Below are 57,671 nucleotides of genomic sequence, written 5' to 3' on the forward strand. Positions count from 1 at the left end.
AGAACGCCAACTCTATTGCTTCTTGATAGGAAATAAAATTAAGCAACGTCGCGTTTTCAAAATAGCGTGGATCTGCGCTCAATACACCGGGAACATCTTTCCAAATGGTAACGCGCTCAGCATTTAGACAATAGGCGATAATCGCAGCAGTGTAATCACTTCCCTCTCTGCCTAAAGTGGTTGAAAATCCGTTTGGGTCTGAAGCGATAAAACCTTGCGTAAGCTGAATTCCTTTTTTGGGAACCTTTCTACTCAAATTGCGCATAGTTACTTCCCAGTTCACTTTTCCTTCGCGATAATGCGTATCGGTTTTAATGTAGTCACGCACATCGTGCCAGGTAGTTCTATATCCTTCTTTTTCCAAAAATGCATTAACGATCGTAGTGCTTAATAATTCTCCATAGATCACCACTTGATCGTAAACAAAATTATAGTCGGGTGATTTGTTGCGCTGCAAAAAGCCTTTCAACTCCTCAAGCAGTGCTTGAATCTTTTTAAAGACCGGAGCAGCAGGGTTTTCAAAAAGTTCTAATGCAATGTTGTGGTGAAACGCTTCAACGGTTTCTATGGTATCGGTTTTTAAAGAAGCTTCAAAATAGGCAGCTACCACATCCTCAAGCGCATTGGTCATTTTGCCCATCGCCGAAATCACGATCACCAGATCTTCTACCTGAGTTTGCTCTAAAACCTTGACCAGATTTTTTACACCCTCTGCATTTTGAACTGAAGCACCACCAAATTTATACACCTGAAAACCCATGCAATCTGTTTAAGCTAAACCTTTTTTGCTCAGAAACTTTTTCATCGCTTCGGTATCCATTTGTACCGTATTCCATTCTTTCATCACATTTGCTCCTGAAGCTTCATAAAAATCAACCGCCGAAGTATTCCAGTCGAGCACTACCCATTCTACGCGTTTGAGACCTAGCTCATACGTGTACTTGATCACTTCGGTATACAGCGCCATCCCTAAGCCTTCGCCGCGGTACTGCTCGCGCACGATGAGATCTTCAAGATGAACCGTGCGTCCCTTCCAGGTTGAAAAACGATAATAAACCAGTGCGATGCCCAGAATCTCACCTTCCCGTTCTGCAACAAAACACGTAAAATCGGCATTGCTTCCGGTACCGTATGCGATAAGATCATCTACCGTTACCTCAACAGCATCTGGCTCTTTTTCATAAATCGCCAGTTCTTTTATAAGGCGTAATACTTGAGCCATATCATCGGCTTCCGCTTTGCGAATTGTTGCTTTCATATTAAAATGTTTCTCTGTTAAATATACAGCTTAAGAAGCGAATCAACCACCACAAAAACAAAAACCCATCGCTTTTACGATGGGTTTTAAAAAACGTATGTGGTTTCTTAATTCTTCTTATCTAAAAGGTATAGATAATCATCAAAATCGATTCCTCCTTGAAAAATCTGAATAGAACGCTCGATTAAAACCTTAGCACGCTCTGCGCTAAAGCCAAGACCTATCGCATATTTTTCGATTAAGAAACGCTCGTGATCATCAATGGTATGATCTACAAAAATCATTCTGAACAAATCGTGTAAACGCTCTAAACGCTTTTCTGAATTGTTAGGTGGGTTTATAGGGTATCTGCGTGCATTCTCAACGATATCAACATATTCGGTCTCGTCGATGTCTAGTTTTACTGCAAAACGCTTTAAAAGTTTAGTTTCTTCAGCATTCAACTCGCCGTCTACCGTAGCCATATTTGCAATTGCTGCAAAATGCCCAAGGTTACGTCTATGCTCGCCACTATCAAATAAATCTGAAAAAGACATGGTTTAAATTTTAAGTCGTCAAAGATAATTATTTAAGCCTCTTTTTAAAATTTAAAATTCAGTTTATATCAAACACCTTCTGTGTTTTACGCCATCCTTTGGCAGCCCCTAAAAACACTAAGCTTTCTTAAATCCTGCTAATGTTTTCTTAATCGGTTTACGGCTTAAAATTCTACTTTATACCTTTAAAATTCAATCGTTTGAATCTTAAAAGCTCCAATACCATTAAACCACCACTTCTTCAATTTAACGAAAAGGGCATTTATTGCGCTGCGGCAGATGTGTATCTCGACCCCTGGAAACCGGTCGAAAAAGCCATTATTTCTCACGGCCACGCAGATCACAGCCGCTGGGGGCACAAAGCATACATCACGCATCACATTAACGTGCCCATTATTAAACACAGGCTGGGCGAAATAAATGTAACCGGTAAGGAATGGGGCGAAACTTTTAAGATTAAAAATGTAAAATTCAGTTTGCATCCTGCAGGTCATATTATTGGCAGCTCGCAAATTCGCGTAGAACATAAAGGCGAAGTCTGGGTATTTACAGGCGATTATAAAACCGAAGATGACGGCATCGCCACTCCGTACGAACCCATCAAATGTCACACGTTTATTACCGAATGTACCTTTGGACTTCCTGCTTTTAAATGGCGGCCGCAAAGCGAAGTGTTTAATGACATCAACACCTGGTGGTCAGCTAATAAAGCTGAAGGTAAAACCTCGGTGATTTTTGGCTATTCCTTAGGGAAAGCACAGCGTTTGTTGAGGTATTTAGATACAGATATCGGTAAAATTTATACGCACGGTGCTATTGAAAATATGACGGAAGTAATACGGCCGCTCAGCCCGATGCCAGAAACCACGCGCGTCACCCGCGAGACCAAAAAAGAAGAACTTCTGGGAAATATTGTGGTCGCTCCTCCCAGCGCACACGGCAGTACATGGATTCGTAAAATGGTGCCTTATGTTACTGCTTCGGCTAGTGGCTGGATGACCTTTAGAGGAGCCCGAAGACGCCGGGCGATCGATAAAGGTTTTGTCCTGAGCGATCACTGTGATTGGCAAGGATTATTAGAAAGTATTGAGGCTACTGGTGCCGAAAAGATCATCAGCACGCACGGCTATACCGATATTTTCACTCGGTATTTGCTGGAGCAAGGTTATGATGCACGTACCGAAGCGACACAATATGAAGGCGAATTAGGAGAGGAAACTGAAAAAGAACAGGAATGAGAGCATTTGCCCAACTTATTAAAAAGATAGACAGCACCAACAAAACCAACATCAAGGTTGATGCCCTCACCGAATATTTTAAAGTGGCTCCGCCGCAAGACAAAGTGTGGACGATCGCAATACTTTCACACCGCAGACCTCCCCGACCGGTAAATACAACCTTACTGCGCACTTGGGCTTCGGAGTTGGCAAACATTCCCTTGTGGTTGTTTGAAGAAAGTTACCACATCGTAGGCGATCTCGCTGAGACGATTGCTTTGGTCATTCCCGCTTCAGAAGAAAGTACCGACAAAAGTCTCACCCAGTTTCTGGAAGAAATTATCGCACTCAAGAAAAAACCCGAAGAAGAAAAACGAGCTTATCTGCGATCCAACTGGACCGACCTCAACTATTATGAGCGTTTTGTATTTAGCAAACTCATTACAGGAAGTTTTCGCATTGGCGTGAGCCAGAAATTGATGACGCGTGCGCTCGCAAAGGCTACCGGCATTGACGTTGATATTTTGGCCTATAAACTTATGGGGAATTGGGATCCCAAGACCATAAGCTTTCAAGAGCTTATTTTAGAAGAAAACAAAGCAGATTACCTCAGCAAACCGTATCCGTTCTACCTCGCTTACGCAATCGAAGATGAGCCCGAAGATTTAGGAGATGTGTCTGAGTGGTTTGCAGAACATAAATGGGACGGCATTCGCTCGCAAGTGATCATTCGGGATAACGAACTCTTTGTATGGAGTCGCGGTGAAGAATTAGTTACCGATAAATATCCTGAGTTTGAGGCTTTGGTCGAAGCCTTGCCTAACGGAACCGTTTTGGATGGTGAAATTCTTCCGTTTAAAAATGGGGTGATCGGCACCTTTAATGATTTACAAACGCGTATTGGTCGTAAAAATGTTTCTAAAGCATTGCTCAAAAAAACGCCGATAATCCTCAAAGCTTATGATATTTTAGAATGGAAAGACAAAGACATTCGCGATCTGGCTTTCGCCGAAAGGCGCAAAATCCTTGAAAAATTATATAGCGAAGTTAAAACGGAATCGCTGCCGCTGCATCTTTCTGAAACTATGGAATTTGACACCTGGGAAGCTGCGGCTCAAGAACGCGAACGCAGCCGCGAAGTCATGTCTGAAGGTTTGATGCTGAAGCGAAAAGATTCACCCTACCTAGTAGGACGTAAAAAAGGAGACTGGTGGAAATGGAAGGTAGAACCCCTTACCATTGACGCTGTACTCACCTATGCGATGCGCGGGCACGGCCGTCGCAGTAATTTATTTACCGACTACACTTTTGGTCTTTGGGACGATAACAAAGAAGAACTTGTCACTTTTGCCAAAGCGTATTCCGGCCTTACTGATAAGGAGTTTCGCAGTCTCGATGCGTGGATCAAAAAGAACACTTTAGAACGTTTTGGTCCTGTGCGCAGCGTGACTCCGTATCACGTTTTTGAGATCGCTTTTGAAGGCATCGCCCCTTCCAAACGTCATAAAAGTGGAGTTGCAACCCGTTTCCCAAGAATGCTGCGCTGGCGGAAAGATAAAAAAATAGAGGATGCCAATACCCTTGAAGATTTAAAACAATTGATCCCAAAGCCTGAGAAATCTAAATAAGGAAACATTTGAAATTTTAACTTTAAAAGGATTAAACGCTCTCCTCCTTTTCAAGGAGGAGAATGAATTTGCCAAAGGCAAAGAAAGAGGTGGTAACAGGTTGTTTAAAATGAAAAAACAAGTACATAATTTAAAGGAACTCGAATCTCAACGAAAGTATCTAAGGTCTAATTTAACAGCGGCTGAAGCTTATTTATGGAACTATTTAAAAAAATCTCAACTTAATGGAAGAAAATTTAGAAGACAACACAGTATATCACATTTTATCGTTGATTTTTATTGCCCGAAAGAAAAATTGATCATAGAACTTGACGGACAACATCATTTAAGCTCTACCGCCATGGAGTACGATGAATTCCGCACAAAGAAGTTGAATGATTTAGGTTATACTATAATTCGCTTTGAGAATAAAATGGTGTTTGACCTTTTACCAAGTGTTTTGAAAGAAATCGAGGATAATTTTAAATGCTAAATTAAATCAATGTTATTGGCGGTAATGAAACCACCCCGTCGCGATTTAGATCGCGACACCCCTCCTAAATTTAGGAGGGGAGCCATAACAATCTGAGTCCAGTTCAAAACCCATCTGCTATTCATAACGAAATGACCCACAAACAACTTCATAAACTTGCCACTAATTGGTTTAAGGATCAAGGGTGGAAACCTTTTGCCTTTCAGGAAGAAACTTGGAATGCATTTTTAGAAGGTAAAAATGGATTGCTGAATGCACCCACAGGTAGCGGAAAAACATACGCCTTATGGGTAGCCTTCGTATTGGATTATATCAAAAACAATCCCGATTATAAAACCAAACACAAGCCCGGTCTTAAAGCGATTTGGATCACACCTCTTCGCGCGCTTTCTGTTGAAATTGCACAGGCAGCCCAACGTTTTGCTGATGGTTTGGATACCCAACTAACAGTTGGGATTCGCACCGGTGACACGCCTCAAGCCGAACGGGCGAAGCAAAAAAAGAAAATGCCCGATTTGCTGGTCACCACTCCAGAAAGTCTTCAGTTATTGCTGACTTCAAAAGGATATGACAAGGTTTTTAAAAACACTACTGCTATCGTTATTGATGAGTGGCACGAACTTTTAGGAAGCAAACGCGGTGTGCAAGTAGAGCTCGGTTTGTCTCGCCTCAAAACGATCGCGCCGCAGTTGCGCATTTGGGGTGTTTCGGCAACTATAGGGAATCTAAATCAGGCACGCGAGGTGCTTCTGGGACCCGAATCTCAAGCATTTAAAAATTCTGCATTAATCAAAGCCAATCTTGGAAAAACCTACAAAGTAGAAAGCATCATCCCGGAGACTATGGAAAAATTTCCGTGGCGTGGGCATATGGGTTTGCATTTGCTTGAAGAGGTGGTTCCCATCATCAATAATAGTAAAACCACTTTGCTTTTTACCAATACCCGGGCGCAATGTGAGTTGTGGTTTCAAAAACTGATGCATAAACATCCCGAATTTGCCGGCGAGATGGCGATGCATCACGGCAGCATCAATAAAGAAACGCGATTGTGGGTTGAAGAAGCCATTCGCAACGAAAGCCTTAAAGCCGTGATTTGTACCTCGAGTCTAGATCTGGGCGTTGATTTTGCGCCGGTAGAAAGTATCATTCAAATTGGTGGTCCAAAAGGGGTTGCGCGCTTTCTACAACGTGCAGGACGCAGCGGTCACCAGCCCGGTAAAGAAAGTGTGATCTACTTTTTACCTACGCACGCCATCGAGTTGATCGAAGCTTCAGCACTGGGAAAAGCGGCGATCAATCAGGTCGTTGAAGATCGTATTCCGTATTTGTTGAGCTTTGATGTATTGATTCAGTATTTGACGACTTTAGCAGTTTCAGACGGTTTTTATCCTGCGGAAATTTATCAGGAAGTCAAGCAAACCTTCTGCTTTCAGGCAATGTCAGACGAGCAATGGCGATGGATCTTAAATTTCATCACAAAAGGCAGTCAGTCGTTGCAAGCCTATGATGAGTATAAGAAAATTGAGATCGAAGAAGACGGAAAATTCAAAGTAAACAGCAGATCGGTAGCGATGCGCCACCGGCTACAAATTGGTACCATTGTTGGCGATGCGGCGCTTCAGGTAAAATATTTAAAAGGTGGCTACATCGGTACAGTCGAAGAATGGTTTATCTCTAAACTAAAGCCCGGCGATGTCTTTACTTTTGCAGGAAGAAATCTCGAACTCTACCGCATTAAAGGAATGCAGGTTTTGGTCAAAAAAGCCAAAACCAAAAAACAAGCGCGCGTGGTAAGTTGGATGGGTGGCCGACTCACATTATCTGCGCAAATGAGCGAATTGCTGCGCGAAGAGTTGTACTCGGCAAATCTTCCTTTGGAAGAACAAACGCGCGAACTGCAAGCCCTCAAAGATATTTTTGAGCGGCAACGCGTAGAATCTATCGTACCGACTGATGATCAATTTTTGATCGAAACCTTTAAAAGTCGGGAAGGTTATCACCATATTTTTTATCCGTTTGAAGGGCGTTTTGTACACGAAGCTTTGGGCAGTTTGCTCGCCTATCGCATCAGTTTGCTGTCGCCCATTACCTTCAGCATCGCTTTTAACGATTATGGTTTTGAAATTCTTTCTGATCAACAAATAGATATGCAGCAAGTGCTCGACAACGACTTGTTTACTTCGGCTTATTTATTTGAAGACTTGCAGAAAAGCTTAAACAGCACAGAAATGGCCCGCAGAAAATTCAGAGATATTGCGGTGATCAGCGGTATGGTTTTTACAGGATTTCCCGGGAAAATCATCAAAAACAAACATTTGCAAAGCAACAGTCAGTTGTTGTTTGAAGTATTCAGAGATTATGAACCGGAGAATCTTTTGTTTCAGCAAGCCTATCGCGAGACTTTTGAACATCAATTGGAAGAAGGCCGTTTGCGCATTGCTCTTGAGCGAATAGAACAACAAGAGATCGTAGTTAAAAACTGTAAAAAAGCGACCCCATTTTCCTTCCCAATCATCACCGATCGCCTTCGTGAAAAACTAAGCAGCGAGAAGCTTGAAGATCGCATTAAAAATATGCTGAAGTATCTCGATAAATACTAGCAGCACCCTTTCAATCTTAACAAACTTTAGCCTTTCTTTAAATCTAAAATAACAGCTTACAGCCTATAAACACTAGTGTTTATCAGTATCTTTAATATAAAGAAAACTAATCTTTCCGCTTTGCGGAAAACCAAAAAAATAAAGTTATGAAAAGTGTACAACCGTATTTAACCTTTAGAGGAAATTGTCAGGAAGCCTTAAATTTTTATCAGAACTGCTTTGGTGGTCAGATCAAAAATAAAGACACCTATGAAGGCAAAGAAATTGATATTCCCGGAGATTATCGCAACAAATTGCAGCACGCGGAATTAGAAGGAAAAGGCATTCATATTATGGCGTATGACGCGGCACCAGATACACCACTTACTGAAGGAAATCAGGTTCAATTAAGCGTGGATCTAGAGAGTAAAGAAGAAACTGATGAATTATTTGAAAAACTTTCTGCCGGCGGACAAGTAGTAACTCAATTGCAAGAAACCAGCTGGAATGCATACTACGGAAGATTGCGCGATCAATTTGGCGTAAACTGGATGCTGAATTATCAAAAAAATTAAGATTCCATATTCTAGAATTTTTAGAAAAATCTGCTCATCACGAGCAGATTTTTTGTTTTTATAAACAGCCTTTCAATCTAGAAAACTTGAAATTTGCGTTGTAATGACGCAAGAGATCAGCATACAGAAGAATACGTTTACCATGCATCCTTCAGGAGGAATGCTTTGGCATGAGAAGCGCATGCTGTTGATCGCTGATGTACATCTGGGGAAGGTCTCGCATTTTAGAAAACATGGGAGCGCAGTACCGCTAAGAGCGGTTGCTGCTAATTTTGACCAACTCACGCGCGTCGCCGACTATTACCAAGCGCAGTCCATTTGTTTTCTGGGAGATCTCTTTCACAGCAGCTTAAATACCGAGTGGAAACTTTTTGAGAAATGGGTGCAGTCTCGTGATGAAACCTTGATACTCATCGCCGGGAATCACGATATCATTTCGCCTGTAAAGTATGATAATCTGAATATTGATATTTACAGTGAATTTCAATCAAATGGTTTTTTATTAACGCATCACCCTGAGGAGCGTAAAGGCTTTTTCAATTTTTGCGGACACATACATCCCGGAATTCGGCTGGGCGGAATTGGCCGACAAGTACTTAAACTTTCGTGTTTCTTTAAGACTGAAAATCAACTGATTTTACCTGCGTTTGGTACCTTTACCGGAAACTATTATCTCGAACCTCAATCGGGAGATCAGGTTTTTGCAATAACTAAAAATGAGGTAATCCCCATTCAATGAAAAAAAAATTAGCCCTTATCAATTTGATCTCTGTGATTACCGCCGTTGTAGTCAATTATCTATCACAAACGCAACGCTGGAACAATACGACCATTGGCGAGATGAGCGCTAAATATGATAATTTATTCACCCCTGCAGGCTATGCTTTTGCTATTTGGGGTGTGATTTTTTTAGGGCTGATAGCCTATGCCCTTTTCGGAATCAAACGCGCATTTTTTAGTAAAAAAGAAACGCCGCATATTGAGCAAACCGGTTATTGGTTTGCGCTAACCAACTTTTTAAACACGGCTTGGGTTGTTGCTTTTACCTATGACTACGTCTGGCTTTCTGTTTTGATCATCATCGGGATGTTAATCGCACTTTTAAAAATCGTTTTTAAAACCAATATGGAGCGCTGGGATGCACCTATCGAGATCATCGCTTTTGTGTGGTGGCCTGTTTGTATTTACAGCGGTTGGATCGCCGTGGCAACTATTGCAAATATTTCGGCATTTTTGGTTAAGTTAGGATTAGCCGGAAGTCAGTTAACGCAAATCATTTTCACCATGCTTTTGATTACGATCGCGGTTTATATCAATCTTTTAATAACCAATCTGCGCAATATGCGTGAATTTGCGATGGTGGGTGCCTGGGCACTTTTTGCCATTTTTATTCGCCATAAGGAAAGCTTAGAAAGTGTTGCTTATTTTGCTTTGGCAGGCTGCGTCTTACTTGTTGTTACTGCAGGATTGCACGGCTACCGCAATCGAGCTACCAATCCGTTTAATAAACTCAAGCAGCGATTTAACAATTAAGCTGAAAAGGTATTTCTTCTTCGGAAAGAACTTTTATTTTTTTAAGAAAATCTGGATGAAATGGGTTAATAAGTAGATTGTATTCCTGTTCAAAAAACCTTAGTGGTATTCTTGCAGAAGGTACAGCTAAAGCTAGGGATTCTTTCTTTAAAGCCCAATTACTTCCAATTTCCTGAGTACTTCTTGGGTGTGGGCGAAAATCCCAACCTCTTGGCAACTCATTTAAATCTATTCGCTGCGGCTCTGCATCAAGTTCTAATACGGCAATTTTCCAGTTAAAATCAGAAACCGAAGCGCCACGAATAGAAAGATGCTCCATCATTGACACAGACACATAACTACTTGCATAAATGATTGGTGTAAATCCTTTATTCCAGCGTGCAGCAGCCGGACCATAACCTAATGCAGAATATCCTTCTCGATCTATATAAATGCGATACACTTTCATTAAATAATTGCTCCCCAAGCTAGTGCATCTAGTGCCTCATCAACGTACTCTAAACCATTGGGGTCTTGAATCATCTGTTTAGGAATAACATTACCTAAGGCCTGATTGGGAGTTCCCAACCAATCTAGAAATTGCTGTTCTGAACCAAAAATTGAAATACCTTTTTTAATAAGCTCATTTACATCATAGATCATTTTTGAACTTAGCTTACTCAAAATGCCATTATTTGATTTCCAACGCGAAATAGTAGATGGATTAACATCTAGAAAATGGGCACTTTCTTCCTGATTAAATTCAAGAAAATCGAGAACAGACTTTGCTTTTTGGTAAGGTAAACTTTCTTGCCGCCAATAAGCAACAGCCTCTTCTTTCACAGAAGCGCTACTAAGAGACTCTTCAACAGATTTGTAAGATTTCATTGTATTACACATATAATTGCAAATGCAATATACAAAATAATTAAATGCAATTAAACCCTAAACACTTGATAATTAAACACTAGTCCTTTTTAAAGCATAGACTTAATATCATTTGCCCAACTGGGGTAGCTAAAAACCATTCCTTTTAAGGTATTTACCTCAAGCTTGCTGTGCATCGCCATCATAAATAAATTGATGGTTTCCGCAGCTTCACTGCTTAGTAGATGTGCCCCTAGAAGTTGTCCGGTTTTCTTATCAACTAGCGTTTTGTACGCATAATGTGTTTCATTCAAGCGCTTGGCATTATACCAATCTTCAACCGAAGCCGTTTTTACCTCAAAATCATAGCCTTGCTTTTGAGCCTCTTGCTCTGTCAGTCCCACACTCGCCAATTGCGGAATGGTAAAAACTACTGAAGGCGTTGCGGGAACATCGACTTCTGCGCTGTTTCCATTTAAAATATTCTTGGAGACATAATAAGCTTCTTGATGCGCCACCGGAGTTAGGGGCAGATTACTCGTGTCTGAAACATCACCACAAGCATAAACCGAAGGATTTGTCGTGCTTTGCATAAATGTATTCACCGCAACCCCTTTTTTTGAAAACGCCACATTGCCTTTTTCCAGATCGAGTTCGTCTACCGCCGGGACGCGACCCGCAGTATTAAAGATCAATTCGGCTTTCAGTTTTTCTGAATTTCCGTTATGATCTACCGTTAATCTATGGTTTTTGCGCAGTTTTTCGATTGCTTTTGCTTCGGCGTTAAAAAGGAATTTAATCCCAAGTTCCTCCGATTTTTTTTGAAGCTGAAGCGCTAAATCTTCATCAAAATTAGAAAGTATACGCGCATTCACATCAACTATCGTAACATCCACGCCACATCGTGCGGCAATATGGGCAAATTCCATCCCAATATAACCGGCGCCAATAAAGATTATACTTTCAGGTAAAGCTTCGAGCTCGAGAAAATCATCACTGATCAAGGTGTGTTCATCTCCAGGAATATTTAAATGCATTGGAATATTTCCTGTGGCGATCACGATTTTATCGGCAGTAACCGTTTTTCCTTCTACAGACAAAGTGTTTTCATCTAGAAACTTCGGCGATTGATGATACAAGGTTATCCCTTGATCTTTCAGTTTTTCTTCGGTGGTAAACGGCACGGCCCCAGTGAATGTCTTTTTGAACTCCATCAAATCAGACCAACGTACCTCAGGAACTTCTGCAATTCCTTTTCCTTTTAAATTTTGGCTGCGCTCGATAATTTCTGTCAAGCCTACTAAAACCTTTTTGGGGTCACAACCTCGATTGGCGCACGTTCCGCCAAACTCCCGATTGTCTGCAATCGCAACGTTTAGGCCCGCTTCGACCGCATCATAAGCCACATGTTTACCGGCATTGCCGGTTCCTATCACAAAAAGATCGTAATGCGCTATCGCCATAAATTTTTGATTTTTATAAAGATAAAGGGCGCATGTCGGTTTTATGTTAGCAAAATTGTAAATCGCTGTTAGGCTTTTGCCAAAAGCAATTTTTGTTACCAAAATGCTAAATCTCAAATCCTGTTTTAAAACCAAGTTTTCCGCAGTATCTTTGCCCACCTATGGGTAAAACCACGATCACCAAGCCTTTTTTAGAGTCTGCACAACTGCAAGAACTCGGGAACGCTATTGCCGTTTCTCAAAATAGAATCAATCTCGACGGACTCATAGGTTCGTCGCTTTCTATTGCCATTGCCGAAAGTTTTAAAACTGCAGATAAGCCTTTTCTGGTCATTCTAAATGACAAAGAAGAAGCGACGTATATTCTTAACGATCTCGAGCAACTGGTCAAAGAGGATCACGTGTTGTTTTATCCCGGAAGTTACCGCAGACCTTATCAAATTGAAGGGACCGATAACGCCAATATTTTATTGCGTGCCGAAGTGCTTAACCGCATCAACAGCCGCAAAAAACCGGCGCTTATTATTACCTATCCTGATGCGCTTTTTGAAAAAGTAGTCACCCGAAAGGAGCTTGATAAAAGCACGCTCAAGGTAAAAATCAACGATAATCTCTCGCTGGATTTTGTTAATGAAATGCTCTTTGAGTATAAGTTTAAGCGTGTTGATTTTGTGACCGAACCCGGCGAATTTTCGGTGCGTGGGGGAATTATAGATGTGTTTTCTTTTTCTCACGATCAGCCTTATCGTATTGAGTTTTTTGGTGATGAGGTAGACAGCATCCGAACGTTTGATGTAGAAACACAACTTTCCGTTGACAAGATCAACAAAATAAGCCTGATGCCCAATGTAGAAAACAAGGCACTTCAGGAAACACGCGAAAGCTTTTTAAAATATATCGCTGCAGATACGGTGATTTTTACTCAAGATATTGAGCAATTGGCAACACGTATCGATACCAATTTCAGCAAAGCGGAAGAAGCCTTTCAAAAGCTGGACAGCGAGATCAAAAGGCATGAACCTTCAGAGTTGTTTTGCGACGCTACAAGCATCAAAAAACAACTTTTAGATTTTACGCTGGTGCGTGTAAGCGAAGGCTTATCCTTACCGAGCGATAAAGCTTCCGCAAGCATCAATTTTAATCAGCAGCCGCAACCGGCATTCAACAAGCAATTCAATTTGCTAATCGAAAATCTCAATGAAAATCACGAAGCCGGTTATACCAATTATATTTGCTGCGCCAGCGAGCAACAAGCCAAACGTTTTCAGGATATTTTTAACGATGCCGACCTCAACGTAAAGCAGTATGAGACGATTATTGTCTCCCTTTACCGCGGTTTTATTGATGACGATCTAAAAATGGTGTGTTATACAGACCATCAGATCTTTGAGCGCTATCATAAGTTTAAACTGAAAGACGGCTACGCCAAAAAACAAGCGATCACGCTTAAAGAATTGACAAGTCTTCAAGTCGGCGATTACATCACGCATATTGATCACGGGATCGGGAAATTTGGTGGACTCCAGAAAATTGAAGTAGAAGGAAAACGTCAAGAAGCTATAAAACTCATTTATGGCGAGCGCGATGTACTTTACTTAAGTATTCACTCGCTGCATAAAGTGACCAAATACAACGGCAAAGACGGGAAGCCGCCACAGATCTACAAACTGGGAAGCGCTGCCTGGAAAAAGCTGAAGCAAAAGACCAAAACCAAGGTTAAGGAGATCGCCTTTAACCTTATTAAATTATACGCCAAGCGCCGTCTTGAAAAAGGTTTTGCTTTTGGTCCTGACACCTATTTGCAAAACGAACTCGAAGCCAGTTTTATTTACGAGGACACACCAGATCAAAGCAGCGCCACCGAAGCCGTAAAGGCCGATATGGAAAGTCCGCGCCCAATGGATCGTCTCGTGTGTGGTGATGTAGGTTTTGGTAAGACTGAAGTTGCCATCAGAGCCGCTTTTAAAGCGGTGGATAACGGGAAGCAGGTTGCCGTGCTTGTACCCACCACGATTTTGGCTTTTCAGCATCATAAAACCTTTAGTGAACGACTAAAAGATTTACCGGTCACGGTAGATTATCTGAATCGTTTCCGCACTGCGAAAGAAAAAAGGGAAACGCTTGAACGTCTAGAAAATGGTCGTGTAGACATCATCATTGGTACGCACCAGCTCACCAACAAAAATGTAAAGTTTAAAGACCTCGGGCTGTTGATCGTTGACGAAGAACAGAAATTTGGTGTTGCGGTTAAAGATAAACTGAAGACCATCAAGGAGAATGTTGATACGTTAACATTAACGGCGACACCTATCCCGCGTACGCTGCAATTCAGTTTGATGGCGGCGCGTGATTTGAGTACGATCACCACACCACCACCCAACCGCTACCCTATTGAAACGCACATCATCAGACTTTCTGAAGAGACGATACGCGATGCGATCTCGTATGAAATTCAGCGTGGCGGTCAGGTATTCTTCATACACAACAGGCTACAAAATATTAAGGAAGTTGCGGGAATGATTCAGCGTCTGGTTCCTGATGCCAAAGTGGCTATCGGTCACGGGCAGATGGATGGGAAAAAGCTTGAAGAGCTGATGCTGCAATTTATGGATGGCGCTTTTGATGTTTTGGTTTCTACAACCATTATAGAAAGCGGTCTCGATGTGCCTAATGCCAATACGATCTTTATCAATAATGCCAATAATTTTGGCCTGTCTGACTTGCACCAGATGCGCGGACGTGTAGGCCGAAGTAACAAAAAAGCGTTTTGCTATTTCATCACGCCGCCACTTTCGGCGATGACTGATGATGCGCGCAAACGAATCACGGCTTTAGAGCAATTCTCAAGTTTGGGAAGTGGTTTCAATATTGCGATGAAAGATTTAGAAATACGCGGCGCCGGAGATTTATTAGGTGGTGAGCAAAGCGGATTCATCAACGAAATAGGTTTTGACACCTACCAGAAAATCCTCAACGAAGCGATTGAAGAGCTGAAAGAAAATGAGTTTGCAGAGCTCTATGCACACGAGAATGTTGATGACGAAAACAAAGAATACGTCAAAGACACCGTCATAGATTCTGACTTTTCATTGTTGTTTCCGGATGACTACATCAACAATATTACCGAGCGTTTAAATCTCTATACCGAATTAAACAACCTCAAAACCGAAGAAGAACTTGCAGCTTTTGAAGCGCGATTGATCGACCGTTTTGGAGAGTTGCCTAAGCAAGCCGAAGACTTGTTAAACTCGGTGCGTATCAAATGGATCGCTACGCATTATGGCCTGGAAAAAGTGGTGATGAAAAACAAAAAACTCATCGGGTTCTTTATTGCAGATCAGCAGTCTAAATTTTATCAAAGTCCGGCGTTTTCCAGAGTGCTTCAGTTTGTACAAACCCATTCAAACAAGGTCACGCTTAAAGAGAAAAAAACCAGCAAAGGTTTACGCTTATTGTTGACCGCGGCCGGGGTTTCTTCAGTAGAAAAAGCTTTGGATATCTTAAGACCTTTGATGCCAAAAAAGGTAGAACAGGTTTCAGAATAGGTTAAAACCGATACAGATTCACTAGAATTTCTAAAATCGTCAATTCGCCTCAAACCGCATTATACTTGAAATGTCGGGTGAATGTCGGGTAAAATGTGTGCCAAAAAATTGTCTGAAATAGGTTGCTGTTTTTAGTATTGCACTGTCTAACATTCTTGTATTTTTAGATGCGCATCACTACAAGAGCAATCTTATGTCACTCATGAAACAACCACAATTAGGGCTGAAAATTTTAGAATTACGTCAGCAAAAAGGATTTACTCAAGAAGAACTTGTAGAACAGTGTAATATTTCGGTGCGCACCATTCTGCGTATTGAAGCCGGCGAAGTTATGCCGCGTGTATACACCGTAAAAACCATTCTCGCTGCGCTAGATCGCGACCTCGACGACTTACAGGAATCTGTTTTTGAAAAGAAAGTAAAGAAGGCTTTTTTCCTTGAAATCGATGACGATAAAAAGGTGTCGTTCTTATTTAACCAACTCCATCTCGGTTGGGTTGCGGGAATTCTGAGTATGCTCTTTTTGGTTTTTCAACTTGTAGAAGAAACCGCCTTTCTGACGACCAAGGCGTATTATTTTGGCGAAGTATTCTATGTAACCGTCACCATACTTGCCGCCATTGCTTTTGCGTTGCATATGCGCGCATTTGTTTTGATCGGCGAATTGTTTAAAGCCGGCTTTCTAAAAACCAGTGCGCTTATCGCCATTGCGATCAACACCTTGATCGCGATCTACTCGATCGTTGATCTTCATTTTCAATACATCAAGCTTGAAGCTTTTGCATTGATCTACAGCGTGCTTTTTGGAATAGTTTTTATCTGTATGGGAATCGGGCTGTATAAAACCAATCATCTTGGTCAGCTGCCCAAAGTAACCGGAATAATCACTTTAATTTTAGGCTTTATGTTCTTAACCATAATTATGGTGGCCATTGCCGGTCCTGCAAGCATTCTAGTTCAAGGACTTTATGTAGCGATTATTTTGAGGGCGATAGCGACCATAAAACAACAAATTACTGCGGAAGCATAAATTCTAAAAAGAGGAATCAATTCAAGTTTGATTCCTCTTTTTAAGTTTCAGAAATAATAAAACGCATCTTCAAAATGCTCCAGTTGTTCTTGGGTTTTATTTTTTAAAACGGCGATGACATCAAAACGAACTTCAAGATCCAGATCGTTTGAGATGATGTATTCATTGGTGGCTTTCACCAGCAATTTGATCTTTGCCGGCGTCACAAAATCTTGTGGATCGCCAAAAAAATCTGAATTGCGGGTTTTGACCTCAACTACGACCAATTGATTATTTTTTAGCGCGATAATATCCAATTCGGCTTTATTGAAAAACCAATTGCGTTCTAATAGTTCGTACCCCTTTTTCTCGAGATAGTTCGCAGCATATTCTTCACCCCATTTCCCGAGTTCGTTATGGTTCATAAGCCTTATTCCAATTGATCAAAATAGAGTTTGGCACCACGCTCATTCACCTCAAGTGAAGCGCTTCGGCCCAAAATAAGCGCGCGATTATCCTTTAAATGCCCCGCCGGAAAATCAAAACATACCGGGTAATCGTATTCTTCAACAGCATCCATAACTATTTCCTGGGCCGTTTTCCCAAAAGGTGTAGAATTGTCGTGCATACTGGTAAGTCCGCCTACCACCAAGCCGCGTATATTACGCAGCATGCCGTTGCGTTTTAAATTGACCATCATTCGGTCTACGTGGTATAAATATTCGTCCAGGTCTTCAAGAAACAAAATCTTGTTGGTCGTATCTATGGCAGAGTGGCTTCCGCAAAGCGAATATAAAATAGAGATATTTCCGCCTACTAGTTCACCTTTTGCTGTTCCCAATCGGTTTAAAGGAGCACTTTCAATGTGATAATGTACGGGCTTACCAAACCAGGCATTTTCAAGCGTTTGTTTGGCAACAGCAGTATTGCGACCTATTCCCACAGGCATAACTCCGTGAATGGTTTCAAACCCTAATTTGTGAATTTGAGAATGCAAAACCGTCACATCGCTATATCCTATGATCCATTTAGGATATTTAATGAATTTATAAAAGTTGATCTCATCGATGATACGCACCGTCCCATAACCTCCTTTTGCACACCAGATCGCGTTGATTTCTTCGTCGTCAAGCATCGCTTGTAAATCTGCTGCGCGCAATGCATCAGAACCACCGTATTGATGGTCTGAAGCACCAATGGTTTTTCCTAAAACAGGTTCTAGTCCACAGGCTTCTAAAAGCGCAATTCCTTCTTCCAGATCGTCACGGTCTACTTTACGTGCGGTACATACAATACCAACTTTATCTCCTTTTTTTAAATAGGGCGGGGTCAACATAAACAGCTAAATAGTGCCTAAAGGCTTTAATTTTAAATCGTTAATCAAGAAAAACAACTACTGCAATCGCCGATTAGTTTGTCAAAAAGCCACAGAAAACACAGTATTGTTTTAAAATGTAATATACCAATATACGCACTAATTAAATGAAGTGCCAGTCTGGTTTTGTTTATATGCATAAATGGTATCTTTGCCGCTGAAATTTTATTCGCATTATGAGTCCGAAACGATATACGATTACCGCCGCATTACCTTATACCAATGGGCCAATTCACATTGGGCATTTAGCCGGAGTTTATGTTCCTGCAGATATTTATGCCCGCTACCTGAGAGGGATGGGTAAAGATGTTGCTTACATCTGCGGTAGTGATGAGCACGGCGTTGCCATTAGCATCAAAGCCAAAAAAGAAGGAATCACTCCGCAAGAAGTGGTAGACAAATACCACAAGATCATCAAAGATTCTTTTGAAGATTTTGGGATTTCTTTTGACAATTACTCGCGCACTTCGGCACAAGTACATCACGATACGGCTTCAGAATTTTTCAAAACGCTTTATGCAAAAGGTGATTTTATTGAAGAAGTGACCGAGCAGCTTTTTGATGCCGAAGCCAATCAATACTTAGCCGATCGTTTTGTAACCGGAACATGCCCAAAATGTGGTCACGAGGAAGCGTATGGTGATCAGTGCGAGAATTGCGGTTCTTCTTTAAATGCAACCGATTTGATCAATCCGAAATCAACCATTTCTGGATCAAAGCCGGTTTTAAAAGAAACCAGACACTGGTTTTTACCACTGGATCGCTATGAAGATTTTCTAAAAAAATGGATTCTTGACGGACATAAAAAAGACTGGAAACCGAATGTTTACGGCCAATGTAAATCGTGGATCGACGAAGGTTTACGCCCACGTGCAGTAACCCGTGATCTCGATTGGGGAATTCCTGTACCGGTAGATGGCGCCGAAGGTAAAGTGCTTTATGTATGGTTTGATGCCCCAATAGGCTATATTTCTTCAACCAAAGAATGGGCAGCGCGCGAAGGCAAAAACTGGGAAGACTACTGGAAAGCAGACGACACCAAACTGGTACACTTTATCGGGAAAGACAATATTGTTTTTCACTGTATCATTTTCCCGAGTATGCTGGAAGCCGAAGGAAGCTATATTTTACCAGATAATGTGCCCGCAAATGAATTTTTGAACTTAGAAGGCAACAAGCTTTCTACTTCAAAAAACTGGGCAGTTTGGTTGCACGAGTACCTTGAAGAATTTCCGGGGCAGCAGGATGTGTTGCGTTATACGCTTACGGCCAACGCTCCAGAAACTAAAGATAACGACTTTACCTGGGCAGATTTTCAAGCCAGAAATAACAACGAGCTGGTTGCCATTTTTGGAAACTTCATCAACCGCGTGGTGGTGTTGACCAATAAATATTATGAAGGGAAAATTCCGCAGGCGCTTGATTTTAATGCTGAAGACGAAAAAGTCTTAGCCGAAATGAAAGCCTATCCTGCAGTGATCGCGAGTTCTATTGAACGCTACCGTTTCCGCGAAGCGCAAAACGAACTGATGAATGTTGCGCGCTTAGGAAATAAATACCTGGCTGATGCAGAACCTTGGAAAACCTTCAAAACCGATCCTGAGCGCACCAAAACGGTGATGTACATCGCATTGCAAATCGCCGGAACCTTAGCTGTGTTGAGTGAACCGTTTTTACCACACACGGCAAAAACACTCAAGCAAATGCTAAATATAGAGAGTGAAGATCCGCTTATGCAACTTCCTGAGCCGTTGAGCTGGGAGGTTCTTGGGGAGAAAATAGATTTACTTCCTGTAGGGCACAGCATCAACAAAGCTGCACTTCTATTCAGTAAAATAGAAGACGAGCAAATACAAAAACAACTTGACAAATTAGAAGCGACTAAAATGAGTAATCAAGCCGAAAACACTCCGGTAACCCCACAAAAGGACACCATCGAATTTGATGATTTCACCAAGTTAGATTTACGGGTAGGAACTATTCTGGAAGCCGAAAAAATGGCCAAAACCAAAAAGCTTTTAATCTTAAAAGTAGATACTGGTCTTGATGTGCGCACCATCGTTTCTGGTATTGCAGAAAGCTTTAAACCGGAAGATATCATTGGTAAGCAAGTAACCGTTGTGGCCAATTTGGCTCCGCGTAAATTACGTGGTGTAGAAAGCCAGGGAATGATCTTAATGACCGAAGATAAACAAGGAAAACTCGTGTTTATGAATCCTGACACCGCCGGCGTAAAGAACGGTGAAGCGGTGAGTTAATGTCTCGATCCAATTTTTATAAATTTTAAAAGGGAGGTAGTAATTTTACTTCCCTTTTTTTAGTATTATTCTTTTTATGACAGCACTTCTCTCCTACCTAAAATCTTCAACCAATCTTCCGGAAACGGGCATCAAAAATGTGTTGCAACTTCTTGATGAAGATGCGACCATCCCTTTTATTGCACGTTACCGTAAAGAACGCACCGGGAATTTAGATGAAGTGCAACTGGGCGAAATTGTAAAGTATAAAGAACAGTTTGAGGCTTTAGAAAAGCGGAAAGTTACCATTCTAAAAGCTTTAGAAGAGCAAGAAGTCTTGACTGTAGAACTTCAAAAGCAAATAGAAAACACAACAGATGCTACTGCTTTAGAAGATCTTTATCTTCCGTATAAAAAGACGCGAAAAACAAAAGCAGATACCGCTCGTGAACAAGGACTAGAACCGCTCGCCAAAATTATTATGGCGCAAAACACACGCGATCTGGAGCAAGCTGCCGGAAGGTTTTTAAACAACGAAGTGGCATCCATAGAAGAAGCTCTTGAAGGTGCTCGACACATCATCGCAGAATGGGTGAATGAGCGCAGCGATGTACGCAACTATCTAAGGAACCAAATAGAACGTTATGCACAGATTACTTCTAGGGTAGTAAAGTCTAAAAAAGACGATGAGAAAGCGCTTAAATACAAAGATTATTTTGATTGGGAAGAGGCCTTAAACCGCATTCCCTCGCATCGCTTTCTGGCACTTTCTCGTGCGGCTGATGAAGGCTTTGTTCGTTTAAAACTAGATATTGATACCTGTCGCGCTTTAGCTCATATTGCCAATAGAATGATCAAATCACGCGGAGATTGTGCTGAGCACATTGAGCTTGCCATTGCTGATGCGTATAAACGTTTGCTGTTTCCGGCGTTGAGCAACGAGGCTTTAAGCACTGCTAAAGAAAAAGCCGACGCAGAAGCGATTAGTGTTTTTGCAAAGAATTTACGCCAACTGCTTTTAGGTTCGCCACTTGGCGAAAAGCGTATTCTCGCGATCGATCCGGGTTTTAGAACAGGTTGTAAAGTGGTTTGCCTTGACGAAAATGGCGGTTTACAACATAACGAAACCATTTATCCACACCCTCCTAAAAACGATACCAAAGGCGCCATGCGTAAAATCAGTTTTCTGGTAGATGCACACAAGATAGAAGCCATCGCTATTGGCAACGGAACCGCTAGTCGGGAAACCGAACAGTTTATTAAGCGCATGCAATTTAATCGGGATCTTGAGGTATTTGTGGTGAGCGAGGCCGGTGCAAGTATTTATTCGGCTTCAAAGATCGCGCGAGACGAGTTCCCAAATTATGATGTGACGGTGCGCGGTGCGGTTTCCATTGGTCGCCGACTTGCAGACCCGCTTGCGGAGTTGGTAAAGATCGATGCAAAATCCATTGGCGTGGGACAGTACCAACACGATGTGGATCAAACCAAATTGAAAAACGAACTCGATCGCGTGGTAGAAAGTTGTGTGAACACGGTAGGTGTAAACATCAACACCGCCAGCATTCCGTTGCTGAGTTATGTTTCTGGAATTGGACCTAAACTGGCTGAAAATATTGTAACCTACAGAGATGAAAACGGTGCTTTCGCTTCGCGGAAAGAAATTTTAAATGTTCCGCGTTTGGGTGCTAAAGCTTATGAGCAAGCTGCCGGTTTTTTACGTATCAAGAATGCTGAAAATCCGTTAGATGATTCAGCAGTGCATCCCGAGCGTTATGCTTTGGTTGAAAAAATGGCTACAAATCTGAAGCTTTCCGTAGCAGAATTGGTAGGCAATAAAACCGTGATCAAAGAATTAAGTCTCGAGGATTATGTTTCTGATGAAGTAGGCGAACTTACCCTAAAAGACATTCTTGACGAACTCGAAAAACCTAGTTTGGATCCACGAGAGCCGTCAAAGGCGTTTACCTTTAATCAAAACATACATAAGATTGAAGATCTCGAGCCCGATCAATTACTTCCCGGGATCGTGAATAACATCACTAACTTTGGCGCCTTTGTAGATATCGGCATCAAAGAAAGTGGACTGATTCACATTTCAAATCTTGCTGACGGGTATGTGAGTGATGTAAATGCGCACGTAAGCTTACAAGAACAGGTCGTGGTTAAAGTGCTTGAGGTAGACATTAAACGCAAGCGTATTCAACTTAAATTGCATAAACTGAATGCTTAAAATCGCCTATCACCCTATTTATAAACACCCCTTGCCAGAAGGACATCGGTTTCCGATGGAAAAATATGACCTACTCCCAAAGCAATTGCTTTGCGAAGGCACCTGTACTGAAGCTAATTTTTTTGAACCCGGCTTTCCTGAGGAAAAATACCTGACGGCTGTTCACACTCAAGAATATGTCACCAATCTTAAAGCGCTTAATCTGGACCGCAGGGCGATTCGAAAAACGGGATTTCCACTCTCTCAGGAGTTGGTAGACCGCGAGCAAATTATCGCTCAAGGTACAATGACGGGTTGTGAATTTGCTTTAAAATATGGGATCGCCTTCAATATTGCCGGCGGCACACATCATGCCTATTCGGGGCATGGCGAAGCTTTTTGCCTACTTAATGATCAAGCGATTGCAGCGCGGTATCTTCAGTCAAAAGGCCTGGCAAAACAAATTCTTATTGTTGACCTAGATGTACATCAAGGCAATGGCACAGCCGAGATTTTTCAAGACGACCCTTCTGTTTTTACCTTTTCGATGCACGGTGCAGGAAATTATCCCTTTAAAAAAGAAACTTCAGATCTTGATATCGCCGTTCCCGATAAAAGTGGTGATGCAGTTTATTTAGCAAAGCTGAAAGAAACGCTTCCACGTCTAATCGATCAGGTAAAGCCCGATTTTATCTTTTACCTCAGCGGCGTAGATATTTTAGAAACCGATAAACTCGGCAGACTTTCGTGTACGGTTGAAGGTTGTAAAGAACGCGATCGGTTTGCGTTGTCCTGCTTTCGCGAAAGCGGAATTCCTGTTCAAGTGAGTATGGGTGGCGGCTATTCTCCCGACATCAAAGTCATTATCGAAGCACATGCAAACACCTACCGACTGGCCCAAGAACTTTACTTTTAAGGCTTAAAATAAGGGTGATTTCCCCCATTTTGCCTACAAAAAGTTGGTTTGTAAGTATTTATAGCTATTTTTGTTAAAACTATTAACAATTAGAATGATGAAAAAAATTATCACCTTTTTTGCCCTTACCCTTTTTGCATTTGCATTCAACGCTTGTGATGCAATAGATGAACTAACTGAAATAGAAGTAGACACTACGATCACTGAAGATCTTACTATCACAGTTGCTGAAGGAGAAACTACTTTTTCTGAATCAGTAAGTATAAGCATTGATGATGAAGATGTTCAAGACAACTTAGATAAAATTGAAAACTTGCAAATTGAAAAACTTACCTATCAAATTATTAGCGTAAGTGGTACTGAAGATGTTATTGCTAGCGGAAGCTTTACTGCTGCAAGCAGCACATACCCTTGGTTTTCTACCGGAGATAGTGCTTCTGTAAATCTAACAACAGCTGCCGCTGATGGAACAGTTTATGAGATCGAAGTAAACCAAACTTTCGTAGATGCTTTTGAAGCAGACTTGAGAAGTGGTGCTACTGCAACATTATCAGCTTCAGGAACAGTATCTGATGCTCCTGTTACATTTGTTGTACGCATCACGGCTGACGTAAAAGTTACCGTAGACGCGATATAAAAAAGAATGAACTTATAAAAAACCCGGTGCATTGGCACCGGGTTTTTTTATGCAAATTTCACACAAACAGGTAAGTACAGGGAACTCCCTTTAACTTTATCAACTATCTTAGGGAGCATTTTAAACGTAATTTTCATGTCTAAACCCGAAAAATCTAAAGCCTACTGGCGCGAAAACAAGAAATATCTAGCTATTTTACTCAGCATTTGGTTTGTGGTTTCCTTTGGGTGTGGCATTCTTTTTAAAGACTTACTCAATCGATATAGTTTAGGAGGTTTTAAATTAGGATTTTGGTTTGCGCAACAAGGAAGCATCTATGTTTTTGTGTTGCTCATCTTCGTTTATGTCTTGCTTATGAACCGGCTTGATAAAAAATACGGCTATAATGAGTAAACTACCTCAGGGCAAGCCTCGGAGTATTAAACCCTTTGGCGGTGCCAATAAAAGCCTTTAATCTATTTAAGCAGATTCTTGCTGTAAATTAAACTTTCACATTATGAGCGTTCAACTTTGGACCTGGATTTTAGTAGGCATCACATTTGCCTTATACTTTGGAATTGCTATTTGGGCTCGGGCCGGCTCTACCAAAGAATTTTATGTAGCCGGAGGCGGGGTTTCTCCACTAGCCAACGGAATGGCTACCGCAGCCGACTGGATGAGTGCGGCCTCCTTTATCTCGATGGCCGGTATCATCTCTTTTGCGGGGTACGACGGCTCGGTGTATTTGATGGGTTGGACCGGTGGCTACGTGCTACTCGCACTTCTGCTGGCTCCATACCTACGGAAATTCGGGAAATTTACGGTTCCTGATTTTATTGGCGATCGTTACTATTCCAACACCGCGCGTACCGTTGCGGTGATCTGTGCGCTCATCGTTTCCTTTACCTATGTTGCCGGGCAAATGCGCGGCGTGGGAATTGTATTTTCTCAGTTTCTTCAGGTTGAAATCACTACCGGTGTGATCATCGGTATGGCGGTGGTTTTGGTTTTTGCTTTTTTAGGCGGAATGAAAGGAATCACCTATACTCAAGTGGCGCAATATTGCGTGCTCATTTTTGCTTTTATGGTTCCTGCGATTTTTATTTCGATTCAAATGACGGGAAATATTATTCCTCAAATCGGGATGGGAGGTCGTGTTGAAGACGGTACCTTTCTTCTTGAGAAATTAGATAACCTACACACCCAGCTCGGTTTTAAAGAATATACTGAAGGTACCAAATCAACTTGGGATGTCTTTGCGATCACCCTCGCATTGATGGCCGGCACTGCAGGTTTACCGCACGTGATCGTAAGGTTTTTTACGGTACCTAATGTAAAAGACGCCCGTAAATCAGCCGGACTCGCACTTTTACTTATCGCGATTTTATACACCACGGCACCGGCGGTTTCTGTTTTTGCGCGTACCAACCTCATCGAGACGGTAAGCAATCAAGAATATGCATCGCTTCCTGAATGGTTTAAAAACTGGGAGAACATGGGATTGATCGCCTGGTCTGATAAAAATAAAGATGGAAAAATTCAATATGTAAATGGTGACGCCACCACAGGAAAACCAGAATTTACCGAGGCACGTGGCACTAATGGCGAACGTATCATCACTAACACTTCGACTGAAACGAATGAATTGTACGTAGATCGGGATATTATGGTACTCGCCAACCCCGAAATTGCTCAACTTCCTTCTTGGGTCATTGCCCTCGTGGCAGCCGGTGGACTGGCAGCAGCGCTTTCTACAGCGGCAGGTTTACTTCTTGTAATTTCAACTTCGGTATCTCACGATTTGATCAAAAAACAACTTAAACCCAATATTTCAGAAAAAGGCGAATTGCTTGCTGCACGTTTAAGCATTTTAGTTGCAATCATCGTTGCGGGATTATTCGGTATTTATCCGCCGGGATTTGTCGCCGCTGTTGTCGCATTGGCTTTTGGGCTTGCTGCAGCATCCTTTTTTCCGGCAATCGTGCTGGGGATTTTTGATAAACGTATGAACAAACAAGGCGCCATAAGCGGAATGATCGTGGGCACCCTATTGATGCTTTTTTATATGATTCGGTTTAAAACCGGATTGATAGGAGTTCTTGAGCCGCTTCCTGCTTCAGAATGGTGGTTTGGTACTTCTCCAGAGGGTTTTGGTACGTTTGCGATGTTGGTTAACGTGGTCATTTCGGTCACCATAAGTAGGCTTACTCCTGCTCCGCCAGAAGACGTGCAAGAGATCGTTGAACGTATACGCATCCCTAGTGGCGCCGGTGAGGCACAGAGCCATTAAAATGATAGAAGTTTAACGCATTTTTATAAAAATTTTACAGCAACTGCAGAATTGTTCAAACGCAAACCGATAACGATTTAGTAATTTTAAGGATGATTATCTAAGAACAATCCTAATTCAACCATGAGTAATTATCACATAAAACATTTAGAAGAATATTTTCAAGTCTATCGTAAATCTGTTAGAAACCCGGAAAGCTACTGGGAAGAAATAGCCGAAGAACATTTTTTATGGCATAAGCGTTGGGATAACGTACTGAGTTATGATTTTGACAAACCCGAATTTAAGTGGTTTGAAGGTGCCCAACTGAATATTACCGAAAACTGCATCGACCGTCATTTACGCACCCGCGGAGATAAAACAGCGATTCTTTTTGAGCCTAACGATCCTAAAGAAAAAGCACAACATATCACGTACAACGAATTGCACAAGCGTGTTGCCCAAATGGCAAATGTGCTTAAAGCAAAAGGAATTAAAAAGGGAGATCGCGTGTGTATTTACTTACCTATGATTCCTGAGCTTGCGATTTCTCTATTGGCTTGTGCGCGTATTGGCGCCATACATTCTGTGGTGTTTGCAGGCTTTTCTTCAAAAGCTTTAGCCACACGAATCAACGATTCTAGCTGTAAAATGGTGATCACCAGTGACGGTTCTTACCGCGGAAGCAAAACCATCGATCTAAAAGGTATCGTTGATGAAGGTTTAAAAAGCTGCGAAAGCATAGAAAGTGTTTTGGTGGTTAAGCGCATCAATTCTGATATTCATATGGAAGAAGGCCGCGATCATTGGTTACAGCCCTTGCTTGATGAAGCTGAAGAAACCTGCGCTCCTGAGATTATGAATGCCGAAGATCCGCTGTTTATTTTATACACTTCAGGTTCAACGGGAACTCCAAAAGGAATGGTGCATACCACGGCAGGTTATATGGTGTATACCGCATTTACCTTTAAAAATGTATTTCAGTATCGAGAGGATGATATTTATTGGTGTACTGCAGACATCGGGTGGATAACCGGACATAGTTATATTGTCTATGGTCCGCTGGCGAATGGTGCAACAACGGTAATGTTTGAAGGTGTGCCTAGTTATCCTGATCACGCACGTTTTTGGGAAATCGTAGAAAAGCATAAAGTGACACAATTTTATACCGCGCCAACAGCCATCAGAGCCTTAGGTAAAGAGAATCTGGATTTTGTAGAAAAACACGATCTATCTTCTTTAAAAGTACTTGGGACAGTAGGTGAACCCATTAATGAGGAAGCTTGGCACTGGTACGATGAAAATATTGGGAAGCGCAATTGCCCCATTGTAGACACCTGGTGGCAAACCGAAACCGGAGGAATTATGATCTCGCCTATTCCGTATTCTACTCCGGCGATACCAACCTTTGCAACGCTTCCGTTACCGGGGATTCAACCGGCCTTAATGGATGAAGAAGGAAAAGAAATTAAAGGAAATCAAGTAGACGGCAGACTGTGTATAAAATTTCCTTGGCCATCGATGGCGCGTACTATCTGGGGCAATCACCAACGTTATAAAGACACGTATTTTTCAGCTTTTAAAAATATGTATTTCACCGGTGACGGGGCTTTACGTGATAGCGTTGGCTATTATCGAATAACCGGTCGTGTAGATGATGTGGTTATCGTAAGTGGTCATAACTTAGGAACTGCACCAATTGAAGATGCCATTAACGAGCATCCGGCAGTTGCAGAAAGTGCTATTGTGGGATATCCTCACGAAGTAAAAGGAAATGCGCTTTACGGTTATGTAATTCTAAAAGAAACCGGGGAAACCCGTAATCAGGACAACCTGAGAAAAGAGATCAATCAAATGATTTCAGATCGTATTGGCCCCATTGCCAAACTGAATAAAATTCAGTTTACTAGCGGATTGCCCAAAACCCGAAGCGGGAAAATCATGCGTCGTATTTTACGTAAAATCGCCTCCAACGACACCTCAAATCTTGGAGATACCAGTACGCTATTAAATCCTGAAATCGTACAGGAAATAATGGACAATGTGATTAAGTAAACTACCTTAGGGAAAGCCTCTGAATATTAAACCCATTGGCGATGCCAATAAATTTATTGCTAATAAATCTTTATAAGCCACCCTTATTTTAAAACGGGTGGCTTTTTATTTTTCTTAACTAATTTGTCTATTTTTAGAACTCATCTAATCACTATTTACTTTGGAAAATTTAAGCAACCCACAACCACCCAAAACCTGGCTCGTTGAATCTATTTTAGCAACTGTTTTATGCTGCTTACCTTTTGGAATCGCAGGAATCGTAAATGCCGCAAAAGTTGAATCCCGCTTTTATGCTGGTGATATTGAAGGCGCCAATCGCGCTTCGAGAGAAGCTAAAAAATGGACTATTGTAAGTGCAGTAGTAGCACTTGGATTGGGCTTTTTATATTTTATCTTAGTGCTTATTGGTGTTGCAAGCAGTCAGTTCTAAAAAGATTCTGTTTAGCGGATTAGCACTTTTAGTAGTCGCTTTACTTTATCTCTATAAAACGTATAATCCTCTTGAAGTAAGCTTTTTTCCTAAGTGTCCATTTCACGCTTTAACCGGATTACTATGTCCGGGGTGTGGTTCTCAAAGGGCTTTGCATCATGTATTAAATGGGAGCTTAAGTGCTGCTTTTAGAGAAAATGCATTATTGCTGATTGCCATCCCGTATATGGGTTTTGGTATGTATCTGGATTATCGTAAACCTTTACCACAAAAATTAGCTCGACATAGAAAAACCTTTTTCGGGCTTACTGCTATAAAGATCATCTTAGCCATTGTGATCTCCTTTTGGATCATTCGGAATTTGATATAAAAAATGCAGTGGCTTCATTCTTTATAGAAAAAGCCACTGCATTTTTTACTTTAGTCTGATAAGCAAACCTACTTCCCCAGCATCAACAATTCGTTGCAGACAATTTCGGTTAAATAGCGTTTTTCGCCTTGTTTGGTCTCATAGCTGCGCGAGGTAAGTTTTCCTTCAATAGCAACTTCTTTTCCTTTGGTTACATAGTTTTCTATAACCTCAGCCGTTTTTCCCCAGGCAACCACATTATGCCATTGGGTATCGGTCACGCGCTCGCCTTTATTGTTTTTATAGGTTTCATTGGTTGCAATACTGAATTTTGCCAGTTTCTTACCCGAATCAAGATTCACGATTTCAGGATCATTTCCTAGGTTTCCGATCAACTGTACTTTGTTTCTTAGCGTACTCATAATTTTAAATTTTTGGTTAAACAGTTAATGATTAATTACACTGCAAAGATGAAATGAGCACCAAATTATATTCGGTTAAGAAGTAGTTACTTTCGTTTATAAATGTTTGTAAGCGTTTGTAAACTTTTAAAGCCGTTGTTTTCTAAAAATTAAGAATCAATACCTTACTAGTAATTTCGACCTATTTCCCCTGCGAAAAGGGGAAATACCCTATTGACCTTCTCCGCTATTCACAAGAAATTGCAACAGCTCTAAACCAGAGGTTTTGTGCTTTGAACAGCCAAAATCATTTCAGTATATAAACCAACTAACAAAACATCATGTTTGCTACATTATTCAAATCCAGAACGACTCCATTTCAAAAAAACGCTTTGATTGATGATGATTTTTTTAATGAATTACGCAAACAAGAATACAGCCGTCTTGACGAGCAACAACATATTTATCTGGATTATACAGGTGGTAATCTTTATGCTTCCAGTCAAATCGATGCGCATCACACGATGTTGAAGCAGCATACTTTTGGCAATCCACATTCTACAAATCCTACCTCTATGCACGCTACCCATCTGGTAGAAGAGGCAAGACAGCGGATCTTAGCATATTTTAATGCTTTTGATAATTACTACTGTGTTATTACTCCAAATGCTTCTGGAGCGCTAAAGATCGTAGGCGAGTGCTATCCTTTTGAAAAAGATTCTGAATATGCGTTGTTTGCAGATAATCACAACTCAGTAAATGGAATTCGAGAATACTGCAAAACCAAAGGCGGCACACACCGATATATCCCAATGCAACTTGAAGATTTAAGAGTAGATTCTCAAGTATTGGCAGAAGTACTTGATACTCCTGACAAAGGTGTAAAACGGCTCTTTGCTTACCCGGCTCAATCTAATGTTTCAGGAGTACAACACGACTTAAATTGGGTTAAGTATGCTCAAGATAAAGGATGGGATGTATTGCTAGACGCTGCGGCTTATGTCCCGAGTTCGCCCTTAGATCTACAACAAATACAGCCAGATTTTGTGTCCATTTCGTTTTATAAAATTTTTGGTTATCCTACCGGCTTAGGTTGTCTTTTAGTCAAGAAATCAAAATTCAATAGGCTGTGTAAGCCTTGGTTTGCAGGCGGTACTGTAACACTGGCCAGCGTTAAATCGCCGCATCACTTTCTGGCTCGCAATCACGAACGTTTTGAAAACGGAACACTCAATTACCTTGATATCCCGGCCTTAAAAATTGGTTTAGATCATATTGAGCGCATTGGCATTGAGCGCATTCACGCGCGTATCAATGCCCTTACGCAATACCTTTTTGACCAACTAAAAACACTTAAACACCCTAATGGTTTGCCACAGCTTAAAATTTATGGACCTGCAACCCGAGAGCAAACCGGCGGAACACTTATAATGAACTTTTTTGATGCTCAAGGTCGCACCATTCCCTTTGAAGAAATAGAACAAAAAGCCAATGCTTGCAAGATTTCTTTACGTTCAGGATGTTTTTGCAATCCGGGTATCGACGAGATCAATAACGACCTCACTCCAGAGGAATTAAGCGATTTTTTCACCTCGAATCTTCAAGGTGGTTATCGTGAGATCATCAATGCATTACAAAAAATGCGCGGAGCTACGCGAATTTCGGTGGGCTTAGCTACTACCAAAGCTGATCTGGATTACTTCATCAATTTTGTAAAGAAACTCAGCAATTAATTTGACTGAACGCATTCTTAAAAGTGCTAAATTCAGGCAACGAATACTTGTGTGCTTATGTCTGAAATAGATCCTTTAAAATATCCTGTAGGGCTTTTCCTGAAACCGGAAGCCATCACTGCAGAACATCTGACGGCTTGGATCGCTACAATTGCTGAATTCCCACAAAAGATAGCAGCATTAACCGAAACTCTTACTGAAGAAACGTTGACTAAAACTTACAGGCCTGATGGCTGGACAATCAGGCAGCTAGTACATCATTGTGCCGACAGCCATATGAATGCATTTATTCGGTTTAAGTTGGCACTTACTGAAGAAGCGCCTAAGATCAAACCTTATTTTGAAGATCAATGGGCCGAATTGCCCGATACGCGATCTGCTGCCATCTCCTCCTCATTAAAATTAATTGAAGGCTTGCACGCACGCTGGACAACGCTCCTTCAATCTTTACATTCTGAAGATCTCAATCGAGAATACATACATCCGGAACACGGCAAACGCTTCAGTCTTGGGGAAACCATTGGGATGTATGCCTGGCACTGTGAGCATCATTTAGCACATATAGCGATAGCGCTTAAAAACTAGAAATTCAGTATCTTAGAAAAGTTTTGGTTTAGTTAATTAGAGCATATGCAAAAAACTTGTCCGGAGTGTGGAGATAAAATTATAGGCAGAGCAGATAAAAAATACTGTAGCGATGCCTGCCGCAATGCCGCTAACAACAAACTCAACAGCGACACTAAAAACCTAATACGCAATACTAACAATCATCTGCGTAAAAATTATCGCATTTTAGAAACACTCAATCCCGAAGATAAAACCAAAACCACGCGCGACAAGCTCGCTTCATTAGGCTTCGATTTTAACCTGTTCACGAGTATTTACACTACAAAAGCCGGTACCGTTTATTACTTTGTTTACGATCAGGGCTATTTGCCATTGGAAGGTGATTATTATGCTTTGGTAAAACGCAACTGATTACTTCCAGGTATTTCCTCGAAGTTTCAAGGCGGCTTTAATCACATCCATCTGACTGATCTGTCCTACCAATTTTCCGTTTTCGACAATGGGGAAACGTCTGTGTTTACGCTCAATAAAAAATCGGGCTGCATCAAAAACATTCATATTCCCGTCAATGGTTTCCACGTCGATTGCCATATTTTGGCCTACAGTAGCATTATCCATTGGTAAATTGTGATATCTACTGTCTGAAATATGCTTGATACAATCTCCCTCTGAGATCACGCCAAGCAATTCGTAGTTCTCATTAACCACCGGCGCTCCGGAAATACGATGCTTGATCAGCTTTTGCATCACATCCATAACCGATTGATCTGGGGTAAACGTGATCAGTTTGGTCGTCATATAATCAGACACTTTGATATTGACTTCTTCGGCAACGACTTTTGATCGTTTACCCATAAAACTCTTGATTCCCATACGCTTATATTTTAGACTCTTTAAATTAGAAAAATTATTTGAATAAACGAAAACGTTTGCATTAAGTAATATTCATCTTTAAGTCGCCTTGTACAAAACCAAGTTTCCCACTACCTTTAGCTTAACTATACCGCACCTATGAAAACAACCTACGCTGCCGTCCTTTCCTTTTTAATGCTTTTAGGGCTTGTTTACTTTAGCTTCTATACTCACAAACCGCAACAGGTTTCTGATCTTGATACTCCAGAAACCGAATTTTCTACAGCCCGAGCCTTTCAACTTTTAGATTCGATCGCTCAAAAGCCTCATGCGGTAGGAATGCCGGCGCATCAAGAAGTACAAGACTTTATAGTTGCCAAGCTAGAAGACTACGGCCTTGAAATAGAACTTCAAAGCGATTTTGCCTATAAAGCAGGTTGGGGCGCGCTGAGCAGAGCCGAAAATATCATTACCCGAATTCCCGGTACGGGTGAAGGTCAGACCTTACTGGTCATGTCGCATTACGACAGCGCACCACATTCTGCCTCAAAAGGTGCCAGTGATGCCGGAAGCGGTGTGGCTACCATTTTAGAAGGTATTCGCGCATTTTTAGCCAAAGGCGAAAAACAAAAAAATGATATCATTATCCTTTTTACCGATGCGGAAGAATTAGGGCTCAACGGCGCCTCTGTCTTTGTAAATAAACATCCCTGGGCAAAAGAGGTTGATATGGCATTAAATTTTGAAGCGCGCGGAAGCGGTGGATCTAGCAATATGATCGTAGAAACCAATGGCGGTAATGGCGAATTGATCAAAGCCTTTGCTGAAGCTAATCCGTCACATCCCTTTGCAAATTCGTTAATGTATAGCATTTATAAACTGCTACCCAACGATACCGACAGCACCGTACTGCGCGAAAATGGAGATATTGACGGTTTCTTTTTCGCCTTCATCGGTGATCATTTTGACTATCATACAGCAAATGATGTTCCCTCTCGATTAGATCCTGAATCGTTAGAGCATCAAGGCAGCTACCTTACTGCATTACTGGAGCATTTCAGCAACGCTGATCTCGATTTAAAGGCAGACCAGGATTATATCTACTTGAACGTGCCCATAATCAAAATGCTGTATTATCCATTCAGCTGGATTTTTCCTATGCTTATTTTAGGCTGGATTCTGTTTTTTGTGGTGCTTATTTATGGCTTGCGCAAAATGTCTTTTAAATTTATTGAGGTTTTCCGCGGGTTTCTACCATTGCTCATTTCGCTTGTTCTTGCTTATGTTATCAGTTTAGGCTGGAAGCTAATTTTAACTCTTGACCCGAAACAAGCCGACATTTTACAGGGTTTCCCATACAACGGCTATGAACTTCTTGCCGGTTTTGTTGCTCTTACCCTCGCCCTCGTATTTTTTATATACAAATTATTTTATCGGCCTGATAGTGCAGCGGCGCTTAGTTTTGCACCCCTATTTTTCTGGTTAATGATTGCAACCGGAGTTGCCTTTTATCTTCCGGGGGCTTCGTTTTATATTATTCCGGTTTATTTTGGGCTGCTTTCAGTTTATTTACTTATAAAATATTCTAAACCGCAATTCTTTATTCTAACACTGCTTTGCGCTCCGGCTCTTTTTATTATCACGCAATACATCAAAGAATTTCCGGTTGGGCTTGGTTTAAAAATGCTGGCTGGAGCAACCCTCTTGACGGTGTTGCTTTTTGGCCTGTTGCTTCCGGTAATTGGGTCTTATAAGATTAACGGTAAACTAGCCGGCCTCTTTGCTTTAGTAAGTATCGGTGCCTTTATTGCCGCCTATGGCAAAGCCGATTTTACCGAAAAACGTCCTTTTCCTACGAGTCTTAACTATGTTTATGATGTAGAACAAGAACAGGCCTTTTACGCGACATACAATACCCAACTCGATCCCTGGCTACGTGAGATCCTTGTTGAAAATGCAACTGATGATACCCCTTTAGAGGTCAATCCACCTTCTGGTAAATACGGTAGTCAGTACAATTTTATCACCGCAGCGCCTAAAAATTTTGTCGCTCCGTCACAAGTCTATACCGAAAAAGATACGGTGATCAACGGCGAGCGTCGTCTTGATTTTGTGATCTTTCCGCAGCGTAACGTAGGCGATATGATCTTGATGTGTCCTAAGGGCACGCTTTTTAACCGACTCAGTTTTAACGGGCAGGAAGTGCTTCCGCGAAGCGGAGAAACGCATCCGCTAGAAAACCGCAATAGTGATTATTTATTAAGTTATCGCCTGGCAGATCGCGAACCTCTGGAAGTTCATTTAAGTATTGCTGAAGATGCTGCTCTAAGCTTTACACTTTTTGATTATAGTTACGATCTTTTAGAAAACAGCAGCTTTGACCTACCTTCGCGCCCCAAGAACAGTATGCCGATGCCTTTTGTAAATACAGATGCGCTAGTGACCAAACAGCACATTCAGTTTTAAAGCTTCGGAAAAATTTGAGCTATGAGCACGATTGCAATCGCAGGATTAGGTTGGTTAGGTTTACCGCTGGCCGCACAATTACAAGAATTAGGACATCACGTTAAAGGCTCGGTCACTTCAAAGAATAAACAGGCTGAGTTGCGTAACCACGGCTTAGAGGTTTATCAAGTAGAAATTGCCGAAGATGAAATACGCGGAGAAATACAATCCTTTCTCGCTGATGCTGAAATTCTAATCATCTTAATTCCGCCGGGATTACGGCGCAATACCGGCCATAACCACGCCTTGCGTATGGCACAATTGCTGGATGCTACCGAAAAAGCTTCGGTTAAAAAAGTGATTTTAATAAGCAGCACTGGCGTTTATGATGACGCTCAAGGCGCTGTTACCGAAAAAGATATTCCGCAGCCTCAAGACAACAAAGGCAAACAATTATTAGAAGTCGAGCAGATTTTCTTTAAATCTCCTGCATTAGAAACTACCGTGATCCGATTTGGCGGACTCTTTGGCGGAAGCCGAAATCCTGTAAAATACCTTGCCGGTCGCACCGGTTTATCTAACGGAAAGGCGCCGGTAAATTTGATTCACAGACAGGATTGTATGGGGATCATTCTAGGAGTGATCTATAAAAATACCTTTGGGCATATCATAAATGCGGTGCATCCTGAACATCCCAAAAAATCAGAGTATTATACTCAACAAGCGCTGGCATTAGGACTAGAACCGCCACAATATGATACCGAAGAAACTGATGAAACCTATAAAAAAGTAGATTCGGTTACTTTAAAACCTGTATTGGGCTACACGTTTCAGAAAAGTTTATAACTAAAAAAACCCGGCAAGCACACACCGGGTTTTCCATGTTTCCTTCTGGTTGGTCAGAAGAAGGCTAACACTAACTAACAAAAGTCTAAGCTATTGCTCCCTCTAGTTGGAACAATTGCGCGTTTAAATATTGTAATGTGTTAATTTTTTCGCGAGTTGGAACAAGAAGCGAAATGTTATTGTTACTACCTCCGTAAGCGATCATACGCACCGGAATAGAATTTAAAATACCGAAGGCTTTGTACGACTCGTGATCTGCAATAAGGTTCTCTCCTACGATACAAATAATGCTGTGATCTTCTTCTACAGTAACTTCAGCAATAACAGAAAGCTCTGTGATGATCGCTTTTAAATTACGCGTGTCATCTATAGTTAATGAGATGGCTACCTCAGAAGTGGTGATCATATCTATAGAAGTCTCGTGACGATCAAAAACCTCAAAAATAGTTCTCAAGAAACCGTGTGCCCCAAGCATTCGGTTTGATTTTATTTTTATAGCGGTAATACCATCTTTTGCCGAGATCGCTTTCAAACCGCGGTTGTGATACTCGTTAGAGATTTTGGTTCCCGCTGCCGATGGCTCAAATGTATTTTTTAACCATACCGGAATGTCACGATCTATAACCGGCGCTACCGTTTGTGGGTGCAAAATTTTTGCTCCAAAATAAGCAAGCTCTGCCGCCTCATTATAGGTCAAATGCTCAATTGGCTGTGTTTCCTGCACATAACGCGGATCGTTATTATGCAATCCGTCAATATCTGTCCAGATTTGAACGCCTGCGGCATCTACAGCAGCCGCGATAATGGTTGCGCTAAAATCACTTCCTCCACGCTTTAAGGTTGCCAAGGCTCCGCGCTCATCGCGACAAACAAAACCTTGAGTGATGTAAAGGTCAGAAGGGTTTTCTGCTAATTGCGGCGCTAAAGCTTCAGCAACTGCTTCAATGTTGGGATTCTCAACAGAACCTACATTCATAAACGTACTTGCGTTAAGCAACACATTGCTTACATTTTCCTGATCTAAAAATCTTGAAAACATCCAGGTAAGCATGGTCTCGCCATAAGTAACAAGTTCTGCATAAGTGGTCAACGTACGACCGCCGGTTGCAATTTCTTGTAAAGCAGCTACAAACGTCTCAATTTGAGCTTTTGTTTCTGGTTGATTTTCTGCGGTAAACAGATCCTCGATGGCTTCAAAGTGTTTGGCCTGAAGCTGCTCTAGCACATTGGTGATTTGTGCTAAATCTTTATCTATACTTGCCTGATTTAGGCTTACTAATAAATTGGTAACACCAGACATTGCAGATAACACCACAATTTTTGGCTTTTCGGTAACCGAAAGTATTTCTACTACCTTTCTAATGTTTTGAGCGCTTCCTACAGAAGTTCCTCCAAATTTTAAAACATTCATCTTCGTCAAATTATATCCGTTAGGGGTAACTTTAAATAATAACCTGCTCGTGTTTAGCAGCTTATTGGTGCATAGTTAAGTCGAAAAAAACACCTCAGAAAAAAATTCAACAATTTTATATAAATTTGTACAAATTGTTAAATATATAACATTGAAAACAATAACCTCTGTCGTAGAACAACTTATAAAGCATCAACCCTATACCGAAGATGCCTTGATGCGCAAGATCATTAATTACAGTGCCCTTGCTGAAGATTTTAAACCCCGCATTGAGAAAGAATTAGGCAAACAGGTAAATGTGGGCTCTATCGTAATGGCTTTACGCCGCTATTACCCACAGAAACGTGTAGACGATCGTTTGATGCGCGATCTGGGCGATATTGTAGTACGTAGTGGGATTACCGACTTTACATTTCTCAACTCCAATACGATTTTAGAGAGTCAGTCTAAGCTTTTAGAAGAAACCAAGACGATTCCTAAAGCATATTTAACCTACTCCAGTACATTTCACGAGAGTAATATTTTGGTCTCTAATGATCTTACCAATCTTGTAGAACGCTGTTTTAAAGAGGAAACCTGTGTGATGGTCAAGCACGATCTTTCTTCGCTTTCTATCGCGCTTCCTGCAAATAACTCTAAAACTGTTGGACTTTACTTCTACATCTTTAAGCTGCTCGCGTATGAAGGGATTCCTATTTTTGAAGCCATTTCGACTTCAAATTATTTCACACTTTTTCTTGAAAAGGAATATGTAAATCAGGCTTTTGCTCTGGTCAACGAAATAAAGAATTAAGCTAATTTGCTCTTAGGGTTTTGATAAGCTGCTCATCGTGAACATTCTTGATTTGCAAAAGTGCTTCTACGTTTTCGTTAGGCACTGTGATCGAAAGCACGTAGTGTTGAATTTTCCAGGTTTTACCGTCTAGGCGTAAGACTCCAGAACTGCGACAAATACCCATTTGGGTATCTAGCAATTCGTCAAACCAAGCTATTTTAGACTTTTTGGGGTGATAGATCGTACGTTCAAGCGTACTGAAACTCCACGCTTTTCCACGGTCAAAATGAGGTTTTGCATAGGCTTTAAACGCTTCTAATTGCCAATTTTCATCTGCATCTGTACCAATAAAAACCGCATCATCGGTCATAAGTTCAAAATACGCATCAAAATTGGCATCTGCCGCAGCTTTGTGCCAAGCTTCAAGCTGCTGATTGATCGCCATTTCTGTCTTGTCTCTATCTTGAGCCGCTAAGCTTAGCGTGCTCAATACGCAAAAAACGATTAGCAATTTTTTCATTATTCTATTCTTTAATTAACAGGAACGCGATTTGCGCGCAGCAAACTATCCCGACGGGTTTGTGTAGAATCCCGCACGGCAGAAAGTGAATCTGCTTCAATTTCATATTCTTCTAGCAACTCATCTATAGACTTCTGAAATTTTAAATTGATCTGAAGTTTTAAATTCTGAAAGGCATTGTAAAATTCTGTAGCTTCTTTATTTACCGCAGCGGTATCCACCTCAATTTTTGAAGCCTCCTGAATCACGGTATTCACTTTACTGAAAAGTACCGTAAGCCTTGAATGCATTGCGTTGTTAGCAATACTGTCTCTTACCTTAGTTTGTACCAAAGACATATTGCTGATCCATTCTTCACCATTGGCACGTAAATAACTAATGTTTACCGTATCTAAAGCATTTATTTGAGCTTCAAGCTCAGGAAAGTTCTCCCAGCCTTTAATAGCTTGTTGAGCAACGGGAGTAAGTGTGACTTCTGCTTTGCGTGTAGGTTGAAAATGTATTTTCAAGGTATCTGTTGCCAGACGCGGGTCTACCGCCTTAACCTTTTTTTCCTGACAGGCCGATAAGCCTAAAACCGAAACTATAAATAGTACTAGAAAACGCTTCATAAGATCCAAATGTACACAAAGGTACGCACAAAAAAAGCTCCGTTGTGCGGAGCTTTATCTAATTATTCTTCTTTTTCAATTCTTATAATGTGCGATTGAGTTCTTTATTTAAGGTATCAAAAGCTTTTACGATCGTCTCTATATGATTTTGAACCACACGTTCACGAAGCTCATTCCTATTGACTTCGGTATAAAAAGCATTAATTCTTGAATCTACCTTATCAACCTTACTTTTAATTGCCGGGGTTTCTACGGCTTCGGGAATTTGTAAGATCATTGCATTGCAATTTGATGCAAGCTTATCCATAAACTCAATAGCGTTGAGCGCGTTTGTATTTTCGATCATAGCGATATTCTGCTTCAACGCCCAATAGCCGTCCCAATCTTTTACCACTTCTCTTACCTGTGGCTCCAATGCTTCAACATCTGCTTCAATAGTATAATTGCGCAAAGCCATATCTTGAGTCTTCTCTTTACACGAAATGCAAAGCAGTAAACAAACCATTATTTGAAGTAGGTAAAATTTCATCACTTGGGGTTTAACTCTGCAAAGTTATGACAATCAATCAGCTGAATATTTACGCGGTCTTATAAAGTATTGCTAAAAAATAATCGCAATCCGGTTTTCTTATTAAAATCCTTAACGTTTAACTTGTTTAAACTAGGAATATTACGAATTGTTGAATTCTATTCTAAAAAGAAAAGCGACCTGAAATTGGTCGCTTTTAGTGCTTAAGTCGGAAGAATTATCGTTAATTATTTTTATTGATTATCATCTAATAAGGTTGAACCCTTCTTTGTCATCGTTTCTTTCAATTCTTCATTGAGATCTTGATAGGCTTCTACAAGTTCTTCAACTTGATTTCCTATTTTAGACTCATCAACTCCGGGTTGCTCAGTTACCCGTCTTAGATCTGCAACTTCTTCTCTAATATCTTTGATATCCTCCATAACTTCTTCGGTTAATAAACGTTCAGGGATTGTATTTTCTAAAGAAGTGCTTTCTTCTTCGAGTTGCGTAATATAATCTGTGATCTCTTCTTCTGGAACTTCTTTTAATTCTAATTTACTCAGCGATTCGGAAAAGGTTCTATATGCTACCCAATTGTCAAAATCCATTTTTAGCTCTTCATCGGCCTCTACACCTTCCCAATCGATCTCGTAGTTTTCTGGCATAACCGGTTTAGCAGGAGTTAGAGCAGCATCAGCATATCTGGCCTTTTCAGCAGCGGTACTATCTACCGTTTTCACTTTTTGTTGCTCTTCTACCTGAGCTTCTTTTGATTCTTCATTTTTACAGTTTGCAAAAGTTGCCAGCAAAGCAGCACCAATTACTAAATTTATCGTTTTCATAAGGTTATATCTTTTTGATCATTCAAATTTAGCAGTCAATCCCATCGGTTTTTAATAGGCTGCGATAAATTTTACTTAAACTTCTCATCCTATTTTAACTACAATTGCTTGTTTTGTTAAACTCCATCAGCAGAACGTTAATATTATTTGAAACTCTAGCCCACTTGTTGAAAATGCTTATCTTTTAAATTAAAAAGAAAATGAGCACCGAGAATTTAACTGATAGAGAACTAGACCGTATCATCGAGATGGCTTGGGAAGACCGTACCACTTTTGATGCTATTGAATTTCAATTTGGTTTGAAAGAACAAGAAGTTATTGAATTGATGCGTAGAGAAATGAAACCTTCTAGTTTTAGAATGTGGCGTGCCCGTGTACAAGGACGTGCTACCAAGCACGCAGCTAAGCGATCTTTTGAAAAAGGCAGCTTTAAAAGCAGTAGACAAAAACACATTACCCACAACAAAATAAGCAAAAGGTAAAGCAAACTTCAGCACAGCCCTTAAAACGCTATTAATTCTTAAGGATATTGTCACTTTTTAAGAGCAAATATTCAGCAAAAAGAATTTTATGATAACGATATCGTAAAATATCTTCTTAAAAACCGCCTTTAATAAACACTATCGTATAACAATAGGTTAACATTTGCATAACAGAGGTGATTTAGTACCCCTACTTTCGAAAGCGTTCAATTTTTGCGTTGAACGTGGTAAAACGCTAAAACGTTTTGCTTTCGAAAATTCTATTAACTAAATCACTAACATGAGGATCAAAATTAAAGGTCTTCTAATGCTATTTTTTGCATTAGTTGTACAGTTAGCAATTGCACAAACCAACACCATTTCAGGAACCGTTTTTGACGATACGGGCACTCCGCTTCCAGGAGCTTCTGTGGTTATCAAGGGAACTTCAACGGGAACTTCAACCGATTTCGACGGTAAATTTTCATTAGAAGCTTCAACCGGAGATGTCATCGTTGTAAGCTTTATGGGGTTCAATAATGAAGAGATCACCATAACCGAAGAGTCTACCTATATTGTTAATCTTACTTCAGGAGAAAGCCTTGACGAAGTCGTGGTTACCGCGATGGGGATCAAGCGTGAAAAGAAAAGTTTAGGATACTCACAACAATCTGTTGAAGGTGAAGCGGTAGTACAGGCAAAAGACACTGATATTAACAGCGCTTTAGCCGGTAAAATTGCTGGGGTTCAACTTATAGGCGCTCCCAGTTCTAGTTTTGACAATGCACTTATACGTTTACGTGGTGAAACCGGAGTACTATACGTTGTTGACGGAGTAAAAATTTACTCTTCATCAGACATCAATATGGAAGATGTTGCTGACATTTCGGTATTGAAAGGGGTCGCAGGAACCGCGCTTTATGGTACAGAAGCCAGAAACGGTGCGATAATCATCACAACCAAATCTGCTAAAAGCGGTGAAGCACGTATCACCATTGATGAAGCAGTTTCTATGTCGTCTTTGTATTTACTTCCTGAATATCAAAACGAATATGGTGGTGGATACGATCAAAACTTCCTAACCTACGAAGGGCAACTACACCCTAACTTCTCTGCCGATGAATCTTGGGGACCTGCACTAGACGGAACACTTGTTAGACATTGGGACAGTTTTATTCCTAATTCAGACACTTTTGGAGAATTAAGACCTTGGTCTCCAAACCCTGATAACATTAGAGATTTCTATGAGACTGCCACTACCAACAACTTGACATTCTCTCTTTTAAAAGGTGGTGAAGATTATAACATTAAAACCACTATTAACAATATTAAAACGGCGCTAATTGTTCCTAATACCAATAGAGAGCAAACTACAGTTTCGTTTAAAGGTTCTTATAATGTTACCGATAAATTGAAGTTCAATGGTAATTTCAACTATCAATACAGACTTACCGAAAACTTTCCCGGTCAAGGATACGGTGGTTTAGGTTCTAACTTTAACCAATGGTGGCAACGCCAGTTAGACATGGATCGTTTACAGAATTACAGCCAAAACGGTCAGATCTATTCTTGGAATATGAAATCTGCTTCAGATCCTGAGCCACTTTACTGGAACTCTCCCTATTTTGAGAGATACGAAAACGGAAATGAACAAACCAAAAATGCTGTTTACGGTAGCATTGGTTTAGAATATGAGTATGACGAGCATTTAAGCGGTTTATTAGACATACGCCGTACGTTTACTACGTATGAGTACAACAGCAGAACAGCTTGGTACGGTTTGAGTCAGCCTGGCTATTCTGAAGAAACTTCTACAAATGAGTTTAACGAACTATACACTCAGGTTAATTATGAGAATACCTTTGGTGCTTTTGACGTAGTGGCCAATGTAGGTGCTCAATGGAACCAAAGAAACTACTCGTATATCAATGCCGGTACTACAGGAGGTTTACAAATACCTGATTATTACAGCATAAGAACTTCTGTAGGAAACATCAACTACAACAGAGATCACGTACGTGTGAAGAATTACTCCATGTTTGCAACAGGTTCTGTGGGCTATGAGAACTTCTTATATCTTGATGGTTCTTATAGAAAAGAATGGAGCTCAACTGCAGATTTAAACGATAACAGCGTTGACACGTATGGTTTATCTGGAAGTTTTATATTCTCAAAATTTATTGACAGCGACGTATTGAGTTTTGGTAAATTAAGAGCAGGTATCGCACAGGCTCCTTCTTTCCCAGGAAACTATGCGCTTAACAACACCTATTCTATTCAAAACTCATATCAAGACAGGTTGAGTATTTCTACGCCTAACACGCTTGCAAACCTTCAGCTTAAAGGAGGGATTAGAGAAGAAACAGAATTTGGTACAGAGCTTAAATTCTTTGGAAGTAGACTGGGTGTAGACTTCACGTATTTCCATAGAACAGACAGTGAGCTTCCTTCTGCATTAACCATTAACGGAGCTTCAGGATATACCGCAACCACAGGTAATGAGTCTATTAACAAGACTAATGGTTGGGAATTAGGTATCACAGGAACTCCTTTTGCTAATGACGACTTTAGATGGGATGTTGCTTTCAACATTGCCAGATACCGCAAGAAAGTTGAAAAAATCAATGATCTAACAGACCGTACCTTATTGGCAAGTGTTTGGAATGGTTACTTATATGCTGTTGAAGGTGAAGATTGGGGTGACATCTATGGTTATAAATGGCAGCGAGATGATGCGGGTAATATTCTTCTTGACGAGAATGGTACGCCACAATACACCAATAGCATTGAGAAAATCGCCAACATTCAGCCAGATTTCACAGGTGGACTTAACAATATGCTTACCTATAAAAATTTCAATTTGAATTTCTCTATGGATTTTCAAAAAGGAGGAAATTTCTACTCGGTTACAAAAATGTTTAATGCCAGCTCAGGTAACGGAGCGCAAACTGTTGGGACCAACGACTTGGGTAACCCAATTAGAGACCTTGTTGTAAATGGCGATGGTAACACTGTTACTTCAACAAATGTCAACAATGCATTGCCTTCTTCTGGTGGTATTCGCGTAAGCGGTGCTGATGCTGCTACAGGTCAAGAAGTAGCTTATTATGTACAACCACGTACGTATTTCAACAACCTTTATGGTGTAGTAGAAGAATGGTTATACGATGCATCATACATCAAACTAAGACAGATTTCTCTTGGATATAACTTCCCAAAACCTTTGATGGAAAAGCTTCCTTTTGAAAGTCTTAAACTAAGCGTTTATGCAAACAACCTTTGGTTAATCTACTCTGATGTAGACGGTATCGATCCTTCTGAAGTTGAAGATTATTACTCAAGCGGCAATGCGAGATGGGTTGAAGCAGGACAAAGTCCTAGTCAAAGAACCATAGGTATGGACATAAAATTAAGTTTCTAAAAAATTAAAATTATGAAGAAAAGCATACTAAAAATAACACTTTTGGCAACCCTGTTGCTAGAATTCAGCGCTTGTGATACGGTTGATTTTGGAGATACTAACGTAGATCCCGATGCAACGACACAAGTGATAAGCAGTGGATTGTTAACCTACGCAGAAGCTCAAGTGGGTTCTGCGGTAACTGCAGATATTGGTAACCATTATGTACAATACCTTTCTGCAATTACCTATACCGAAGCTTCAAGATACGGTACGCGTAACTGGGACATAGACTATTTGTACTATTCACCACTTATTAACCTGCAAACCATCATTGACGTTAATACTAATGAAGAGACAGCACTTGCACAAGCTGCCTATGGTTTTAACGACAATCAAATCGCTGTAGCTAAACTTTTAAAAGCATACTTTTTTCAGTTTGCTACAGACCGCTGGGGGATGATTCCATATTCTGAAGCCTTATTAGGTTTAGAGAATACTACTCCGGCTTTTGACTCTCAGGAAGCAATTTATCTTTCGCTTTTTGAAGAGATTGATGATGCCCTTGTTTTGATCAATGAGAACGAAACAGGGCCTACAGGAGACCAGATGTTTGACGGTGATATGACGCGTTGGGCACAATTTGGAAACACCTTAAAACTGGTAATGGCGCTACGTTTATCTAACGTTTATCCAGAACCAAATGGTGTTGCTGCAACGCGCTTTAATGAAGCGATGAGTGGAGCGATAACTTCTGTAGATGAAAACTTACTTTATCCCTTTATCGCAGATCAATCTTACGACAACCCTTGGGAAGATCGCTTTGAAACTCGTGAAGATTATGCAGTAAGTGCTCCTTTGATCAATAGATTACTTGAAGATAATGATCCTAGAATTGATGTGTATGCAGAATATACACGATCGTCTGTAAATGCCGGCACCCCAGAATATGTGGGAATGCCTTATGGGTTAACAACTTCTAGTTATGCTGCAAGTGATGTTTCATTCATCACAAGTGACATTATTTACAATCAGGCAGCGCCGGGAGCAATTTACACCTATGCACAAGTATTGTTCTCTTATGCCGAAGCTGTAGAACTTGGTTGGATCAGTGGTTCAGCAAGTGAGTATTATGAGCAGGCTATTGAAGCCTCATTTGACCAATGGGGAGCTGCAGACGCAGCTACTTATATCGAAAGTGTGCCTTTAAGCACTGATGCTGAAGTTGCAATGCAACAAATTGCTGAAGAAAAATGGAAAGCACTTTTTCTACAAGGTTATGAAGCCTGGGCAGAATTTAGAAGATTGGGTTACCCACAACTTACGCCTCCGGCAGAACCTTTAAACGGTGACGGGATCCCCGTACGTCAAGGGTATGATCTAGACTGGTCTCAATCTAATGAAGCCAACTACGATGCTGCGGTAAGCGCACAAGGTCCAGATAATTTAGACACAAACTTATGGTGGGACGCACCACACCCTATAACTAACCAGTAATTATCTAGTTATTTTGTTTTGGTCAAGGGAATGCAAGTAAAATTGCATTCCCTTTTTTTGTTGTTAGCCTTTTTATGGTTTTGTTGTTTGAAAAGTCAGAAACATTGAATTACAGCCAGTGTTGCCAATAGTACTTTCATTTCCATTTCCAATTCAGGTCATCAACGTATTCCGCTCCTAATTCAGTTATTCGCTTTTTAAATTCAGAATGATTTTCAATTGCGTGTTTTGGGACAATCAGAGACAAGTCAGTTTGTAACTTAATAAAGAAATGGTCTTTAGTTTCTATCAGTTCTTTTAGTTCAGTTCCTTTTATTCTGCTTTCGGATGTGAAATCTTTGGCATTCAAAGAATTTTCATCAAAGTCAATTTCAACAAGTTTGTTTATTCGATTTTTATAATTTTCTTCAACATGCTTTCTAAAATGGTTCTTATATCTCCATTTAGAATATAACGGATAGAATAGGAACCATAAAATTCCAAATACAGCGAACCCAATTCCAATTCCTAATTTTCCGCTCTGATTTGCGAAAAAAAATCCGAGTACCAAATAAAGTATCGGAATAATTATTCGAGAACGAAATCGCCTTTTTTTATGTAATTCAGATTTTGAAGATGTATAGAGTTGATGCTCTAAGAAATCCAAATTTGTAAGTTGATAGTTTATGTTCATTTTGTTAACGGTCTTGTATAACAATCAGTTGCCGATTGGTTAGAAATTAAGATCGTAAAAATTACAGACTTTTATGCTTGCGCGGTTGTGTCCGCAGGACACAAAGCCGCAATTGTTGTTATACGGTGTTATGTGTCGTTTTATTTCTGTTTGTATCATAATTTTTTCATATTTGAATTTATTCTTGATGAATGAAATCCTTCTGGGTCAATTCTATCAAGCTCCTTAAATAAAATTTTTATTGAGTTTAAAAATTTTAACATATCAAATTCTTTATACAATGGTTTTGGGTCATATTTTTCAGGGTTTATATTTTTGAAAAATTCCGATGAATTTTTAGTTTTATTATGAATAATTTTATTTCTCCATTTTATTAAATTTTTTATTTCTCCCCAAAAATGTAAACTTTTATCAACTTCTTTTCCAGTTATTAATCTTGGAATAAGAATTATTTTACTTGCTAAATCAAGTTTTTCAATATGTTTTTCTGTGTATTGTTGACCAAGTGCAATAGCAGATAATTCAAAAAAATATGATTCTAAAAATGCACCAAGAAAAACAACAACTTTTATTGATTCTTTTATAAGAGAATATTCTAGAATGTCAATTTTTTCATTTTCATTGTAAATTGTGAATCCATTGTTTTCAAATTTCCCTTTACTTTTTAATAGCTCGTTTTCTTTATTTAGTGCCTCAAATTTTAAAAATGAGTCTATGGATATTTCCAAAAGAGTATTATTGTGAAAATGTCCAATTCTAGCAAACATTCTAAAATCATCATTCATTAGTTAAAGGTTTGGTTAAATGACACACAGCTTCTATTAACTGGAATACCAATTTACAGAAAAGCATTTAAATCCATAATAGACGCTCTAAATGATTGGACGCTCAAATACAGCATCTTCTGATAATTTAAAGCACAAAAAAGCCTGCTGAATATCAGCAGGCTTATCTCGTTAAAAGTATGTCCCGTCCTGAAATAAGTTGACACAAATTCGACTTATTTATGAAAGACTCAGAAGGAGCTGAGAAGAAACGCACTCAGCGTGATTACAATTTAGGCTTTAAATTGGCGGTTGTATCTCAGGTAGAAAAGGGCGAAATGACTTATAAGCAAGCCCAAAAAGCATATGGTATTCAAGGAAGGAGTACTGTTTTGGTTTGGTTACGCAAACACGGTAACTTAGACTGGAGTAAACCAAAGACAAGACTTACCTGTAACACAATGAAAGAAACACCTGCTCAAAAGATCAAGAGGCTTGAAAAAGAGCTATCAGATGAGAAGCTTAAAAATAAGATTCTCAACACGATGATCGACATCTCAGATCAGCAATACGGAACTTCTATTCGAAAAAAGCATTTGCCCAATCAATCCAACGAATCCGGCAAGAACACCGACTAAGCCTGTCACGTTGTTGCAGATTGTTTGGGATAAGCAGACAGGCTGTCTATCAATCAGAAAAGCGAGAACAGATAAGAGCTGATGAACTTGCTTTAATCAAACCGCTGATTTTAAGGGTCCGCCGGCAAATGCCAAGGCTAGGCACTCGTAAACTGTATTATTTACTCAAGGTTGAGTTTCAAAAGATGGGAGTTAAAATAGGCAGAGATGCCCTATTTGACTATCTCAGGTCAGAATCAATGCTTATAAAACAAAAAAAGAATTACACAAGAACAACAGATTCTAGGCATTGGCTAAAAAAACACCCCAACCTGATGAAAGATGTTACCCCCGTAAGACCAGAGCAATACTTTGTAAGCGATATTACTTACATCAAGAGTAGAGAAAGAACTCACTATCTTTCCTTGGTGACAGACGCTTTTAGCAGAAAAATAATGGGCTACCACCTAAGTGATGATATGAGTGCAGAAAATGTAGTTAAAGCAATGAAAATGGCTAATAAAAGTAGAACCACATCAAGCGAGGTAATACACCATTCTGACAGAGGCTTGCAATATTGCTCCTCGTTATATCAAACTCAATTGAAGCGATCAAATGCATTACCATCAATGACAGATGGGTATGACTGCTATCAAAATGCGTTAGCAGAACGAATTAACGGGATATTGAAGGAAGAGTTCTTCATAAACAAATGCAATACAGGTAAAGAACTCAGACTGTTGATTCAGCAGTCAATAAAAACATATAACAATGAAAGACCACATCTAAGCCTTAACTACAAAACACCTAATTTTATACACAACAAAAAATCCGGTGAAGCTAGCTTCACCGGATTGATTTAAACTTTTAAAAACTGTCAACCTATTTTAGGACGACTCAGTACTTTGTTTTTACAAACCGGAAGGTTTACTCATTGCTCACTACACGCTCGCCCTCAATTTTCCACGTATTAACACTGGTAATTTGAGACTGGCTATAGTCTACTTCTTTCAAGGTGTCGTCATTCCAGAAAAACCACTTACCGGTTTTCTCTCCTTTTTCATAATTCGCTACTGCGGTTTTAATACCATTCTTGTCGTAGCTGATCCACTCGCCTTGAAGTTTTCCATCTTCGGTGTAGTAACCCTTTTGACTAACCTGCCCATTATCGTGAAACAAAGTTGCTTTAATTAAATTACCTTCTTTTACATAAACATTCTTTTTCTCTTGTGCTGTTGCAAAACTTACAGCACCCAAAAAGACAACGGTAATAAGTAACTTTTTCATAATAAACAGTATTTGGGTTAAACTTTACTTTACAAATATATTAAAATATTAAACATAAAGAAACATTTACGTAACATTGAGTTAACATTAAAATTATAATAAACTTATTTTCAGTTACTTGAATTTTAATTTTAACGTAAAATCAAGCTTTTTTCTAGTTTTTTTAACCCTTATACCGCATCTTCGACAGCATTTCTAGCTATACTTATAACCTTTGCATAACATTCAACTTTAAAATAAATTTCAAATTTGCACATTTAAACGACAGACCCTTTTATGGATAATATATACTTGATTATGCTTATCGCTCTGGCCATTCTCGCCATTGCAGATTTGGTTGTTGGCGTAAGCAATGATGCAGTTAATTTCTTAAACTCGGCGATAGGTTCTAAAGCGGTAAGTTTTAAAACCATTATGATCGTCGCAAGTATTGGTATCGCTTTTGGAGCCCTCTCTTCTAGCGGAATGATGGAAGTTGCCCGTAAAGGGATTTTCGTTCCAGAAAAGTTCTATTTTGACGAGATCATGATCATCTTCATGGCAGTCATGATTACCGATATTTTACTGCTGGACTTTTTCAACACGCTGGGATTACCTACTTCTACTACGGTTTCTATTGTATTTGAACTTCTTGGAGCGGCATTTTGCATGACCTTCATCAAGCTATCAGGCAACTCAGATACGTTATTGCACCTAGGTGAATACATCAATTCTGACAAAGCGATAGAGATTATCGTGGGTATTTTGCTTTCGGTGGCTATTGCCTTTACAGTAGGTGCCCTCGTTCAGTTTGTTACACGCTTGCTTTTAACCTTCAATTTTGCAAAACGCCCAACTTGGAATGCAGCAGCATTCAGTGGTATCGCGACCGCTGCGATTAGTTACTTCATTATTATTAAAGGGCTTAAAAGTGCAGATTTTGTTCAAGGCGAATTCTTAGACTGGGCCAATGCAAATGTTATGTCTTTTATCGGCTTAAGCTTTATCGCTTGGTTCATTATTTCATATATCCTTATCAAAGCATTTAAACTGAATGTTTATATCATGGTTATCGTCGTAGGTACGTTTGCGCTTGCCATGGCTTTTGCCGGCAATGACCTGGTAAACTTTATCGGGGTTCCGATGGCTGCCTATAATTCTTATGAAATTTGGCTTGCAAGTGGCGAACCGGCAACAACCTTCACTATGGAGTCTCTTGCTGAAAAAGTACCCACACAGCCATTTTTACTACTTGCAGCAGGTCTAGTGATGATCCTAACGCTTTGGTTTTCTAAAAAAGCCCGTCGTGTTGTAAAAACATCAGTTGATCTATCCCGTCAAGACGAAGGTCAAGAACGTTTTAAAGCAAATGCAGGATCGCGTGCACTCGTACGCAGTGCAATGAAAGTAAATGCAGGTCTTATGTCTGTATTGCCAGATTCTGCTAAGAAAATGATCGAAAAACGCTTTGCAAAACCTAAAGTTACTTCAAGAGTTGCAACCATAGATATGCCGGCTTTCGACTTGGTACGTGCTTCGGTAAACCTGATGATTGCCAGTGTACTTATTTCGGTAGCTACTTCGCTTAAATTACCGCTTTCTACAACTTATGTGACATTTATGGTGGCTATGGGTAGTTCGCTTGCAGACCGTGCCTGGGGAAGCGAGAGTGCCGTTTACCGTGTTGCCGGGGTTCTTAATGTTATTGGAGGCTGGTTTATGACCGCGCTTAGTGCATTTACCGCCGCAGCGATAATGGCTTTTATTTTATACAAAGGCGGAAGCATTGCTTTATTCTTACTTTTTGCTGCTGCAGTAGCTATTTTGGTTCGTAATTATATGAATCATAAAAAACGCTCTGAAGCCGAAGCAGAAGAAGGCCGACTTATGCGCGCGGTGAGTAATTCAATTCAGGGAATTATAAATGAAAGTACCACCAATGTTGCTTCAGCATTCAAACGCGGAAGCAAAGTATATGCAGGAACCATAGAAGGTCTTGCAAAAGTTGACCTTGGTAAACTGAAAAAGAGTAAAAAAGGAATTGCCAAACTCAATACAGAAGTTGAAGAGTTGCGTAACAGCTTATACTACTTCATCAAAAATCTTGATGAAACTCACGTTCAAGCGAGCCGTTTTTATATTGATGTTTTAGGTTATTTACAAGATGTGACGCAGTCTATAGATTTTGTTACCACCTCAAGCTACAATCACCTCAACAACAACCATAAGGGACTTAAGTTTACACAGCTTAAAGACCTTAAGGAAATAGAAGAAAAATTAGAGAAATTGTTCTCTAAAATCGAAGACACCTTCAATGCCAAAAATTTTGATGATCTTCTTTCTATACTTGAAGAAAAACAAAATTTGCTTGACAGTGTTTCTCAAAAAATTGAAAAGCAGGTAGAACGTACACGCAGTGCAGATTCTAGTCCTAAAAACACTATGCTTTACTTCAGCATTCTTCAAGAAACTGAAGATCTCATTAAAGCAACCATGAATCTCTTAGAGCATTATTATATCGAGCATAAGAAACATATGCAATAGCGATAGCTTTTAAAAACTGCACAACTAAAAAGCCCCTTGAAAATTAGATTTTCAAGGGGCTTTTTTTATTTACTTAGACTACAATTCAAAGGCTTCTAACAATTCATCATCCTTATCATAAGGATAAGCTCTCCACGTAAAACCTGTTCCTTCATATTTCCAAACGACTTCTTTGTCTTGCGTTACCTCCCAACAGCCATAATCTCCTTCGGTGATGAGCGTATTACCATTACTCATGCGATAGGCTCCAGAAACTCTTGGCGCAAATAAATCTTCATCAGTAAAACTCCATACCACCTGAAGTTCGTTGTCGCTTTCCGCTTTTAACTCATAGTTTGCCGGTTGTTGCAATTCATAAACGACAGATTGTGTAACACCTCCTAGTCCGCCGTTAGCATAAACCATCACATTATTAGACTCCGGAACCATATTTACGCCGTGATTATAGAAAAAGGAACGCTCACCTGCAGTGTTGTTATAAGCTCCGGGATTACCAAATCTATAGACTAAATCACCCGCAGTACCCGAAGCTTCTTCTGTGGTTGTATTATGATCTATGACCCATACTTCGCTATAAAAATTGACGCTCATAAAAACAAGGTCGTGCTCTTCATCGTAGGCAATCCCGTTAGCGTGCATAATATCGCCATTAAAGCTATCTGCCTCGCGCAAGGGATCCCGATAATTGAGATCTATCAACTGCGGATGTTCTGCGATTGTTCCAAAATTCGGCTTGTCTTGATTTAGATCTTGTATGGTATGATCCCACGAACTCCATTGCCATACGATCTCGTTTGTATTAGGATTGATTTCTATAAGCTTTTCGGCATAAATCACATCATCCTGATAGGCATAGCCAAAGCTTTCTTGCGCTTCATCAAGCGGCCTTCCTTCCCAAATTAAGACCAGAATATTACCATTGGGTAAGCGCTCTACATCGTGATGCCCTAATTCAAATGCTGTAGCTACTATATAACTCCATTTTACTGAATTATCAGGGTTTACCAATTGCACTACACCACCATATCCTCCAAAACTAAAAGAAACGTCATCCGCTATTAAACTAACGAGCAATTCTGAATTTTCAATCAACTCAGCGTCGTTACCTATTCCGCGTTCAAGTTCCCACTCATGGCGTATTTCAGCTTTGTCCTTGTTGATCAAATACACCCTGTTAAAACCTACGTCATTCACGAGTACATAACCGTCGCCAGCCAAACTCTCATTATATAGCTCTACTTCGCCGGCGATCTCGTACTCACTTTGTGGTTCTTCTGGCTCCTCGGGTTCTTCTGGTTCTTCTGGTTCTTCAGGAAGATTTTCTTCTGGTTTTTCTTTTTCGACCTCTTCAAAATTAGGATTGTCCTCGGAACAGGCCACAGAAAGACTTAGCCAACAAAGGCATAGGATAATTTTTCTCATAACATTTTTTGATTGAAGAATGGCACATTATGCGCCAATTGCCGCTTCTAAAATAGACAAAAAACGTTTGAAACTATTGAAAACGAAATACTTATTGAAAAAAGCTATTTTTTCCCTTCCCATTCTGCGTAAAATTGCTCGAGAAAATCTAGCATAAACTGGTGACGTACCTGAGCAATTTGACGGGCAGTTTCAGTATGCATTTTATCTTTTAACAAGAGTAATTTCTCATAAAAATGATTGATGGTAGGCGCCTCAGACTTTTTATATTCTTCGGCAGTCATATCGGGTTTTGGAGGAATTGCAGGATTGTATAGTTTTCGGTTTTTAAAGCCACCGTAATTGAAGGTTCTGGCAATACCAATAGCGCCTATTGCGTCCAAACGATCTGCGTCCTGTACGATCTTGAGTTCTATACTTGAATAGTCTGATTTAGGATTTCCGCCACGATATGAAACATTAGCGACGATTTTCACTACAGCTTCTAGGCGTGAAAAAGCAACATTTTGAGATTGTAAAAATTCACGCGCCATTTTAGGACCTATTTGCTCGTCTCCCTTATAAAACTTTGAATCTGCTATATCGTGAAGCAGAGCGCCTAAAGAAACTACTACTACATCTGCTTCCGTCTCGCCTTTAGCGATATTTAAAGCGTTTTTGTACACCCTCAAGGTATGAAACCAGTCGTGACCTCCTTCGGCTTCTTCTAGAGTCTTCTTTACATAAGCGCTGGTCTTTTCGATCAGGAGAAGATCAGACTTGTTTAGCTTTAACGATTCGGTCATTTTTAAATCAGTTTTGATTTTCGCGTATGCGCTTTAACACTAGGAAAATCGGCCAATACGATATCCTGTACGCGTTTTACAAGTTCTTCAGGATCATTCCCGGCAACCGGGATCGGCTCGTGAACGGTATGCTTTACGTGCACTCCAATATCCTGAGGAAAACCACCCCAACGCATCAGCTTCCAAGAATTGTTGATGGTAACCGGCACGATAATAGCCGTAGGCATAAATTTAAATAAGGTTATAAGTCCGCCGGTGGCAAATTGCTTAGGAATGCCATCTTTACTACGGGTCCCTTCAGGAAAAATCACCACAGAGCGATTGGTCTTATTCAAGGTTTTAGTAAGATCGCGTATCGCCATAATAGATTGCCGCTTATCCTTGCGATCAATCAATGCCGAACCACCTTTTCTCAAATTATACGAGATACTGGGAATACCTTTACCCAATTCAATTTTACTTATGAATTTGGGATGTAAACGTCGTAAATACCAAATTATAGGTGAAATATCCCATTGTCCCTGATGATTGGCAACAATGATAATAGGTTGATCACGCGTAATCGTATGTGGGTTTTCAAAAGTAAACCGTGTACCCAGCAAGTTCAAGCATTTTAAAATGCTGAAATTTAAATAGTCTACACTTTTTTTATGCGCCTGATATCCAAACCAATTATAGCACACCCATTGTACAGGATGAAATATTACGATCGTCAAACCAAAAGCCAGATAAAAAATCACGCTTAAGGGATAGGCAAAAAACTTTCTCATGAACTTATAAACTTATTGGCAAAGAAAACACATAGCCGTGAGCCTGCAAATTTAATCAACCGCTCACTTTAAAAAATAAAATGTCATTTGGGGGAAAATCCCCTTATACAGTATTTGTCTTGCTAATACATTTGATACAAAATAATAGTACTTGAGAAAAATTCACAAAATAAGACTTACAGTGGTGTTGCTATTACTCAATTGTATAGCCTATGGAGTGAATTATTTTGAATTTAGCCCGAAAATTGAAGCTATTTCTGAAAGTACAACTTTTGAAATATTTTTATTTACAGATAAGGAGACCGGTACTAAATCTTCGTTGTTACAAGTTGGGGAATTTTTGCAGGATCAAGATGGTTTTTGGCCTTTTGAATCGTTTTATGTCGAAACACCTAAAGGCACCAATCAGCATACCGGAAGATTCAGAGGATTTTTTACCGGTTATCTTCTTTCAGAATTTCTATTTTATAACCTAATGATACTAGCTATAGTCGTTTTCATCAAGCTATGGTGAATTTTTAGCCTTAAGACCAGGATTTATTTTTTGCTTTTCTTTCGCCTTTTAGACCAATAGACATACAGTGCAAAAATAATCACACTCACTATAGACCCCCAGAGCAACCCATTTTCTAACCCGTCTGAACTTTCACCCATAATGGCAATAAAAAGCGTGAGCGGTGCGATCCCGGCGAGTGTTGCTCCCAAGAATTTTAGGTAATTCATTTTCAAAATACCGCCTACAAAGCTTATCGCATCATTAGATAAAAACGGATTGAGACGTGTGATTGCAATTGCCCAAAACCCGTAGTCGTTTAAAAAATCTTCAAGTTTATCTTCGGTTGAAGAACCTACCAAATTTTTAACTACCCCATCGCCTAATTTTCTACCTAAAAAGTAACCAACGGTTGAGGCGCAGCTTATCGCTAATGCCACGAGCAAACTTCCCCAAACCGGACCATAAGCCAGAATACAAACGACCATAAGTGCAACCGAAGGAATTACGATCAAAAACATTTGTACGATCATTGCCAGGATCAACACCACAGGCCCTGCCCATCCAAAAGAAGCTATCCAATTCTTGATTTCTTGCTCGTCGCCACCAGATAAAACCTTCCAGGCTTCATCAAAAAATTGTTGCGCCTCCGGAATAAAAAAATAGGCCAGAACCAATCCTGCTAACAGGAGTACAGATAAGATTTTGGGTAGATGCTTTAGGATTTTATCGCGCATGAATTAAGATTCAGATTCATAAACAAACAGCTCTTCTATACTGCAGTTAAAAACCGCTGCCAACCGAAAAGCTGTAGGTAAGCTGGGATCAAATTTACCTTTTTCTATGGCATTCACCGTTTGCCGTGACACCTCAATTTGTTGCGCCAAGTCACTTTGTGTCATTTTTAACGCCGCTCGTAATTCTTTTATATTGTTTTTCATGAGTACTTGCGCGCATTAAAGAATACACAAAGGATGTAAGTAATCCCCATAAAAAGCACCAAAAAGCTTATTTCGGCATCCTGTTTTATCAGGTTTGTAGTGTCTAACTGGGAGTATGCAATACCACCTACCACTGCAAGCCCCAATGTCAATGCCATAGATTCTAACTGTATTTTGCGCTGCAACTCATCACCGTCATTCACAAACTTACGATTGGCCATCACCATTCCCACGCCTACTGCAAGACTTAAAATTATCGCTAAGCCTGTAATAATTTGAGATTCCCATAAAAATTGAGAACCAAAGGTGACTAAGGCAGTAGTGGCGACCCAAGCCATAGACCATTTTGCCAACCGGTTTCTTGATGTGATTAATTTTGAATTCATACTATTTGATTTTTGATTAATGTAAAGTTTACTTGACAAAGATAAGTAATATTTTAAATGTAAAGCAAACTTTACATTTATTTTTTATTTCAGTAAACTACCTTGAGCCAAATATCTGGGTATTATACGCTTTGGCGGTGCCAGCTAACTACTTCAGGGCAAGCCTCGGAGAATTAAACCCTTTGGCGGCGCCAATAAAAACGCTAAATTTCTACAACTAACCCTATCGCCTTATCATGCCTAGAATTCTAATTGCTCCAGATTCTTTTAAAGAAAGTCTTACCGCAACGCAAGTTTGTAGGGCTATTGCTGAAGGACTCCAAACGATAAATCCCAAGCTGCAAATAGACCAGTTGCCTTTTTCTGACGGCGGCGAAGGTGCTTTTGAACTTTTTGAAGCGTTAAATCTGGGAAGCACGATTGCTTGTGATGCTCAGGATCCTCTGGGTCGCTCTATAAGCGCATCTTATTACGGTTTTGAGGATGGAAAAACTGCCTGGATCGAATTGTCTCAAGCATCGGGAATCGCGCTTTTAAAAGATGCAGAAAAGAATCCGATGCTCACATCAACCTTTGGCACCGGATTACAGCTGAAGCATGCCTTAGAAAATGGGTTTAAAAACATCCTATTGGGAATAGGCGGAAGCGCAACTAATGATGTCGCAACAGGCATTTTTACCGCTTTAGGCGGAAAACTTTTAGACCACGCAGAAAATGCTATTCAGGCCCGCGGGGAGCATTTGGGGACTGTAGCTGGTTTAGATTTTGACCACCTCATACCCGAGCTCGAATCGGCACAACTTACGGTCGCCTGTGATGTTTCTAACTTGCTACTTGGAGCAACGGGGGCAGCAACTATTTATGCACCGCAAAAAGGTGCTACTCCGGCGCAGGTCACAGCCCTAGAAAAAGGCGCCGAACATCTAGCGCAAATCATTCAGCAAAAAACAGGAAGAACGATTACAAGCATTGCCGGTGGTGGCGCTGCAGGAGGAACAGCCGCCGGAATGTACGGCTT

55 protein-coding genes (2 of these 55 only partly in view) are annotated in these 57,671 nt (G+C 40.3%); 31 read left to right on the forward strand and 24 right to left on the reverse strand.

What is annotated here, in order from left to right; translation table 11 throughout:
• From MED217_RS17035 to MED217_RS17045, 3 genes are all read right to left on the reverse strand, one after another.
• On the reverse strand, nucleotides 1-760 hold the 5' portion of the coding sequence (locus MED217_RS17035; protein ID WP_009781807.1) for an aspartate kinase. It extends 494 nt beyond the left edge of the window; 760 of the gene's 1,254 nt are visible here — the first part of the coding sequence; it begins with the start codon at nucleotides 758-760; the stop codon falls past the left edge of the window.
• 9 nt (nucleotides 761-769) lie between these two features.
• Nucleotides 770-1,258 carry a GNAT family N-acetyltransferase gene (locus MED217_RS17040; RefSeq protein ID WP_009781808.1) on the reverse strand — a complete coding sequence of 163 codons (489 nt, stop codon included), beginning with the start codon at nucleotides 1,256-1,258 and terminating at the stop codon, nucleotides 770-772.
• 107 nt (nucleotides 1,259-1,365) lie between these two features.
• Nucleotides 1,366-1,794, reverse strand: coding sequence for a tellurite resistance TerB family protein (locus tag MED217_RS17045; protein ID WP_009781809.1), 429 nt, complete (start codon nucleotides 1,792-1,794; stop codon nucleotides 1,366-1,368).
• A 224-nt stretch (nucleotides 1,795-2,018) separates the two neighbouring features.
• Between MED217_RS17045 and MED217_RS17050 the strand changes: the two genes are divergently transcribed.
• The 7 genes from MED217_RS17050 to MED217_RS17080 all read left to right on the forward strand — a co-directional run bounded on the left by MED217_RS17050 (nucleotide 2,019) and on the right by MED217_RS17080 (nucleotide 9,798).
• On the forward strand, nucleotides 2,019-3,032 hold the full coding sequence (locus MED217_RS17050; RefSeq protein ID WP_040533792.1) for a ligase-associated DNA damage response exonuclease: 1,014 nt from the start codon (nucleotides 2,019-2,021) through the stop codon (nucleotides 3,030-3,032).
• Nucleotides 3,029-4,639, forward strand: coding sequence for an ATP-dependent DNA ligase (locus tag MED217_RS17055; protein ID WP_009781811.1), 1,611 nt, complete (start codon nucleotides 3,029-3,031; stop codon nucleotides 4,637-4,639). Before MED217_RS17050 ends, MED217_RS17055 begins: the two co-directional genes overlap by 4 nt.
• 109 nt (nucleotides 4,640-4,748) lie before the next feature.
• Entirely contained in the window at nucleotides 4,749-5,111 is a 363-nt protein-coding gene (locus tag MED217_RS17060; RefSeq protein WP_009781812.1) for an endonuclease domain-containing protein, read from the forward strand.
• Nucleotides 5,112-5,242: 131 nt separating this feature from the next.
• Complete coding sequence (locus MED217_RS17065) at nucleotides 5,243-7,711, forward strand: ligase-associated DNA damage response DEXH box helicase (RefSeq protein ID WP_009781813.1); 2,469 nt, start codon at nucleotides 5,243-5,245, stop codon at nucleotides 7,709-7,711.
• Nucleotides 7,712-7,857: 146 nt separating this feature from the next.
• Complete coding sequence (locus MED217_RS17070; RefSeq protein ID WP_009781814.1) at nucleotides 7,858-8,265, forward strand: VOC family protein; 408 nt, start codon at nucleotides 7,858-7,860, stop codon at nucleotides 8,263-8,265.
• 103 nt (nucleotides 8,266-8,368) lie between these two features.
• Entirely contained in the window at nucleotides 8,369-9,004 is a 636-nt protein-coding gene (gene pdeM / locus MED217_RS17075; protein ID WP_009781815.1) for a ligase-associated DNA damage response endonuclease PdeM, read from the forward strand.
• A complete protein-coding gene (locus tag MED217_RS17080; RefSeq protein WP_009781816.1) occupies nucleotides 9,001-9,798 on the forward strand; it encodes a hypothetical protein in 798 nt (265 codons plus the stop codon). Before pdeM ends, MED217_RS17080 begins: the two co-directional genes overlap by 4 nt.
• Here MED217_RS17080 and MED217_RS17085 read toward each other — a convergent pair.
• The 3 genes from MED217_RS17085 to MED217_RS17095 form a co-directional block, all read right to left on the reverse strand.
• A complete protein-coding gene (locus MED217_RS17085) occupies nucleotides 9,788-10,246 on the reverse strand; it encodes an RES family NAD+ phosphorylase (RefSeq protein WP_009781817.1) in 459 nt (152 codons plus the stop codon). The genes MED217_RS17080 and MED217_RS17085 overlap by 11 nt on opposite strands.
• Complete coding sequence (locus MED217_RS17090; protein ID WP_009781818.1) at nucleotides 10,246-10,665, reverse strand: antitoxin Xre/MbcA/ParS toxin-binding domain-containing protein; 420 nt, start codon at nucleotides 10,663-10,665, stop codon at nucleotides 10,246-10,248. Before MED217_RS17090 ends, MED217_RS17085 begins: the two co-directional genes overlap by 1 nt.
• Nucleotides 10,666-10,754: 89 nt before the next feature.
• Complete coding sequence (locus MED217_RS17095; protein WP_040533794.1) at nucleotides 10,755-12,107, reverse strand: dihydrolipoyl dehydrogenase family protein; 1,353 nt, start codon at nucleotides 12,105-12,107, stop codon at nucleotides 10,755-10,757.
• A 161-nt stretch (nucleotides 12,108-12,268) separates the two neighbouring features.
• Here MED217_RS17095 and mfd point away from each other — a divergent pair, with 161 nt between their 5' ends.
• A complete protein-coding gene (gene mfd, locus MED217_RS17100) occupies nucleotides 12,269-15,652 on the forward strand; it encodes a transcription-repair coupling factor (protein WP_009781820.1) in 3,384 nt (1,127 codons plus the stop codon).
• A 202-nt stretch (nucleotides 15,653-15,854) separates the two neighbouring features.
• Nucleotides 15,855-16,682 carry a helix-turn-helix domain-containing protein gene (locus tag MED217_RS17105; protein ID WP_009781821.1) on the forward strand — a complete coding sequence of 276 codons (828 nt, stop codon included), beginning with the start codon at nucleotides 15,855-15,857 and terminating at the stop codon, nucleotides 16,680-16,682.
• Nucleotides 16,683-16,729: 47 nt separating this feature from the next.
• Here the strand turns inward: MED217_RS17105 and MED217_RS17110 are convergent, their stop codons facing one another.
• On the reverse strand, nucleotides 16,730-17,086 hold the full coding sequence (locus MED217_RS17110; RefSeq protein WP_009781822.1) for a YraN family protein: 357 nt from the start codon (nucleotides 17,084-17,086) through the stop codon (nucleotides 16,730-16,732).
• A gap of 5 nt (nucleotides 17,087-17,091) precedes the next feature.
• Nucleotides 17,092-17,997 carry a S66 peptidase family protein gene (locus MED217_RS17115; protein WP_009781823.1) on the reverse strand — a complete coding sequence of 302 codons (906 nt, stop codon included), beginning with the start codon at nucleotides 17,995-17,997 and terminating at the stop codon, nucleotides 17,092-17,094.
• A gap of 215 nt (nucleotides 17,998-18,212) precedes the next feature.
• Here MED217_RS17115 and metG point away from each other — a divergent pair, with 215 nt between their 5' ends.
• From metG to MED217_RS19385, 9 genes are all read left to right on the forward strand, one after another.
• On the forward strand, nucleotides 18,213-20,294 hold the full coding sequence (metG, locus tag MED217_RS17120; protein ID WP_009781824.1) for a methionine--tRNA ligase: 2,082 nt from the start codon (nucleotides 18,213-18,215) through the stop codon (nucleotides 20,292-20,294).
• Between the two features lie 76 nt (nucleotides 20,295-20,370).
• Nucleotides 20,371-22,506 carry a Tex family protein gene (locus MED217_RS17125; RefSeq protein ID WP_009781825.1) on the forward strand — a complete coding sequence of 712 codons (2,136 nt, stop codon included), beginning with the start codon at nucleotides 20,371-20,373 and terminating at the stop codon, nucleotides 22,504-22,506.
• Complete coding sequence (locus MED217_RS17130; protein ID WP_009781826.1) at nucleotides 22,499-23,401, forward strand: histone deacetylase family protein; 903 nt, start codon at nucleotides 22,499-22,501, stop codon at nucleotides 23,399-23,401. The genes MED217_RS17125 and MED217_RS17130 overlap by 8 nt, the downstream gene beginning before the upstream one ends.
• 94 nt (nucleotides 23,402-23,495) lie before the next feature.
• Nucleotides 23,496-24,038: a hypothetical protein gene (locus MED217_RS17135; RefSeq protein ID WP_009781827.1), complete on the forward strand. Its 543-nt coding sequence runs from the start codon at nucleotides 23,496-23,498 to the stop codon at nucleotides 24,036-24,038.
• Between the two features lie 135 nt (nucleotides 24,039-24,173).
• Nucleotides 24,174-24,431, forward strand: a complete 258-nt coding sequence (locus MED217_RS17140) for a DUF4212 domain-containing protein (RefSeq protein ID WP_009781828.1) — start codon at nucleotides 24,174-24,176, stop codon at nucleotides 24,429-24,431.
• A gap of 103 nt (nucleotides 24,432-24,534) precedes the next feature.
• Nucleotides 24,535-26,307: a sodium:solute symporter family protein gene (locus MED217_RS17145; protein ID WP_009781829.1), complete on the forward strand. Its 1,773-nt coding sequence runs from the start codon at nucleotides 24,535-24,537 to the stop codon at nucleotides 26,305-26,307.
• Between the two features lie 123 nt (nucleotides 26,308-26,430).
• Entirely contained in the window at nucleotides 26,431-28,341 is a 1,911-nt protein-coding gene (gene acs / locus MED217_RS17150) for an acetate--CoA ligase (protein ID WP_009781830.1), read from the forward strand.
• A gap of 160 nt (nucleotides 28,342-28,501) precedes the next feature.
• Nucleotides 28,502-28,771, forward strand: a complete 270-nt coding sequence (locus MED217_RS17155; protein WP_009781831.1) for a CD225/dispanin family protein — start codon at nucleotides 28,502-28,504, stop codon at nucleotides 28,769-28,771.
• A gap of 151 nt (nucleotides 28,772-28,922) precedes the next feature.
• Nucleotides 28,923-29,141 carry a hypothetical protein gene (locus MED217_RS19385; protein ID WP_230199285.1) on the forward strand — a complete coding sequence of 73 codons (219 nt, stop codon included), beginning with the start codon at nucleotides 28,923-28,925 and terminating at the stop codon, nucleotides 29,139-29,141.
• Nucleotides 29,142-29,209: 68 nt separating this feature from the next.
• Here MED217_RS19385 and MED217_RS17160 read toward each other — a convergent pair whose 3' ends face one another.
• A complete protein-coding gene (locus tag MED217_RS17160; protein ID WP_009781833.1) occupies nucleotides 29,210-29,542 on the reverse strand; it encodes a single-stranded DNA-binding protein in 333 nt (110 codons plus the stop codon).
• Nucleotides 29,543-29,862: 320 nt separating this feature from the next.
• Between MED217_RS17160 and MED217_RS17165 the strand changes: the two genes are divergently transcribed.
• The 3 genes from MED217_RS17165 to MED217_RS17175 are packed head-to-tail and all read left to right on the forward strand — an operon-like array spanning nucleotide 29,863 to nucleotide 32,232.
• The gene (locus tag MED217_RS17165) at nucleotides 29,863-31,254 is read left to right on the forward strand and encodes an aminotransferase class V-fold PLP-dependent enzyme (RefSeq protein WP_009781834.1); all 1,392 of its coding nucleotides are present in this window, start codon (nucleotides 29,863-29,865) and stop codon (nucleotides 31,252-31,254) included.
• Nucleotides 31,255-31,311: 57 nt separating this feature from the next.
• Entirely contained in the window at nucleotides 31,312-31,839 is a 528-nt protein-coding gene (locus MED217_RS17170; protein ID WP_009781835.1) for a YfiT family bacillithiol transferase, read from the forward strand.
• A 45-nt stretch (nucleotides 31,840-31,884) separates the two neighbouring features.
• Complete coding sequence (locus MED217_RS17175) at nucleotides 31,885-32,232, forward strand: hypothetical protein (RefSeq protein WP_009781836.1); 348 nt, start codon at nucleotides 31,885-31,887, stop codon at nucleotides 32,230-32,232.
• Here MED217_RS17175 and MED217_RS17180 read toward each other — a convergent pair whose 3' ends face one another.
• Nucleotides 32,233-32,694 carry a CBS domain-containing protein gene (locus tag MED217_RS17180; RefSeq protein ID WP_009781837.1) on the reverse strand — a complete coding sequence of 154 codons (462 nt, stop codon included), beginning with the start codon at nucleotides 32,692-32,694 and terminating at the stop codon, nucleotides 32,233-32,235.
• 138 nt (nucleotides 32,695-32,832) lie between these two features.
• Here MED217_RS17180 and MED217_RS17185 point away from each other — a divergent pair, with 138 nt between their 5' ends.
• Both MED217_RS17185 and MED217_RS17190 read left to right on the forward strand, forming a co-directional pair.
• On the forward strand, nucleotides 32,833-35,139 hold the full coding sequence (locus tag MED217_RS17185) for a M20/M25/M40 family metallo-hydrolase (protein WP_009781838.1): 2,307 nt from the start codon (nucleotides 32,833-32,835) through the stop codon (nucleotides 35,137-35,139).
• A gap of 21 nt (nucleotides 35,140-35,160) precedes the next feature.
• A complete protein-coding gene (locus MED217_RS17190; RefSeq protein WP_009781839.1) occupies nucleotides 35,161-35,964 on the forward strand; it encodes an SDR family oxidoreductase in 804 nt (267 codons plus the stop codon).
• 85 nt (nucleotides 35,965-36,049) lie between these two features.
• On the opposite strand, the gene MED217_RS17195 is transcribed toward MED217_RS17190, so the two are convergent.
• The gene (locus MED217_RS17195) at nucleotides 36,050-37,375 is read right to left on the reverse strand and encodes an aspartate kinase (RefSeq protein WP_009781840.1); all 1,326 of its coding nucleotides are present in this window, start codon (nucleotides 37,373-37,375) and stop codon (nucleotides 36,050-36,052) included.
• A gap of 151 nt (nucleotides 37,376-37,526) precedes the next feature.
• Here MED217_RS17195 and MED217_RS17200 point away from each other — a divergent pair, with 151 nt between their 5' ends.
• On the forward strand, nucleotides 37,527-38,168 hold the full coding sequence (locus tag MED217_RS17200; RefSeq protein WP_009781841.1) for a hypothetical protein: 642 nt from the start codon (nucleotides 37,527-37,529) through the stop codon (nucleotides 38,166-38,168).
• A gap of 1 nt (nucleotide 38,169) precedes the next feature.
• Here the strand turns inward: MED217_RS17200 and MED217_RS17205 are convergent, their stop codons facing one another.
• The 4 genes from MED217_RS17205 to MED217_RS17220 all read right to left on the reverse strand — a co-directional run bounded on the left by MED217_RS17205 (nucleotide 38,170) and on the right by MED217_RS17220 (nucleotide 40,634).
• On the reverse strand, nucleotides 38,170-38,670 hold the full coding sequence (locus MED217_RS17205; RefSeq protein WP_009781842.1) for a nuclear transport factor 2 family protein: 501 nt from the start codon (nucleotides 38,668-38,670) through the stop codon (nucleotides 38,170-38,172).
• Nucleotides 38,671-38,681: 11 nt separating this feature from the next.
• On the reverse strand, nucleotides 38,682-39,281 hold the full coding sequence (locus MED217_RS17210) for a hypothetical protein (RefSeq protein WP_009781843.1): 600 nt from the start codon (nucleotides 39,279-39,281) through the stop codon (nucleotides 38,682-38,684).
• 82 nt (nucleotides 39,282-39,363) lie between these two features.
• Entirely contained in the window at nucleotides 39,364-39,810 is a 447-nt protein-coding gene (locus MED217_RS17215) for a hypothetical protein (protein ID WP_009781844.1), read from the reverse strand.
• Between the two features lie 233 nt (nucleotides 39,811-40,043).
• Nucleotides 40,044-40,634, reverse strand: coding sequence for a hypothetical protein (locus MED217_RS17220; RefSeq protein ID WP_009781845.1), 591 nt, complete (start codon nucleotides 40,632-40,634; stop codon nucleotides 40,044-40,046).
• 200 nt (nucleotides 40,635-40,834) lie between these two features.
• Between MED217_RS17220 and MED217_RS17225 the strand changes: the two genes are divergently transcribed.
• The 3 genes from MED217_RS17225 to MED217_RS17235 all read left to right on the forward strand — a co-directional run bounded on the left by MED217_RS17225 (nucleotide 40,835) and on the right by MED217_RS17235 (nucleotide 45,992).
• On the forward strand, nucleotides 40,835-41,116 hold the full coding sequence (locus tag MED217_RS17225; RefSeq protein WP_009781846.1) for a TIGR03643 family protein: 282 nt from the start codon (nucleotides 40,835-40,837) through the stop codon (nucleotides 41,114-41,116).
• A gap of 307 nt (nucleotides 41,117-41,423) precedes the next feature.
• Nucleotides 41,424-44,516: a SusC/RagA family TonB-linked outer membrane protein gene (locus tag MED217_RS17230; RefSeq protein WP_050759339.1), complete on the forward strand. Its 3,093-nt coding sequence runs from the start codon at nucleotides 41,424-41,426 to the stop codon at nucleotides 44,514-44,516.
• 12 nt (nucleotides 44,517-44,528) lie between these two features.
• A complete protein-coding gene (locus tag MED217_RS17235; RefSeq protein WP_009781848.1) occupies nucleotides 44,529-45,992 on the forward strand; it encodes a SusD/RagB family nutrient-binding outer membrane lipoprotein in 1,464 nt (487 codons plus the stop codon).
• Nucleotides 45,993-46,128: 136 nt separating this feature from the next.
• Here MED217_RS17235 and MED217_RS17240 read toward each other — a convergent pair whose 3' ends face one another.
• Together MED217_RS17240 and MED217_RS17245 are read right to left on the reverse strand one after the other, a co-directional pair.
• Complete coding sequence (locus MED217_RS17240) at nucleotides 46,129-46,665, reverse strand: YcxB family protein (protein ID WP_009781849.1); 537 nt, start codon at nucleotides 46,663-46,665, stop codon at nucleotides 46,129-46,131.
• A 155-nt stretch (nucleotides 46,666-46,820) separates the two neighbouring features.
• Nucleotides 46,821-47,450, reverse strand: a complete 630-nt coding sequence (locus tag MED217_RS17245; protein ID WP_009781850.1) for a hypothetical protein — start codon at nucleotides 47,448-47,450, stop codon at nucleotides 46,821-46,823.
• 221 nt (nucleotides 47,451-47,671) lie between these two features.
• Between MED217_RS17245 and MED217_RS17255 the strand changes: the two genes are divergently transcribed.
• Nucleotides 47,672-48,909, forward strand: a protein-coding gene (locus MED217_RS17255) for an IS3 family transposase (protein WP_230199236.1) whose coding sequence is annotated in 2 segments (ribosomal slippage) — nucleotides 47,672-48,014 and nucleotides 48,014-48,909 — 1,239 coding nt in all. Because the reading frame shifts where the segments join, the coding sequence is not laid out codon by codon here.
• Nucleotides 48,910-48,973: 64 nt separating this feature from the next.
• Here MED217_RS17255 and MED217_RS17260 read toward each other — a convergent pair.
• Nucleotides 48,974-49,333 carry a toxin-antitoxin system YwqK family antitoxin gene (locus tag MED217_RS17260; RefSeq protein ID WP_009781851.1) on the reverse strand — a complete coding sequence of 120 codons (360 nt, stop codon included), beginning with the start codon at nucleotides 49,331-49,333 and terminating at the stop codon, nucleotides 48,974-48,976.
• 276 nt (nucleotides 49,334-49,609) lie between these two features.
• Here MED217_RS17260 and MED217_RS17265 point away from each other — a divergent pair, with 276 nt between their 5' ends.
• Complete coding sequence (locus tag MED217_RS17265) at nucleotides 49,610-51,856, forward strand: inorganic phosphate transporter (RefSeq protein ID WP_009781852.1); 2,247 nt, start codon at nucleotides 49,610-49,612, stop codon at nucleotides 51,854-51,856.
• A 78-nt stretch (nucleotides 51,857-51,934) separates the two neighbouring features.
• On the opposite strand, the gene MED217_RS17270 is transcribed toward MED217_RS17265, so the two are convergent.
• The 3 genes from MED217_RS17270 to MED217_RS17280 form a co-directional block, all read right to left on the reverse strand.
• Nucleotides 51,935-53,278: an arylsulfotransferase family protein gene (locus MED217_RS17270; RefSeq protein ID WP_154648977.1), complete on the reverse strand. Its 1,344-nt coding sequence runs from the start codon at nucleotides 53,276-53,278 to the stop codon at nucleotides 51,935-51,937.
• 104 nt (nucleotides 53,279-53,382) lie between these two features.
• A complete protein-coding gene (locus MED217_RS17275) occupies nucleotides 53,383-54,063 on the reverse strand; it encodes an HD domain-containing protein (RefSeq protein WP_009781854.1) in 681 nt (226 codons plus the stop codon).
• A 2-nt stretch (nucleotides 54,064-54,065) separates the two neighbouring features.
• Nucleotides 54,066-54,833 (reverse strand): lysophospholipid acyltransferase family protein, encoded by a 768-nt coding sequence (locus MED217_RS17280; RefSeq protein ID WP_009781855.1) that lies wholly within the window; start codon nucleotides 54,831-54,833, stop codon nucleotides 54,066-54,068.
• A 151-nt stretch (nucleotides 54,834-54,984) separates the two neighbouring features.
• Here MED217_RS17280 and MED217_RS17285 point away from each other — a divergent pair, with 151 nt between their 5' ends.
• Nucleotides 54,985-55,347, forward strand: coding sequence for a hypothetical protein (locus MED217_RS17285; protein WP_009781856.1), 363 nt, complete (start codon nucleotides 54,985-54,987; stop codon nucleotides 55,345-55,347).
• A 23-nt stretch (nucleotides 55,348-55,370) separates the two neighbouring features.
• On the opposite strand, the gene MED217_RS17290 is transcribed toward MED217_RS17285, so the two are convergent.
• Genes MED217_RS17290 through MED217_RS17300 form a run of 3 tightly spaced genes read right to left on the reverse strand, consistent with a single transcriptional unit; the run spans nucleotide 55,371 to nucleotide 56,653 of the window.
• Nucleotides 55,371-56,063, reverse strand: a complete 693-nt coding sequence (locus MED217_RS17290) for a TVP38/TMEM64 family protein (protein WP_009781857.1) — start codon at nucleotides 56,061-56,063, stop codon at nucleotides 55,371-55,373.
• Between the two features lie 3 nt (nucleotides 56,064-56,066).
• Nucleotides 56,067-56,267, reverse strand: coding sequence for a helix-turn-helix transcriptional regulator (locus MED217_RS17295; RefSeq protein ID WP_009781858.1), 201 nt, complete (start codon nucleotides 56,265-56,267; stop codon nucleotides 56,067-56,069).
• Nucleotides 56,264-56,653 carry a hypothetical protein gene (locus MED217_RS17300; protein ID WP_009781859.1) on the reverse strand — a complete coding sequence of 130 codons (390 nt, stop codon included), beginning with the start codon at nucleotides 56,651-56,653 and terminating at the stop codon, nucleotides 56,264-56,266. The genes MED217_RS17295 and MED217_RS17300 overlap by 4 nt, the downstream gene beginning before the upstream one ends.
• Nucleotides 56,654-56,889: 236 nt before the next feature.
• Between MED217_RS17300 and MED217_RS17305 the strand changes: the two genes are divergently transcribed.
• Nucleotides 56,890-57,671, forward strand: the 5' portion of a protein-coding gene (locus tag MED217_RS17305; protein WP_009781860.1) for a glycerate kinase. It continues 346 nt past the right edge of the window; only the first 782 of its 1,128 coding nucleotides appear in the window; its start codon is at nucleotides 56,890-56,892; its stop codon lies beyond the right edge, outside the window.

Origin of the sequence: Leeuwenhoekiella blandensis MED217 (assembly GCF_000152985.1) — a bacterium.
In the GTDB taxonomy this organism is placed as follows: Bacteria; Bacteroidota; Bacteroidia; order Flavobacteriales; family Flavobacteriaceae; genus Leeuwenhoekiella; species Leeuwenhoekiella blandensis.

Coding starts and splice junctions, on each gene's coding strand:
- MED217_RS17040 (WP_009781808.1), bottom strand. CDS start 1,258: ATGAAAGCAACAATTCGCAAAGCGGAAGCCGATGATATGGCTCAAGTA.
- MED217_RS17045 (WP_009781809.1), bottom strand. CDS start 1,794: ATGTCTTTTTCAGATTTATTTGATAGTGGCGAGCATAGACGTAACCTT.
- MED217_RS17055 (WP_009781811.1), top strand. CDS start 3,029: ATGAGAGCATTTGCCCAACTTATTAAAAAGATAGACAGCACCAACAAA.
- MED217_RS17060 (WP_009781812.1), top strand. CDS start 4,749: ATGAAAAAACAAGTACATAATTTAAAGGAACTCGAATCTCAACGAAAG.
- MED217_RS17065 (WP_009781813.1), top strand. CDS start 5,243: ATGACCCACAAACAACTTCATAAACTTGCCACTAATTGGTTTAAGGAT.
- MED217_RS17070 (WP_009781814.1), top strand. CDS start 7,858: ATGAAAAGTGTACAACCGTATTTAACCTTTAGAGGAAATTGTCAGGAA.
- pdeM (WP_009781815.1), top strand. CDS start 8,369: ATGACGCAAGAGATCAGCATACAGAAGAATACGTTTACCATGCATCCT.
- MED217_RS17080 (WP_009781816.1), top strand. CDS start 9,001: ATGAAAAAAAAATTAGCCCTTATCAATTTGATCTCTGTGATTACCGCC.
- MED217_RS17085 (WP_009781817.1), bottom strand. CDS start 10,246: ATGAAAGTGTATCGCATTTATATAGATCGAGAAGGATATTCTGCATTA.
- MED217_RS17090 (WP_009781818.1), bottom strand. CDS start 10,665: ATGAAATCTTACAAATCTGTTGAAGAGTCTCTTAGTAGCGCTTCTGTG.
- MED217_RS17095 (WP_040533794.1), bottom strand. CDS start 12,107: ATGGCGATAGCGCATTACGATCTTTTTGTGATAGGAACCGGCAATGCC.
- mfd (WP_009781820.1), top strand. CDS start 12,269: ATGGGTAAAACCACGATCACCAAGCCTTTTTTAGAGTCTGCACAACTG.
- MED217_RS17105 (WP_009781821.1), top strand. CDS start 15,855: ATGAAACAACCACAATTAGGGCTGAAAATTTTAGAATTACGTCAGCAA.
- MED217_RS17110 (WP_009781822.1), bottom strand. CDS start 17,086: ATGAACCATAACGAACTCGGGAAATGGGGTGAAGAATATGCTGCGAAC.
- MED217_RS17115 (WP_009781823.1), bottom strand. CDS start 17,997: ATGTTGACCCCGCCCTATTTAAAAAAAGGAGATAAAGTTGGTATTGTA.
- metG (WP_009781824.1), top strand. CDS start 18,213: ATGAGTCCGAAACGATATACGATTACCGCCGCATTACCTTATACCAAT.
- MED217_RS17125 (WP_009781825.1), top strand. CDS start 20,371: ATGACAGCACTTCTCTCCTACCTAAAATCTTCAACCAATCTTCCGGAA.
- MED217_RS17130 (WP_009781826.1), top strand. CDS start 22,499: ATGCTTAAAATCGCCTATCACCCTATTTATAAACACCCCTTGCCAGAA.
- MED217_RS17135 (WP_009781827.1), top strand. CDS start 23,496: ATGATGAAAAAAATTATCACCTTTTTTGCCCTTACCCTTTTTGCATTT.
- MED217_RS17140 (WP_009781828.1), top strand. CDS start 24,174: ATGTCTAAACCCGAAAAATCTAAAGCCTACTGGCGCGAAAACAAGAAA.
- MED217_RS17145 (WP_009781829.1), top strand. CDS start 24,535: ATGAGCGTTCAACTTTGGACCTGGATTTTAGTAGGCATCACATTTGCC.
- acs (WP_009781830.1), top strand. CDS start 26,431: ATGAGTAATTATCACATAAAACATTTAGAAGAATATTTTCAAGTCTAT.
- MED217_RS17160 (WP_009781833.1), bottom strand. CDS start 29,542: ATGAGTACGCTAAGAAACAAAGTACAGTTGATCGGAAACCTAGGAAAT.
- MED217_RS17165 (WP_009781834.1), top strand. CDS start 29,863: ATGTTTGCTACATTATTCAAATCCAGAACGACTCCATTTCAAAAAAAC.
- MED217_RS17170 (WP_009781835.1), top strand. CDS start 31,312: ATGTCTGAAATAGATCCTTTAAAATATCCTGTAGGGCTTTTCCTGAAA.
- MED217_RS17175 (WP_009781836.1), top strand. CDS start 31,885: ATGCAAAAAACTTGTCCGGAGTGTGGAGATAAAATTATAGGCAGAGCA.
- MED217_RS17180 (WP_009781837.1), bottom strand. CDS start 32,694: ATGGGAATCAAGAGTTTTATGGGTAAACGATCAAAAGTCGTTGCCGAA.
- MED217_RS17185 (WP_009781838.1), top strand. CDS start 32,833: ATGAAAACAACCTACGCTGCCGTCCTTTCCTTTTTAATGCTTTTAGGG.
- MED217_RS17190 (WP_009781839.1), top strand. CDS start 35,161: ATGAGCACGATTGCAATCGCAGGATTAGGTTGGTTAGGTTTACCGCTG.
- MED217_RS17195 (WP_009781840.1), bottom strand. CDS start 37,375: ATGAATGTTTTAAAATTTGGAGGAACTTCTGTAGGAAGCGCTCAAAAC.
- MED217_RS17205 (WP_009781842.1), bottom strand. CDS start 38,670: ATGAAAAAATTGCTAATCGTTTTTTGCGTATTGAGCACGCTAAGCTTA.
- MED217_RS17210 (WP_009781843.1), bottom strand. CDS start 39,281: ATGAAGCGTTTTCTAGTACTATTTATAGTTTCGGTTTTAGGCTTATCG.
- MED217_RS17215 (WP_009781844.1), bottom strand. CDS start 39,810: ATGAAATTTTACCTACTTCAAATAATGGTTTGTTTACTGCTTTGCATT.
- MED217_RS17220 (WP_009781845.1), bottom strand. CDS start 40,634: ATGAAAACGATAAATTTAGTAATTGGTGCTGCTTTGCTGGCAACTTTT.
- MED217_RS17225 (WP_009781846.1), top strand. CDS start 40,835: ATGAGCACCGAGAATTTAACTGATAGAGAACTAGACCGTATCATCGAG.
- MED217_RS17230 (WP_050759339.1), top strand. CDS start 41,424: ATGCTATTTTTTGCATTAGTTGTACAGTTAGCAATTGCACAAACCAAC.
- MED217_RS17235 (WP_009781848.1), top strand. CDS start 44,529: ATGAAGAAAAGCATACTAAAAATAACACTTTTGGCAACCCTGTTGCTA.
- MED217_RS17240 (WP_009781849.1), bottom strand. CDS start 46,665: ATGAACATAAACTATCAACTTACAAATTTGGATTTCTTAGAGCATCAA.
- MED217_RS17245 (WP_009781850.1), bottom strand. CDS start 47,450: ATGAATGATGATTTTAGAATGTTTGCTAGAATTGGACATTTTCACAAT.
- MED217_RS17260 (WP_009781851.1), bottom strand. CDS start 49,333: ATGAAAAAGTTACTTATTACCGTTGTCTTTTTGGGTGCTGTAAGTTTT.
- MED217_RS17265 (WP_009781852.1), top strand. CDS start 49,610: ATGGATAATATATACTTGATTATGCTTATCGCTCTGGCCATTCTCGCC.
- MED217_RS17270 (WP_154648977.1), bottom strand. CDS start 53,278: ATGAGAAAAATTATCCTATGCCTTTGTTGGCTAAGTCTTTCTGTGGCC.
- MED217_RS17275 (WP_009781854.1), bottom strand. CDS start 54,063: ATGACCGAATCGTTAAAGCTAAACAAGTCTGATCTTCTCCTGATCGAA.
- MED217_RS17280 (WP_009781855.1), bottom strand. CDS start 54,833: ATGAGAAAGTTTTTTGCCTATCCCTTAAGCGTGATTTTTTATCTGGCT.
- MED217_RS17290 (WP_009781857.1), bottom strand. CDS start 56,063: ATGCGCGATAAAATCCTAAAGCATCTACCCAAAATCTTATCTGTACTC.
- MED217_RS17295 (WP_009781858.1), bottom strand. CDS start 56,267: ATGAAAAACAATATAAAAGAATTACGAGCGGCGTTAAAAATGACACAA.
- MED217_RS17300 (WP_009781859.1), bottom strand. CDS start 56,653: ATGAATTCAAAATTAATCACATCAAGAAACCGGTTGGCAAAATGGTCT.